The sequence below is a fragment of the Siphonobacter sp. BAB-5405 genome, assembly GCF_002872335.1.
GTDB lineage: Bacteria > Bacteroidota > Bacteroidia > Cytophagales > Spirosomataceae > Siphonobacter.
In genome coordinates, this window is the sequence record NZ_NJAG01000005.1 from 115,343 (window position 1) to 173,013 (window position 57,671).

The 57,671-nt window shown below is 45.6% G+C and carries 48 protein-coding genes, 1 tRNA gene and 1 pseudogene (1 of these 50 cut by a window edge); 26 read left to right on the top strand and 24 right to left on the bottom strand.

What is annotated here, in order from left to right; translation table 11 throughout:
* Positions 1-104, bottom strand: partial view of a glycine cleavage system protein GcvH gene (gene gcvH / locus BWI97_RS04510; protein ID WP_094812463.1) — the beginning only. 277 nt of this gene lie to the left of the window's left edge; only the first 104 of its 381 coding nucleotides appear in the window; it begins with the start codon at positions 102-104; its stop codon lies beyond the left edge, outside the window.
* A gap of 160 nt (positions 105-264) precedes the next feature.
* Here gcvH and BWI97_RS27590 point away from each other — a divergent pair, with 160 nt between their 5' ends.
* Entirely contained in the window at positions 265-429 is a 165-nt protein-coding gene (locus BWI97_RS27590) for a hypothetical protein (protein ID WP_158242685.1), read from the top strand.
* 177 nt (positions 430-606) lie between these two features.
* Here BWI97_RS27590 and uxuA read toward each other — a convergent pair whose 3' ends face one another.
* From uxuA to BWI97_RS04525, 3 genes are all read right to left on the bottom strand, one after another.
* On the bottom strand, positions 607-1,803 hold the full coding sequence (gene uxuA / locus BWI97_RS04515) for a mannonate dehydratase (protein WP_102200186.1): 1,197 nt from the start codon (positions 1,801-1,803) through the stop codon (positions 607-609).
* Between the two features lie 208 nt (positions 1,804-2,011).
* Entirely contained in the window at positions 2,012-3,664 is a 1,653-nt protein-coding gene (locus BWI97_RS04520) for a UxaA family hydrolase (protein WP_102200187.1), read from the bottom strand.
* An 86-nt stretch (positions 3,665-3,750) separates the two neighbouring features.
* Positions 3,751-5,265: a tagaturonate reductase gene (locus BWI97_RS04525; RefSeq protein ID WP_102200188.1), complete on the bottom strand. Its 1,515-nt coding sequence runs from the start codon at positions 5,263-5,265 to the stop codon at positions 3,751-3,753.
* A gap of 183 nt (positions 5,266-5,448) precedes the next feature.
* Here BWI97_RS04525 and mnmD point away from each other — a divergent pair, with 183 nt between their 5' ends.
* The 4 genes from mnmD to BWI97_RS04545 all read left to right on the top strand — a co-directional run bounded on the left by mnmD (position 5,449) and on the right by BWI97_RS04545 (position 9,933).
* Complete coding sequence (mnmD, locus tag BWI97_RS04530) at positions 5,449-6,186, top strand: tRNA (5-methylaminomethyl-2-thiouridine)(34)-methyltransferase MnmD (protein WP_102200189.1); 738 nt, start codon at positions 5,449-5,451, stop codon at positions 6,184-6,186.
* Positions 6,187-6,368: 182 nt separating this feature from the next.
* The gene (locus BWI97_RS04535) at positions 6,369-6,806 is read left to right on the top strand and encodes an Hsp20/alpha crystallin family protein (RefSeq protein ID WP_094812474.1); all 438 of its coding nucleotides are present in this window, start codon (positions 6,369-6,371) and stop codon (positions 6,804-6,806) included.
* Between the two features lie 276 nt (positions 6,807-7,082).
* Positions 7,083-8,606: a trypsin-like peptidase domain-containing protein gene (locus BWI97_RS04540; protein ID WP_102200190.1), complete on the top strand. Its 1,524-nt coding sequence runs from the start codon at positions 7,083-7,085 to the stop codon at positions 8,604-8,606.
* A gap of 142 nt (positions 8,607-8,748) precedes the next feature.
* Positions 8,749-9,933, top strand: a complete 1,185-nt coding sequence (locus tag BWI97_RS04545; RefSeq protein ID WP_094812478.1) for a hypothetical protein — start codon at positions 8,749-8,751, stop codon at positions 9,931-9,933.
* 55 nt (positions 9,934-9,988) lie between these two features.
* Here the strand turns inward: BWI97_RS04545 and BWI97_RS04550 are convergent, their stop codons facing one another.
* The 3 genes from BWI97_RS04550 to BWI97_RS04560 all read right to left on the bottom strand — a co-directional run bounded on the left by BWI97_RS04550 (position 9,989) and on the right by BWI97_RS04560 (position 12,946).
* Positions 9,989-10,882: an FKBP-type peptidyl-prolyl cis-trans isomerase gene (locus tag BWI97_RS04550; RefSeq protein ID WP_094812480.1), complete on the bottom strand. Its 894-nt coding sequence runs from the start codon at positions 10,880-10,882 to the stop codon at positions 9,989-9,991.
* Positions 10,883-10,984: 102 nt separating this feature from the next.
* A complete protein-coding gene (locus BWI97_RS04555) occupies positions 10,985-11,857 on the bottom strand; it encodes an FKBP-type peptidyl-prolyl cis-trans isomerase (protein ID WP_094812482.1) in 873 nt (290 codons plus the stop codon).
* A gap of 54 nt (positions 11,858-11,911) precedes the next feature.
* Complete coding sequence (locus BWI97_RS04560; protein WP_102200191.1) at positions 11,912-12,946, bottom strand: bifunctional oligoribonuclease/PAP phosphatase NrnA; 1,035 nt, start codon at positions 12,944-12,946, stop codon at positions 11,912-11,914.
* A 368-nt stretch (positions 12,947-13,314) separates the two neighbouring features.
* On the opposite strand from BWI97_RS04560, the gene BWI97_RS04565 reads away from it, so the two are divergent.
* Together BWI97_RS04565 and BWI97_RS04570 are read left to right on the top strand one after the other, a co-directional pair.
* On the top strand, positions 13,315-13,734 hold the full coding sequence (locus tag BWI97_RS04565) for a nucleoside-diphosphate kinase (protein WP_094812484.1): 420 nt from the start codon (positions 13,315-13,317) through the stop codon (positions 13,732-13,734).
* Between the two features lie 80 nt (positions 13,735-13,814).
* A complete protein-coding gene (locus BWI97_RS04570) occupies positions 13,815-14,432 on the top strand; it encodes a HupE/UreJ family protein (protein WP_102200192.1) in 618 nt (205 codons plus the stop codon).
* 93 nt (positions 14,433-14,525) lie between these two features.
* On the opposite strand, the gene BWI97_RS04575 is transcribed toward BWI97_RS04570, so the two are convergent.
* Complete coding sequence (locus tag BWI97_RS04575; RefSeq protein WP_102200193.1) at positions 14,526-15,530, bottom strand: sugar transferase; 1,005 nt, start codon at positions 15,528-15,530, stop codon at positions 14,526-14,528.
* Positions 15,531-15,678: 148 nt separating this feature from the next.
* Between BWI97_RS04575 and BWI97_RS04580 the strand changes: the two genes are divergently transcribed.
* Positions 15,679-16,983 carry a nucleotide sugar dehydrogenase gene (locus BWI97_RS04580; protein WP_102200194.1) on the top strand — a complete coding sequence of 435 codons (1,305 nt, stop codon included), beginning with the start codon at positions 15,679-15,681 and terminating at the stop codon, positions 16,981-16,983.
* On the opposite strand, the gene BWI97_RS04585 is transcribed toward BWI97_RS04580, so the two are convergent.
* The 11 genes and pseudogenes from BWI97_RS04585 to BWI97_RS04635 form a co-directional block, all read right to left on the bottom strand.
* Positions 16,984-18,090 (bottom strand): glycosyltransferase family 4 protein, encoded by a 1,107-nt coding sequence (locus BWI97_RS04585; RefSeq protein WP_102200195.1) that lies wholly within the window; start codon positions 18,088-18,090, stop codon positions 16,984-16,986.
* Between the two features lie 337 nt (positions 18,091-18,427).
* Positions 18,428-19,492 carry a hypothetical protein gene (locus BWI97_RS04590; RefSeq protein WP_146010872.1) on the bottom strand — a complete coding sequence of 355 codons (1,065 nt, stop codon included), beginning with the start codon at positions 19,490-19,492 and terminating at the stop codon, positions 18,428-18,430.
* Positions 19,493-19,647: 155 nt separating this feature from the next.
* The gene (locus BWI97_RS04595) at positions 19,648-20,952 is read right to left on the bottom strand and encodes an O-antigen translocase (protein ID WP_102200197.1); all 1,305 of its coding nucleotides are present in this window, start codon (positions 20,950-20,952) and stop codon (positions 19,648-19,650) included.
* Positions 20,949-22,004: a Wzz/FepE/Etk N-terminal domain-containing protein gene (locus BWI97_RS04600; RefSeq protein WP_158242686.1), complete on the bottom strand. Its 1,056-nt coding sequence runs from the start codon at positions 22,002-22,004 to the stop codon at positions 20,949-20,951. Before BWI97_RS04600 ends, BWI97_RS04595 begins: the two co-directional genes overlap by 4 nt.
* 34 nt (positions 22,005-22,038) lie before the next feature.
* On the bottom strand, positions 22,039-24,399 hold the full coding sequence (locus BWI97_RS04605) for an SLBB domain-containing protein (RefSeq protein WP_102200199.1): 2,361 nt from the start codon (positions 24,397-24,399) through the stop codon (positions 22,039-22,041).
* A gap of 75 nt (positions 24,400-24,474) precedes the next feature.
* Positions 24,475-25,230 (bottom strand): glycosyltransferase family 2 protein, encoded by a 756-nt coding sequence (locus tag BWI97_RS04610; RefSeq protein WP_102200200.1) that lies wholly within the window; start codon positions 25,228-25,230, stop codon positions 24,475-24,477.
* Between the two features lie 54 nt (positions 25,231-25,284).
* Complete coding sequence (locus BWI97_RS04615; RefSeq protein ID WP_102200201.1) at positions 25,285-26,727, bottom strand: bifunctional class I SAM-dependent methyltransferase/glycosyltransferase family 2 protein; 1,443 nt, start codon at positions 26,725-26,727, stop codon at positions 25,285-25,287.
* 138 nt (positions 26,728-26,865) lie between these two features.
* A pseudogene (gene typA / locus BWI97_RS04620) lies at positions 26,866-28,684 on the bottom strand (translational GTPase TypA).
* Positions 28,685-29,062: 378 nt separating this feature from the next.
* On the bottom strand, positions 29,063-30,133 hold the full coding sequence (locus tag BWI97_RS04625; RefSeq protein WP_102200202.1) for a hypothetical protein: 1,071 nt from the start codon (positions 30,131-30,133) through the stop codon (positions 29,063-29,065).
* The gene (locus tag BWI97_RS04630; protein ID WP_094812516.1) at positions 30,117-30,719 is read right to left on the bottom strand and encodes a hypothetical protein; all 603 of its coding nucleotides are present in this window, start codon (positions 30,717-30,719) and stop codon (positions 30,117-30,119) included. Before BWI97_RS04630 ends, BWI97_RS04625 begins: the two co-directional genes overlap by 17 nt.
* A 69-nt stretch (positions 30,720-30,788) precedes the next feature.
* Positions 30,789-31,328: an RNA polymerase sigma factor gene (locus BWI97_RS04635; protein WP_102200260.1), complete on the bottom strand. Its 540-nt coding sequence runs from the start codon at positions 31,326-31,328 to the stop codon at positions 30,789-30,791.
* Between the two features lie 207 nt (positions 31,329-31,535).
* Between BWI97_RS04635 and BWI97_RS04640 the strand changes: the two genes are divergently transcribed.
* From BWI97_RS04640 to BWI97_RS04655, 4 genes are all read left to right on the top strand, one after another.
* Positions 31,536-32,036, top strand: coding sequence for a cupin domain-containing protein (locus BWI97_RS04640; RefSeq protein WP_102200203.1), 501 nt, complete (start codon positions 31,536-31,538; stop codon positions 32,034-32,036).
* Between the two features lie 16 nt (positions 32,037-32,052).
* Positions 32,053-33,312 carry a voltage-gated chloride channel family protein gene (locus BWI97_RS04645; RefSeq protein WP_102200204.1) on the top strand — a complete coding sequence of 420 codons (1,260 nt, stop codon included), beginning with the start codon at positions 32,053-32,055 and terminating at the stop codon, positions 33,310-33,312.
* Positions 33,309-34,577, top strand: coding sequence for a M14 family zinc carboxypeptidase (locus BWI97_RS04650; protein ID WP_233207750.1), 1,269 nt, complete (start codon positions 33,309-33,311; stop codon positions 34,575-34,577). Before BWI97_RS04645 ends, BWI97_RS04650 begins: the two co-directional genes overlap by 4 nt.
* 75 nt (positions 34,578-34,652) lie before the next feature.
* A complete protein-coding gene (locus BWI97_RS04655) occupies positions 34,653-35,531 on the top strand; it encodes a fructosamine kinase family protein (RefSeq protein ID WP_094812522.1) in 879 nt (292 codons plus the stop codon).
* 77 nt (positions 35,532-35,608) lie between these two features.
* Here the strand turns inward: BWI97_RS04655 and BWI97_RS04660 are convergent, their stop codons facing one another.
* Positions 35,609-36,745: a TlpA disulfide reductase family protein gene (locus BWI97_RS04660; protein ID WP_102200205.1), complete on the bottom strand. Its 1,137-nt coding sequence runs from the start codon at positions 36,743-36,745 to the stop codon at positions 35,609-35,611.
* A gap of 215 nt (positions 36,746-36,960) precedes the next feature.
* Here BWI97_RS04660 and BWI97_RS04665 point away from each other — a divergent pair, with 215 nt between their 5' ends.
* Together BWI97_RS04665 and BWI97_RS04670 are read left to right on the top strand one after the other, a co-directional pair.
* The gene (locus tag BWI97_RS04665) at positions 36,961-39,243 is read left to right on the top strand and encodes a GH92 family glycosyl hydrolase (RefSeq protein ID WP_102200206.1); all 2,283 of its coding nucleotides are present in this window, start codon (positions 36,961-36,963) and stop codon (positions 39,241-39,243) included.
* Between the two features lie 148 nt (positions 39,244-39,391).
* Entirely contained in the window at positions 39,392-40,567 is a 1,176-nt protein-coding gene (locus tag BWI97_RS04670) for an OmpA family protein (RefSeq protein ID WP_102200207.1), read from the top strand.
* 54 nt (positions 40,568-40,621) lie between these two features.
* On the opposite strand, the gene BWI97_RS04675 is transcribed toward BWI97_RS04670, so the two are convergent.
* Both BWI97_RS04675 and BWI97_RS04680 read right to left on the bottom strand, forming a co-directional pair.
* Positions 40,622-41,893, bottom strand: coding sequence for an HD domain-containing protein (locus BWI97_RS04675; protein WP_233207751.1), 1,272 nt, complete (start codon positions 41,891-41,893; stop codon positions 40,622-40,624).
* Between the two features lie 41 nt (positions 41,894-41,934).
* A complete protein-coding gene (locus BWI97_RS04680; RefSeq protein WP_102200208.1) occupies positions 41,935-42,309 on the bottom strand; it encodes a hypothetical protein in 375 nt (124 codons plus the stop codon).
* A 122-nt stretch (positions 42,310-42,431) separates the two neighbouring features.
* Here BWI97_RS04680 and BWI97_RS04685 point away from each other — a divergent pair.
* The 5 genes from BWI97_RS04685 (at position 42,432) to BWI97_RS04705 (ending at position 46,452) form a co-directional block, all read left to right on the top strand.
* A tRNA-Ile gene (locus BWI97_RS04685) sits at positions 42,432-42,504 on the top strand.
* Positions 42,505-42,981: 477 nt separating this feature from the next.
* Positions 42,982-43,455, top strand: a complete 474-nt coding sequence (locus tag BWI97_RS04690; protein WP_094811439.1) for a DinB family protein — start codon at positions 42,982-42,984, stop codon at positions 43,453-43,455.
* A gap of 97 nt (positions 43,456-43,552) precedes the next feature.
* Positions 43,553-44,251 carry a hypothetical protein gene (locus tag BWI97_RS04695; RefSeq protein WP_102200209.1) on the top strand — a complete coding sequence of 233 codons (699 nt, stop codon included), beginning with the start codon at positions 43,553-43,555 and terminating at the stop codon, positions 44,249-44,251.
* 83 nt (positions 44,252-44,334) lie between these two features.
* Entirely contained in the window at positions 44,335-44,853 is a 519-nt protein-coding gene (locus BWI97_RS27365) for a hypothetical protein (RefSeq protein ID WP_146010873.1), read from the top strand.
* Positions 44,854-46,173: 1,320 nt separating this feature from the next.
* Positions 46,174-46,452 carry a hypothetical protein gene (locus BWI97_RS04705; protein WP_094808968.1) on the top strand — a complete coding sequence of 93 codons (279 nt, stop codon included), beginning with the start codon at positions 46,174-46,176 and terminating at the stop codon, positions 46,450-46,452.
* Positions 46,453-47,838: 1,386 nt separating this feature from the next.
* Here BWI97_RS04705 and BWI97_RS04710 read toward each other — a convergent pair.
* A complete protein-coding gene (locus BWI97_RS04710; protein ID WP_102200211.1) occupies positions 47,839-48,684 on the bottom strand; it encodes an MBL fold metallo-hydrolase in 846 nt (281 codons plus the stop codon).
* A 237-nt stretch (positions 48,685-48,921) separates the two neighbouring features.
* Here BWI97_RS04710 and BWI97_RS04715 point away from each other — a divergent pair, with 237 nt between their 5' ends.
* Positions 48,922-49,437, top strand: coding sequence for a hypothetical protein (locus BWI97_RS04715; protein WP_102200212.1), 516 nt, complete (start codon positions 48,922-48,924; stop codon positions 49,435-49,437).
* A 66-nt stretch (positions 49,438-49,503) separates the two neighbouring features.
* Here the strand turns inward: BWI97_RS04715 and alaS are convergent, their stop codons facing one another.
* On the bottom strand, positions 49,504-52,137 hold the full coding sequence (alaS, locus tag BWI97_RS04720; RefSeq protein ID WP_102200213.1) for an alanine--tRNA ligase: 2,634 nt from the start codon (positions 52,135-52,137) through the stop codon (positions 49,504-49,506).
* 373 nt (positions 52,138-52,510) lie between these two features.
* Between alaS and BWI97_RS04725 the strand changes: the two genes are divergently transcribed.
* The 6 genes from BWI97_RS04725 to ruvA all read left to right on the top strand — a co-directional run bounded on the left by BWI97_RS04725 (position 52,511) and on the right by ruvA (position 57,616).
* A complete protein-coding gene (locus BWI97_RS04725) occupies positions 52,511-52,930 on the top strand; it encodes a MerR family transcriptional regulator (protein ID WP_094808972.1) in 420 nt (139 codons plus the stop codon).
* Positions 52,931-53,097: 167 nt separating this feature from the next.
* A complete protein-coding gene (locus tag BWI97_RS04730) occupies positions 53,098-53,526 on the top strand; it encodes a YkvA family protein (protein WP_094808973.1) in 429 nt (142 codons plus the stop codon).
* Between the two features lie 100 nt (positions 53,527-53,626).
* The gene (gene tatA / locus BWI97_RS04735; RefSeq protein WP_102200214.1) at positions 53,627-53,827 is read left to right on the top strand and encodes a twin-arginine translocase TatA/TatE family subunit; all 201 of its coding nucleotides are present in this window, start codon (positions 53,627-53,629) and stop codon (positions 53,825-53,827) included.
* An 85-nt stretch (positions 53,828-53,912) separates the two neighbouring features.
* Positions 53,913-55,355, top strand: coding sequence for an Asp-tRNA(Asn)/Glu-tRNA(Gln) amidotransferase subunit GatA (gatA, locus tag BWI97_RS04740; protein WP_102200215.1), 1,443 nt, complete (start codon positions 53,913-53,915; stop codon positions 55,353-55,355).
* A 146-nt stretch (positions 55,356-55,501) separates the two neighbouring features.
* The gene (locus BWI97_RS04745) at positions 55,502-56,938 is read left to right on the top strand and encodes a lytic transglycosylase domain-containing protein (RefSeq protein WP_094808976.1); all 1,437 of its coding nucleotides are present in this window, start codon (positions 55,502-55,504) and stop codon (positions 56,936-56,938) included.
* Between the two features lie 84 nt (positions 56,939-57,022).
* Positions 57,023-57,616: a Holliday junction branch migration protein RuvA gene (ruvA, locus tag BWI97_RS04750; RefSeq protein ID WP_102200216.1), complete on the top strand. Its 594-nt coding sequence runs from the start codon at positions 57,023-57,025 to the stop codon at positions 57,614-57,616.
* The last annotated feature ends 55 nt before the right edge of the window (positions 57,617-57,671 follow it).

The following is a 57,671-nucleotide window of genomic DNA, read 5'->3' on the forward strand; positions in this document are numbered from 1 at the left end:
TGATCCTGAGCATAATCGGTAATACCAACCAATGCTACGTTACCGTCAACGAGTTTAATCCATTCGTGTTCAGCGGTGTAGCGAAGTTCTGAAGGAAAGTTCATGTGTTTGTGATGGCAATCTGTCTGAAATTCCCTGCAAGTTACGGAAGAAGTTCAGGGTTTAGCGTCCGGGGTTTAGAGTTTTTTCGATTTCCCGGCCTGCGGAGGCAAGCTCTGGTGGTACACTGTTTTTACCTACTCCCCTCAAAAAACAATAAAAGCTATGAAAGCCAATCCAGCCTCACAGAACACAGCGGCTCATAAGCATAATAAAATGCATAAGCCCGAAAACAAAGACAACTTGGACAGCCGGGTCAAACAAGAACTCGACAATAACTCGAATAACCGGAAAGAAATCCGGAGCAATCAACCCAAAGATAAAGAGTAACGAAAAAGCGGATTCCCTTTCAGGAATCCGCTTTTTTAGTTTTCGGTTTTTAGTTGTCAGTTGGGTTCATGCCAGCTTATCAATGCAATTCTAATTTAGGAATCCCTACGATCTGTTGTAGATCACTTACCTTCGAGTAGTTTGCCATTGAAAACGGAAAATAGGCCACTGAAAACGTTACAAACTTTGCGTAATCCCCAGTTCTAATCCCCGTAACTCAGCCAGTCCCCGTAACCTTCCAATAGCTGTATACCCTGGATTCGTCCGTTTTTCGGGATTCAGATCATCCAGCATCCGGTGACCGTGGTCAGGTCGCATGGGAATATTTACATCCGTACGTCCTTCCTTTTCCCGACGTTTCATTTCTCCCACGGCGGCTTTCATTACCTCGTACATCCCCGCATGCCCTTCCAGGTGATTAGCTTCGTGGAAGGTCTCCGGTACCTCGTCAATTTCGCGGTGCACGCTCCGTAAATGGAGGAAATACGTACGGGGTCCGAACTCCTGTAGCATAGCGGGCAAATCATTATCCGCCCGTACCCCAAAACTTCCCGTACAGAAGGTCAGTCCATTCGCAGGCGAATCCGCTACCGAGAACATCTCACGAATATCCGCTGCCGTACTCACCACCCGCGGTAATCCCAGAATCGGCCGTGGCGGATCATCCGGGTGAATACAAAGCTTCACCCCTACTTCTTCGGCTACGGGTACTACTGCTCGCAGGAAGTAATACAGGTTTTGCCGGAGTTCGAAGTCACCGATTTCAGCGTAATAATCCAGTACTTTCTGGAATTGCTCAACGGTGAAACTTTCTTCCGAACCGGGCAGACCCGCAATGATATTACGAATCAGTAAGGCTTTCTGACTTTCGTTTAACGTCTTAAAGTAAACCTCGGCCCGTTGACGGAAAGATTCCGAGTATTCGGCCTCCGCCGCCGAACGCTTCAGTATAAATAACTCGAAAGCTGCGAAGGCGACGGCATCAAACCGCAGGGCTTCCGACCCGTCGGGTACGACGTAGGCCAGATCCGTTCGCGTCCAATCGAGTACGGGCATGAAGTTGTAACACACCGTCGTGATGCCTTGCTGAGCCAGATTACGCAAAGTTTGCTGATAATTGGCAATGAGCTGATCCCGGTCGGGCATGGCTCGCTTGATGTGCTCGTGCACGGGTACACTTTCGACTACAGCCCATTCCAGTCCAGCTGCCTCGATTAGCGTTTTGCGGGATTCAATGGCTTCGGGAGTCCAGATTTTACCGTTAGGCACTTCGTGTAAGGCCGAGACGATACCCGTAGCTCCGGCTTGCCGAATGTCCGACAACCGTACGGGATCTTTCGGACCAAACCAGCGAAAAGATTGAAGAAGAGGCATAAAAGAGTTTAGAGTTTTCCGTTGTCTGTTTTCAGTTAAAGGGTTCTTGGCGAACCTTTAGTCTGAACTGCGTGAGCCGTATCATTCGCTACGAAATCTCAACTGCTCCGTCTACCCATCAGACAAAAATCCTAAAAAACTGAACAGGCCACCGCAGTAGATTACGATCGTTACCCATTCAATTTTTTAGGATTAAATGACGTAGTACTTACAGCGATACGCCACGTTTCCAGGGGATGAAATCATCCTGACCCAGCCGCACCGAGTGCGGGGTAACCTGACCGCTGGCAACCTGAATGACGTAATCCAGAATGCGTTCGCCCGCTTCATCGATGGTTTCCTGACCGTCGATGATGGTACCACAGTTGATGTCGATAATATCGTTCATCTTGTGGTACAGCTTCGTGTTCGTCGAAAGCTTGATGACGGGGGCAACCGGATTACCCGTAGGCGTACCCAGACCCGTGGTAAACAAAACGACGGTGGCTCCCGAAGCTACTTCAGCCGTGGTACTCTCCACGTCGTTTCCGGGGGTACAAACCAGGTTCAGACCGGGCTTGGTCACTTTCTCAGGGTAATCCAGCACATCTACAACGGGTGAATTCCCACCTTTTTTCGCGGCTCCGGCAGACTTGATGGCGTCCGTAATCAATCCATCCTTGATATTACCGGGTGAGGGATTCATGTAAAAACCAGAACCTACGGCTTCCGCCCGCGAATTGTAGATTTTCATCAGCGAGTTGAACTTCAAAGCCGTTTCTTCATCGACGCAACGATCCGACAGTTCCTGTTCTACACCGCAGAGTTCCGGAAATTCCGCCAGAATGACGGTACCGCCCAGCGATATGAGAATATCTGACGTATGACCAATCGCCGGATTCGCCGAAATTCCGGAAAACCCGTCCGAACCACCGCATTCCAGTCCAATGACCAGCTTGGAAAGCGGAGCGGGCTGACGTTCAATTTTATTGGCTTCGATTAGTCCAGCAAAGGTTTGCTTGATCGCTCCGGCAATGAGTTTCTCTTCTGAACCAATTTCCTGCTGCTCAAATACGTACAGCGGCTTGGCAAAGTTCGGGTCCCGCTTGGCAATTTCCTCCTTCAGAATCGATACCTGAGCGTTCTGGCAACCCAGACTTAGTACCGTGACTCCCGCCACGTTGGGGTGCGTCGCATAGCCAGCCAGCAGGCCACACAGAGCCTGAGCGTCCGAACGCGTACCGCCGCAACCCATTTCGTGGTTGAGGAATTTTACACCATCCACGTTCGGAAACAGGCGGGTTTGGGTCGCTGTTTCTTCCTCAATGGCTAAATCGGCGTTGAGAATGTCCGTTACGGATTTGCCGGAACGGTACAGGCTAATCAACTGCTCAGTCTGATCTTTCCAGACCTGATTTTTGCCGTAGCCCAGGGAATCCACCAGGGCTTCCCGCATGACTTCCAAATTCCGGGTTTCGCAGAATACCATGGGCAGTACGATCCAGTAATTGGCCGTACCTACGCTTCCATCCTGCCGGTGATACCCCAGGAAAGATCGCTGCTTAAACTTGGTTGTATCGGGTTGGGTCCATTCCAGCTTACGCGATCCCAATCCAAAATCGTCCGAGGCGTGACGCGTATTGAACGTGTGCATGAGTCCGCCTTTGGGGATAAACTGCTTGGCCTTCCCTACCAGCACACCGTACATGGTAATGTCTTCATCGACGGCCCGATCTTCCGTCAGAAATTTATGCTTGGCCGCAATATCATCGACCAGCTCGTAATCGACCCCCTGAAACGAAATGATCTCGCCTTTTTTCAGATCAGTTAGGGCGACAATAACGTTATCGGCGGGGTGGACTTTTAATACTCGTTGCTGCATGGGAGTAAAGGATTCTTTCTTTCAAAAGATGAAATCCGGACCTTGCTACCCGAATTTCCAATGGAAAAGAAATGAATAAAAATCAGTTAAGATAAAGCGGCCTCAAAAGCGGCTTCCGGACTTTCCTGAAGCTTGTTCAAATAGAACGCCACCCGCTCGCCGAAGCCAGGTAAGGCATTTAGATCCGTACCCCAGAAATCCGTATTGCCGAGTACTTCCGAAAGTTCGCCCTGACGCGACCACCAATCGAAGTACCAGCCAGCGGGTTCGTCCTGAATGAGGTATGATTCGCCGTTTCGTTCGCCAAAGTACTTGCCTCCTTCTTCTTTCACGGCCTTCATGAACAGTACATACGCCGCAAAACCCAGGGCAAAACGCTCCGGAGCCGTGCCCGTCTGTTCGTAATGCTTGAGTAGCAAAGGCACGTTACGGGTTTTCATCTTAGAGGTATAGTACAACGTAATACTGAGCAGTTTATGTTCCAGAAAGGGATTGGAAAAACGGTTCAGCAGACTGGCTCCGTACGTACGGGCTACCTCCAGCTCGATCGGGTATGGAATGGCCGGGGCCAGTTCTTCAAACATCAATTCTTTCACATAGCGACTCGATACAGGATCGACCATGCTTTCGCGAACGGCGTTTTTACCCGAAAGATAATTCAGTCCGCAGGTCAGGGTGTGCGAGCCATTCAGCAGGCGAAGTTTCAGCTCCCGGTAGCGATCAATATCGGGTTTGATGATCACCCCTAAGGCATTGGCTTCGTCACAATCCACGGCGTCAAAACTCAGTACGCTTTTTACTTTTTCATCGCCTTCAATAGCCCAGAGGCGGTATACTTCTGATACGCAGAGCAGGCCATCTTCATAGCCTAGTTTCTGCTGGTATTCGGCCTGATCCGTCGCGTTAGGTTTTCCGGGAACAATCCGGTCTACCAGTGAATTACAGAAGGAGTTGGCCGTTTCCAGCCACTGAATAAAGTCAGCTTCGAGATTCCCGCGACGAGCCAGCTCCAGTACAATTTTCCGCAGATTCGTACCATTGTCAGGCACAAGCTCGGTGGGTACAATCACCATACCGCTTTTGGCTGAACCGTTAAACGCTTTCCAGCGAGCGTACAGAAAGGCCGTCAGTTTACCCGGAAATGATTTGGGAGGCGTGGCCTGCAAATCTTCGGTTTCGTCGAGCTGAATACCGATTTCCGTCGTATTCGAAGTAACAATCTGCATCTCGGGATTGCTCGCACAGGCCAGAATTTCGGCCCATTGGCTCGGAGCAGCCAGGGTACGGGAAATACTGGCGTTGACGATGTATTCTTCAATCGGTTGTCCATCTTCGCCCAGGCCCCGAATCACCTGCGTAAAGAGTTGATCCTGCCGATCAAATTCGGACGTATCGCTTCCGGTTGATTTCACCACCACGATTCGACCGTTGAATACGCCCTGTTGATTGGCTTTGTCCACAAAATAGTCGCACAACCCCCGCAGCAACACGCCCGTACCAAATTGCAGAATGCGTTCGGGTAATTCAAAAACGGAGGGATTGGGTAATTGAACCGGCACAGTTGCCGAAATTTGGGGCAAGTTTTTGCGGGAAAGCAACATGACTAAAGCGTTAGTAAAGTTTGAAGTAGAGGGTTGGAAGTTTGCCGTAATCATCCAAGATAAGCTGGATGATTTGCTGATCAGCTCTTCTTCTACCCTTGTATACAAGTGAAATTTTTTCGAATGATTCGTCTGTAAGGAAGGACGGGCGAAGTCAGATCATACCCTGAATAAAAAGAAATAATGGAAGCAGGAAGCTCAAACCCTACGCATTCGGATCCGACACACGCATCGAATGAGCTGGTACTCACCAAGGACGGTAGTCATACGCTCTACTCGGCCCGCTTTAACCAGTGGTATCATTCCCTGCACGGAGCTTTTGATGAATCGAAACGTATCTTTCTGGAATTAGGGCTGGATTATTTACTGGAATCGGGAAAGCAGGAAATCCGGATTCTGGAAATGGGCTTTGGTACGGGCTTCAACGCTCTCCTGACCTTACTTAAGGCCGGGCAGTCACCCGTTGCCGTACATTATACCAGCCTGGAAGCATATCCCGTTCCGCCCGAAGCGTATCGGCAACTCAATTACGACGAGTTTATGCACGCATCAGTTTTACAATCGCTGCACGAGGCGGTCTGGGACACGGACGTACGCCTGTCGCCCACCTTCACCCTGCGTAAAGTTCACGCCACTCTTCAGGATTTTCTGGCGAATGCACCCCTCGGCGAGCCGTACGATCTGGTCTATTACGACGCCTTTGCTCCCAGCTCACAGCCAGAACTCTGGACTACTGAAGTTTTTTCCGGAATCGGCCGCCATTTGCAGGTGGGTAGCCTATTGACTACCTATTGCTCCAAAAGCGTTGTACGGAGGGCCTTACAAGCGGCTGGTTTTCGCGTCGAAAAACATCCCGGACCGCAGGGCAAGCGGGAGGTAGTACGAGCTGTTTGGGAACCTGAACGTTCAAATGAGTCCTAAAACTGACATTTTTTAACTGTTTTAGACATTTTGTCAGTAATTTATTTTCCAGATTATCGGAAATAAGACATTTTGTCACTAAATTTTCAATTTTTGAGTTTGGTATAGCTGTTTTAATTATAGAGTCGTCCGACAATCAATGAGTCGGTTGAACATCGAAAACAATAAAAAACGTTATAGCCATGTCACTCGTGAAATTTCATCAACCTGCATTCCCTTCTTTAGTAAATCGTTTCTTTAACGATGACTTCTTTCAATCGTACAACCAGGTAGCTGGTAAGAATGAGTTCCATAATTTGCCTGCTGTCAATGTCAAAGAAAGCGAAGGAAACTTCCAGCTTGAACTGGCTGCCCCTGGTTTGAAAAAAGAAGACTTTAAAGTAAGCGTACACGAAAATCGCCTGGTCATTTCAGTCAAGAAAGAGAGCCAGAACGAAGAGAAAGCCGAAAAATACAGCCGGAAAGAATTCAGCTACAGCAGTTTCCAACGGGCCTTTGTATTACCCAAAACCGTAGATGGCGAGAAAATCGAAGCCAGCTATACCGACGGAATCCTGTACCTGACGCTCCCGAAAAAAGAAGAAGCAAAAGCACAGCCTCGTGAAATTTCCATTGCCTAATCTTATCTAGTGCGGTTGGTTCGTGCGGAGGAAAGCAGGGAGAACACTAGCGTTCTCCCTGCTTTCTTAACATTCAGCCCGCTCATTTCCCTATTATCACAATCTGTTGTTAAAAAACCTTAATCCCTTTATTTTCGCAACAGATTCTCTCTAAACCGCGTTAAGATTAGCAAGTCTAAGAACTTAACTAGAACAACTTTTCGCTGATTCGATTTTGGAGCACTTTTTTACGTAAACTAGTAATGAATTTCCCTCTCCAAACAACGTTTAACAGCTATGAATAACAGCAATTGGAAATCTTTAGCCCTGGTTGGGGTATTGAGTAGCGGAATTACCCTGGGTGGAGCTCACCTCTTGGGATTAGGCTCTCAACGGGATGTGGTACTGACTGAAGCCAACGCTTCAGGAGCGGGTGCGAAGTTCACCACGAACATGGCCGGTATTCCCGGCGATTTCGTAGCGGCTGCCGATAAATCGACGCCGGCGGTGGTACACATCAAATCAAAAGTCGTACGTCAGGTGAGTCAGCGGCAGATGCCCAGCATCTTCGACTTCTTTGGCGATGAAGACTTCGGTGGTGGCCGTCGTCAGCCTCAACGTCAGGAAGGCATGGCCTCAGGTTCGGGTGTGATTATCAGTCCCGATGGATATATTGTTACGAACAACCACGTCGTAGCCGACGCTTCCGAGCTGGAAGTAGTACTGAGCGACAAACGGAAGTTTAAGGCAAAACTCGTAGGTACGGACCCCAACACGGATATCGCCGTGATTCAGTTGCAGGGCGAAAAACTGCCCGCCAACCTGCCGTATCTGCCCTTTGCAAACTCGGATGATATTAAAGTAGGTGAATGGGTACTGGCCGTAGGTAACCCCTTTGATCTGGAATCAACGGTTACGGCAGGTATCGTGAGTGCGAAAGGCCGTTCCATTGGTATCCTGGGTGATCGTGAGAAAGCTCAGAGTCCGATTGAAGCCTTCATCCAAACGGATGCGGCCGTAAACCCCGGTAACTCGGGTGGTGCTCTGGTCAATTCCAGAGGCGACCTGATCGGTATTAATACGGCCATTGCCGGTGGTCAGACGGGTACGTACGTCGGTTATTCGTTTGCTGTACCTTCTAACCTGGTGAAGAAAGTAGCCAGTGATTTGCTGAAGTACGGTAACGTTCAACGCGGTTACCTGGGTATTTCACAAATGCAGGTAGTGGATGACAAGCTGGCCAGCCAGAAAGATCTGAAAGCTACTTCCGGTATTTACTTCGGTAGCTTCGGTGAAAACCCGAACGCCAGTGCTGCGAAAGCCGCTGGTCTGAAAATCGGTGACGTCATTGTGAAAGTAGACGGTAAAGACGTCAACGACTTGCCTCGTCTGGTAGAACTGGTCGGTGCTCAGCATAAACCCGGTGACGTGGTCGTAGTAACCGTAAACCGCGATGGTCAACTGAAAGATTTCAACGTTACGCTGAAAAACATGGACGGTAGCACGGGTATCGTAAAATCGCCGGTTTCTTCACTCGTACAAGTTGAATCCGTAGGTGCCAAACTGGACAACGTGACGAACAACGAGAAATCGAAATTCCGCATCAACGGTGGAGCCAAAGTGGTGGAAGTACTGTCCGATGGCTGGATGGAATACCAGGAAGTTCCGGTAGGCTTTATCATTACCAAAATTGATGATACGGTTATCAAAGATGCCAAACAAGCGGGTGACCTGCTGGCGAATCGTCGGGGTCGCGTGCGGATCATTGGTATCGATCCTTCAAGCGGACAACAATATCGTCTGGAAGGTACCTTACGTTAATTCTTCGTATAAATACAAAAATCCCCGTCAGTTGGCGGGGATTTTTTGTATTTATGCGTCTGCAATTGGGTAAAAACGGGAAGCGTTCTTGCTGATGCTTCCGTTTGATTTTACTTTTAAAAGAACTATTCGCGATAGCCTTATGCCGAAGTTAGACGTGACCGCAGTTGAAACATACGCTAAAGCGTATGCCGCACAACTTTGCAATGAACAGTACGCTCAGCAAAATCGAATCAACGGCGATGCCCTGCTCCGTTTCAGTCCGGTATCCCAGGTTAACCTTTTTGTCATTCGAGACCTCTACGATGCCTGGAAAGAAACGGCTACTGCCTTTCGTAGCCCGTATTTCAACTTTGAAAGTACCGAAGTCAAAACGGCTCTGCAAAGCTTTCTTAATACGGTATCGCAGCACATTTCCGTCGAACGCAAGGATCTGGAAGCCCTGGTAGCGAAAGCTACCCACGAAAGTCTGGAACTATTACTAGCCCCCAAGGAGTATTTCCAGGGCTGGTTACGCGAACTTCCGGATTATAAGCTTACGGCTGATCAACTAAAAGCCTTTAAGAAGTACAATCGCATTCATACGGGCATTGCCGGTGGTCTGGCCGAACGTCTGGGCACGGAATCCGCGGCCAGTACAACCCAGGCCATTTTGTGGCTGGATTCGCTTCTGAATGAATCGAGCCGTCTGGATGCCACGCCAACTATCCTGGATCAGTTTGCGAAAACCCTACCCCTGGATGAATCTACGCTGTACGTAAAAGAGGCTTCTGCTAACTTTTTCGAACAGGTAGCTCCGGGTATGGCGGGATCTTCCCCCTCGAAGGAAGAAGGATACGCAGGATCATCTCTGGTAAGTCGGGCGGAATCTTCCGGACCGGAACCCATGGCTTCGACGATTCCCAGCCCTTCGGTACCCGCTCCGGATTACGCCGTTATTCCTACCGCACCTCCCGTTACCGTTGCGGAAGATGTGACGGCGAGTGTCAATGATCCGTTTGCCATGCAACCGACGAACCTCAACGAAAAATTTCGGCAGAATTCCTCCGCCGCCGAGGAAACCGTAAGCAGTCAGTTTCAGCATAAACCAATTGCCAGCTTACATAGCTTCATTTCACTCAACCATAAGTTCATTTTCATCAATCAGCTTTTTCAGGGCGACGCCGCGGCGTACCATCAGGCCGTAGATGAACTCGAAAAATGCCAGAGCTTTGATCAGGCCAAGGATTTGATGAACCGGGTTTATTCAACCCAGTATAAGTGGCGGGATGTCGCCGATGAGGCCGACGACTTCTACGAAATTGTGAAGAGACGTTTCCAAGGATAAAAAGAAACCCCGGCTTCTGACAAGCCGGGGTTTTACTTGTAAGCGTATTTCTTCACTAGTTAGCCGAAAGAATTTCAAGTTCAAACAGCAAAGGAGCATACGGTTGAATCGTATACGCGTTTTGAGCTTCATTCAGTCGTCCTCTGGTTCCATAGCCTAACGAAGAAGGCATAATAACAATCGCTTTTCCGCCTACCTTCATTTTCTGAAGGGCCTGATTAAACCCAGGAATGGTTGTAGATACCCCTACCGTAAACGTTACGCCTGCAGTGGGACTCTCATCAAATTTGGTTCCGTTCAACAATTGTCCCCGGTAACGTACCGTTGCTGATTTTCCATTCGTTAACTGGGCCCCGGTTCCTTCTGTGATATTGATGTACCGCAGTCCTTCGGAGGTAGTTTCCGTCAGCTTCAATTGCTTGCTCGTAATATATTCTTCAATTTGTTCGGCTTCATTCAACACCCGTACCATTTTGATGTCGTACCGAACCGCTGAATACGCGGGCAGAATCACTTTTCCGGTAGAATCAGCGTACTGCTGACTTCCATAGGCTCGGGAGTGCGGACTCAATACGATATTGGATCCTCCAATGCCAATCATGGAAAGTCCTTCCAGTAACGCTCCGTTGTCCCCGCTGAAATTGAGGCCCCAGGTACCTGTAGCCAGCCTTGTCTTAAACGTAGAATCAATGATCTGATTATTCAGCTGCGTGAGGTAAAAGTTATACCGCACCTGCTCTCCTACCTGTGGTTTACGGCTACTGGTCGTTCCGCCCACTTGGTAATAAATACCAGAGGGTGATTTCGTAGCACTTAACCCATTAGAAGCGATATAAGCTTGAATTTGTTTGTCATTTTCTTCGGCCTTTTCTTGATAATCATCATTAAGACCTTTGCACCCGGTCAATAGAGCGGCACCGGCCAGTACAAGAGGAAGATACAGTTTCATTGTAACGATAATTTTTTGTTAGGAAACGATGAAAGACACCAAAGAGGTGCCTTTCCGTTGGAATAAATCCAAGTAAATTTTCAAAAAAATCAAAAAAGCGGCTTATACCGGTAATTTTCCTTTTTTGACATCAATAAGCTCTACTTCAAAGACTAATACTGAATTAGGAGGGATAGCTCCGGGAGAACCCTGCTCGCCGTATCCTAAGGCCGAAGGAATCATAATTACTCCTTTTTCGCCTTTTTTCATGGTTTGAACCGCTTCATCAAAACCGGGAATCATTTGTCCGATACCCACGGGGAAGGACAGGCCTTCTTTGTGGTTTTCGTCGAAAATCTTTCCGCTCAGAAGTTTTCCAGCGTAGAATACTTTCACCGTATCTCCTTTGGCAGGAGCGGGGCCCGTACCCGGCTGCGTAGTAGCGTACTGTACCCCTGAAGGTAAGGTTACGGCGTTTTTCAGGTTATTTTTAGCGATGTACGCGGAGATATCACCCGCTTCTTTCTTCGGACGAGCGGTACGTTCGGTTTCAGCCCGTTTCTGGAAAGCTTCCTGCGTTTCAATTTTCAGGAGTTTTACCTGGAATTTAAAATCCGTACCTGCTTTAGCAAACGGAGGTAACTGGGTGGCTCCAGGGCCACGGAACAAAGAATCTACGCTAATGTAAAAAGTAGCACTGTCACCAGCCGCCAGCATTTTCATTCCGTCTTCGAAGCTTCCTTTGTACGGACCTTTCTGAGCCAGCATGACCAGGGGTTGGCCTTCCTTCTGGGAATCCCGCAGTACGGAATCACCCGGCGTTTTCACGACCATATGGAACGTTAGTACCTCTCCGTCTTTGGCTACTTTCCCTTTTTCATCGTGTTCGTGAAACTGGTACTTTACTCCATTTTCCGCAACACTAACCTTAAACTGATTACAGGACCACAGCGTGGCAGCAGCCAAAACCGGCAGTACCCATCGTTTTTTTTGCATGAGAATTGATTCTATTTCAGAGTTTAATTACAAAAGTACAGAATGCTTGGAAGCTTAGGCTTCATCCAATTGGTCTTTAATTTCCGGCAAGAGCGAAATCAGCCGCGTGACGGCCTCATCGAGCGATTCCTGCGTACGACCACCCGCTGCATTCCGGTGCCCTCCCCCACTGAAATGCTTCCGGGCAAACTCGTTGACGGCGACATCCCCCACTGAGCGGAAAGAAAGTTTGACTTCCCGATCACGTTCGATCAGCAGCACGGCCATCACAACATTTTCGATGGAGAGGATATAGTTTACAACCCCTTCCGTATCGCCGGTCTGCGAATTGAAGCGTTTCAGTTCTTCGGCCGTCAGAGCCACGTAAGCCGCCCGGTAGGCAGGCAGCACATTCAATTTCTGGGAGAGTACATACCCCAGGAATTGCATGCGTCCCAATGAATTATTATCAAAAATAAGCCGGTGGATCCGGTTGGTATTCACGCCCAGTTCAATCAGGTCGGCCGCCATGCGGTGTACGGCCGGATTGGTACTGGGGTGACGGAACGAGCCCGTATCTGTCATCAGACCCGCGTACAGACATTCGCCAATGGCTACATCGAGTAGTTCTTTACCGTCCAGTTCATTAATAAGCTGGTAGATGAGCTGAGCGGTAGCCGCTGCCGAGGGCTCAGAAATGACAATCGAAGCGAAATCTTCGGGGTGATGGTGGTGATCAATCATCACCTTGGGCAGGGGCGAATTCCGAATGATGGCCTCCAGGTCGTGCAGACGGGCCAGAGCATTAAAATCCAGACAGAAGATGACGTCAGCCGCGGCAACGGTCTGAGCGGCCAGAGCTACGGTTCGCTGGCTAAACTCAATGACGTCTTCGTTGCCCGGCATCCAGGCCAGGAAACGAGGAGCTTCGGATGGCGTAATAACCCGGACGGTATGCCCTTTTTTGCGTAAGTAACCAGCCCAGCCCAGCGAAGACCCTAAAGCATCAGCATCTGGATTGTAATGAGTAGTGATTACTACCCGTTGCGGCGTTTCAACCAGCCTTTTCAAGGCCTCTAACGCGTGTGGATTCAGACTCAAATCGCTCATTTTTTCTTAGTAATCCTACTGCGGCACAGGGATTATGTGACTTTTCTGGGTTAATGCAACGCCTCTGTTCGCTCCCGTCTTTAATCCACTCCCCTCAGTTAAATCCCTAAACATTTGAAATTCAGAAATTTACCAACGAATAAATTCAAGGATAATTTTTTACGAGCGGGCAAAGTTATTGAAAAACAGAGCAAAAACCTTTGCATTTGTCTTCGGCTTGTCCTTTCGGTAAAAATGTATCCCTAAATTGCGGGCAGAATTTCGATAAAACACAGGTTTTGTTGATTCATGTATTCTGACTTATTGCTGGACATCAGCGGATTAGTCCATTCATCCCAATCTAAATTCTTTAACTTTCTAACGAATCTATGGCAAGCAATCGCACATTTACGATGATTAAACCGGATGCCACCGCAGACGGCCATACAGGAGCGATCATCAAACTCATTGAAGAGGCTGGCTTCCGCGTTGTAGCACTGAAAAAAACGCTGTTAACTCAGCAACGGGCCGGTGAATTTTACGCTGTTCACGCTGAACGCCCCTTCTATAAGGACCTTTGTGCCTACATGTCTTCGGGTCCCATCGTGCCGATGATTCTGGAGAAAGAAAATGCGGTAGCTGATTTTCGGAAGTTGATTGGAGCAACCAATCCGGCGAATGCCGAAGAGGGAACCATTCGGAAGCTGTTTGCCAAATCAATGGAAGCCAACGCTATCCACGGTTCTGATTCGGATGAAAACGCGGCCATCGAATCTAACTTCTTCTTCGCAACCACGGAGCAGTATTAATAGAAGCCCTCAACAAAAAGAGGTTTGAAAATAACTTTCAAACCTCTTTTGCTTTAGTAGTCAGACCTAACCCATTTCCCATGAACGAATTTGCCCTCTACCTTCAGCTCGGTTACGAGCATATTACTGATCCTAACGGTTACGACCACATCATTTTCATTATCGCCTTATGTGCCATCTACCGGCTCCGCGACTGGCGACGCGTGCTGATTCTGGTAACGGCCTTCACGCTCGGGCACAGCATTACCCTAGCTCTGGCTACACTTCAATATATTCAATACCGTACGGATGTCATTGAGTTTCTGATTCCGGTAACGATTCTTTTCACGGCCATCACCAATCTATTTCAGAAGAGTCGTACGGACAGTATCTTAACTCCTGACCCACCCGTGAATGCTACTCCCCGTTATTTGATGGCTCTGTTTTTCGGTCTCATCCACGGAATGGGCTTTTCTAACTTTCTACGCAGCTTACTGGGAAAAGAAGCATCGATTGTCAAACCACTATTGGCTTTCAATATAGGTCTTGAATTAGGCCAGTTACTGATCGTATTGATCATCTTGAGTATTGCCTGGGTACTGATTGATCTCTTTCGGGTAAAAAAACATGACTGGAAATTAGTAGTCTCCGGGGCCGTAGCTGGCATTGCTGTCATTCTCATTAAAGAATCGGATTACTGGAAGGAGCTGATGGGTTAGTGCATAGTACGCCAACAAAAAACCCATTGATCGAAGTGATTCAATGGGTTTTTTGTTAGGTTACTACTACAAGACCTATTAGCTATTTCAAAATCAGTACCCTTTATAGTTCAAGACGGTTAGTACGGTTTTCCAGATAATTTTAAATTCCAGTCCAACCGTCCAGTTTTTGATGTAGTATAAGTCATACATCAGTTTATGGCGGGCATCCTTTGCTCCTGCTCCGTACGGATACATCACCTGAGCGTAGCCCGTAATTCCGGGTTTGATGGCATGGCGACTAGCGTAATGAGGAATCACTTCTTCGAAACTTTCCGTAAATATTCGCCGCTCGGGTCGAGGACCTACCAAAGAAATTTCCCCCCGAAACACGCTCAGTAACTGAGGTAACTCATCAATACGGGTGGCTCGCATAAATGCACCATACTTAAATACACGTTTATCTTTTTTACTGGAAAACTGAGCCCCGGCAGCTTCGGCATCCAGCCGCATTGAACGAAACTTAATGCAGTAAAACTCCTTTTGATGAAGACCTACACGGCTTTGACGGTAGAAAATGGGGCCAGGCGACTGCTGGGCGATTCGTATACGGCTCCATAACCACAAGGGGCTTGAAACAGCCAATAGTAACGAAGAAATAGACAGGTCGATGATGGTCTTGCTCAGATTTTGAAGCCGATTTTTTCTTTGAACTAAAGCAAGCAGGGGATTTGATTCTTTATGAGATTCCGGTACGTATACCTTCTTCAGATACTTTTCACAAAAATCGTATACGGTGAGGATTTTTATGTTCTTATTCGCACTGGCAGCAAATTCATAGATAATCTGATAACGCTCATCGTACTCGGGATTAGCCACCAGATGAACATCCGTATAGCCTTCCAAGATAGGAGCCAGAGCTTCGCGTATGAGATAAGTCTCATCGACCAGGCGAGGCACTAAAATAACCTCTCTATATCGAGTCAGTAAAATTTTGAGATCGTGCTTCTGGAGAAAATAATCATAACCCGTAAACAATATGATTTGCTTACCGATTGATTTCTTACTCTTTAAACGGTGAATATATTGTTGGCAGGTTGGATATAAATGTGTATTCATAAATACAGTAAATTTCGGCCATGAAAGATAAAACAACGTATAATAATCCTGAGCAGGCGAAATCTAGGCGTGTAGAATGCACAGGCTAATCTAGCTTACAGATACAATACTACCAAGGTTCTTGTTAACATTTCTTAAAAAATTAATCATGAGCGGAACTCCAAATCAGATAAATACAAGTCTTCACGAATATTTTCTTGATAAAATACAAATAGCAGTCATTGGTTTAGGATATGTAGGATTACCACTAGCGGTAGCCCTAAGTCAAAAGTACCTAACTATCGGATTTGACACTGATCATCAGAGAATTACAGAACTGGAAAGTTATGTTGATTCAACTAATGAAGTAACTACATTAGAATTAGAAAAGGCAACCAATCTAAAATTTACATACAATTCTGACCTAATCCGTTCCTGCACCATATACATCGTTGCCGTTCCTACACCTATTGATGCATTCAAGCGTCCAGAATTATCCTATTTACTGGCAGCCAGCCGTACGATTGGACAAATGTTAAAAAAAGGGGACTTAGTCATCTATGAATCCACGGTCTATCCAGGCTGTACCGAAGAAGACTGCGTACCTGTACTAGTAGAAGAAAGTGGACTACAATATAACCAGGACTTCTTCTGCGGTTATTCGCCTGAACGAATCAATCCTGGAGACCCTACTCGTCCTGTAACCGCTATCAAAAAGGTCACTTCCGGTTCAACTCCTGAAATAGCAGAGTTTGTAGATCAATTATACAGAAGCGTTATTACAGCTGGAACGTTCAAGGCTGCTTCGATTAAAGTAGCTGAAGCTAGTAAAGCGATTGAAAATGCTCAAAGGGACGTTAATATCTCTTTCATGAATGAGCTGGCCCTACTCTTCGACCGATTGGGAATTGATACCCAAGAGGTACTGGAAGCAGCTTCTACTAAATGGAATTTTTTGAACTTTCGACCTGGATTAGTAGGAGGACATTGTATCAGTGTAGACCCGTACTATTTACTCTATAAGGCTGAAAGTGTAGGATACTATCCAGAAGTTTTGCTATCGGGTCGCAGAATTAATGATCAAATGAGTATCTTCATAGCTAATAAACTCGTAAAACTTATGATTAAAAAAGGGCATCGGATTGAAGGTAGTAGAGTCCTTATACTAGGAATAACTTATAAAGAAAATTGTCCCGACGTGAGAAATAGCAAAGTAGTAGATATAATTAAAGAGCTTACTGATTATGGCATAATTACTGATGTATGGGATCCAGTAGCATCACCCACCGAAGTAAAAAAACAACTGAACATTGAGTTAATAACCCAGTTAGATAGTCAGTACGAAGCAATCGTCCTAGCTGTATCACATAATTTATTTCATTCTTTAGATTGGGAAAATCTAAAGAATCCTAATACAGTTATATTTGATGTGAAAAACATAGTACCTAAAAATTTATCTAGTGGACGTCTTTAGTCAATTATTTAACATATCATAATATAGATTTTCGTGTTTTTCTAGCATTGAATTCAAATGAAAGTGGGCATTGAAATGAGCTAGAGAATTATGAGACAAGTCAATTAATTGAGCTGGATTGTGAAATAATCGTTGTAAACGCTGACTTAGCTGATCTACATCACCTTGAGCAATTAAATAACCATTATAGCCTTCTATTACTTGTTCTTTGATTCCATCTACATCAGTAGCTATAATAGGTAGTGAACAAGCCATAGCTTCTAAAATAGACATTGGTAATCCTTCCCAATTTGTGATAAGCAAAAAAATATGAGATTCCTGTAAATAGGAGTTTACATCTGAAACTTTACCTGCAAAATGAATACGATCTATAATTCCATAATTTATAGCCATTTCTCTGGCAGAATTCAGAAGCTCTCCGTCTCCTAATAGGTTAAGAAACCAGTTTTCGTGTTTAAGTTTTGCTAGAGCTTTGATTAAGGTAGTATGATCTTTCTGAATAGAAAATCTTGCTGACATAGTTAAAATAAAGGGAGCCGAGGAATCTGGCAAATAATACGGTACAGTTCTGTTTATTGGCTTAACTCCACAATAAATAACGTTTATTTTATCCGAAGTTATAACTTTATACTTAATAGCAATTTCTTTATTAGCATTAGAAACTGTAACTATCTGATCAGATAATTTAGCCATTATCTTCTCTATTGCTAAATAAATTTTTAAAGACTTACCGGACATGCCCTCTGCAAACGACCACCCATGTGCTGTAAATATATTTGGAATTTTTAAGTAAAAGCAAGCTAAACGAGATATAATTCCTGCTTTACTCGAATGTGAGACAACAATATCTGGCTGTATTTTCTTTAATAATTTCACGAAATTCACTATAGTCAGACTATCCTTTAAAGGATCAATTGATCTGATTAAATGTTTTAATAAAATAACTTTTACACCTACCTTTTCGGCTAATTCCGTCAATTGACCAATAGTTCCAACGACTAAGGTAACTTCATGTCCTTGCTCAACCAGATATATACATAACTCTAGTACGTATTTCTGAGCCCCATACAACTCGTGCCCTAATGTAATAAATTGAACTATTTTCATTGATTAGTATGATCAAATATTAGAAATATAATTAAATTAATTTTATCCAAATTCTTGAATAAAATTCAACAGCATCATAATATAATACTATATAAATTTACAATACCGTATTAATAAACTATTATAAATCAAACAATTAAAAAATAGCTAGCCATTTAATAGGCACTTGTGGAAGCATACATATACTTTAATAATTTAACAAAACATAATTATTAATATTCTGTTTGACAATCTCTATACTGATAATTAAATCAATCTATTATAAATAGAATATCAAACTACTCATAAGTTATTGAGATTTACAATCATGTAGTCTAAACATAGTTTATAACATTACCTAATCCAAAGCTCTTTTCTTATCTAAACTAACAACATCAAAACTTTTATTAGATGACATATATAAATAATATCCAAAAACTATAAATAAAATCAAGAAATTACACCGATATCTAATCCCGCTACCTGGATTCAATGCTCCAAACGGATAATGAACAAATAACAACCAAAAGTAAGTAAAAAACCATAAAGATAAGTTTTGCAAACTTATATATACAAACCCCTTTATGTACATACTTTTCACAAACCAGTAAAATACTATTAGGCAAATAATTACGCTTTCTATAAAAAAAGGAGCTTGTATAGGTTTTTCCATAACTTCTAAAATTGTGGGGCCCGCAAAAGCAACGAACATTCCTACTGGAGCATATTTAAAAAAATCACCTGAGTTGACCCAAGGATCGTCGCGAGTCGAATTACTATCCTCAATTGAGAAGTGCAAATGTTGTAAAGAGGCAAAACTTTCAATGAGATCTGAAAAATAGTATATTATAATTATTTCAGATACAGTAATAACTCCAATAAGTAACACGTTAATAAATGCATTTAGCTGTAATCTGAATATGAAAGCAATTAACAGAATATGTAATATAGCTATCATATATTGAGGTTTAAAAAGCAAGCAAAGATAAAAAGCTAATAGTTCAAGCAAATTTAGTCTGTAACGATTAACTTTAAGAACCTCTATTAAATAGCCACAAATAATTCCCATATAGAAACTCCCTATTGCTTCCTTTGATACAATCGAGGTCCATATGCCGAACGAAGGAAAACTTAGAACTGCTAGTAGCAATATTAACTCCTGAGTACTAAGATTTAATTTTAAAACTGCGTACCTTATCCCTATAAAGGATAAAATAACACATGGAATATGTACAAGTATCGTATTTAAAGATATGATCCGTGAAATGGCTCCTATCAAATCCATTAATACAGTAGATGGACCAGCTGGATCTTCACTCAAGAAAGGGATAGTTGACAACAAATCAGGAAATGAAGCACTTATATACCGTTCCGTATCTCCTAAGATTGTTAGTTTAGAGAAAACAAAAACAGCAAAAATCATATAAAACACTTTTCCTAGAAAAAAAAATAACCAAATTTTCTCTTTATTGATATTTATCATTATTGCGGCGATAATTACACTTAATAGTAAACTCTAAATTAATAAATTTCAAATAGTCACTTTAATTATAATTACTTTAATTGGTGTATAATAAATCATGAAGCAGAGGCTGAAGATGAAAACTGCTTCACAGTTCTAAACTTAAAATGAATAAGGGAAAAAATAAAATACATTACATAATTTAAAAAATATAACATAGATACATTATGAAAATTATCTTTACTTATGAATAAGTATGATAAGATACATATTGAAATAACGTTAAATATTACCTCAAACAATATAGCATCGAAAGTTAATGCCTTTGCTAGCATAATTGACCCGAATAGCCAACCCATCATTTTGAAAAATTCACCGAGAAGTTGATAATCAAGTAAGATTATCATCGAGTTAAATTCTGATGTATAAAGTATTCTTATTACTAATTCTTTAAATAAGAAAACAAAAAAACATAAACTAGACATAATTATGGTTAAGAAAAAAATATTCTTTCTTAACCATAATTTCAATACAGATTGGTTTTTTATGTTAGATACAGCTGGAATGAAATAGGCAGAAAACGTTATATTAACAAAAAATGAAATTCCAAATGATATGCGATTCATTGCATCCCAAACTCCAGCATCTGTAATTCCAACTCTATCTATAATTATCTGCCTTATAAATATCTGAGCTAGTGGAATACTTGTAGCATTGATAAAAGTAAATAATGAATACTTAAGTAACTTCTTTACTAATACCCAGTCAATCTTAAAAGTTATTTTGTATTCCAAAAAATCTTTAAAATCTACTAGCAATAATCTACAAACAAAGCCAAATGATTGAAATGTAGCAGTGGCAATTAACGCACCATGTATTTTTAAAAAATATATAAGTGTAATTGAATATATTAATCCAAACAAAGAACTAATGATCGTATACTTAGCAGATAAATTGTATTTTTTAGCACCAACTAATATTGAATTATTTAGATTTTGAAGGCTATACCCTATTATAAAAAATCCAGTTAATACTAGCACATACCCATATTTTTCGCTGCCTAAGAAATATATGGATATATCACTAAAACTTACGAACAAAATAACTGCTACCAATAATGAGAACATTATTGTCATCAGCAGTGCCGTATTGGTTAGTTTGTACTGCCTAATCACCTGATCTTTATAATCAGCTGTATATTTTGTTACGCCAACAGTCATTCCCCCTGTAGCTATAACCTGAAGTATCGATATAATATTTTGTAGTTGAGATACTAAAGTCACCCCTACAGGCCCAATAAGTAAAGAAACAATTTTAGTAGTTAAAAAGTATATCAACACTTTCACAATATTACTTAGACTAAAAAAAGCCTTGTCTTTATGTAAATTTATTGAATCCTTTAACGTATTTATTATCTTCACAACTGTACTCCTTTAATTTTTTTGTAAGAATAAATAAGCAGTTGTATGAATAAAGAATAAAAGAAACTAGCAATTAAAAAACCTATTACAATTTGAAATCGCTTAGGACTACTTCTCATAATCGGCACTTTGGCAGGCTCTAATACTTTGAGTACAGGAGTCTCTTCCTTCATTTTTATTTGTGACTGTTCGGCTTGCTTGGCCAGTTCTGAATAAAGATTTTGAGCAATCAATAATTCTGCTTGCAAACCACTTTCATCACTGGTAGAACTATTCAAAAAGGGATTACGATTTTTATCACGATATATTCTTAGCGAACGTTCTGCATTTTCGAAACGATTTTTAGCTTTATTTCTTTGAGCAACTAAAAACGTTGCTTGTTCTGCCTGTTTATTATTTCGATAGCGTAACATATATTCTATTAAATATTCTGTAGAATACTGAGCTATCCAAGCTGCTGCTATAGGGTCTGGCATCACAACGTTGATAGTTATTATACCTGTTTTTTTATCTAAACTAGCATTGATTCGATTCGATAAATCATCAAGTAACTTTTGTCGATCTTTTGTTAAAACTAGGATTTCCGAAGGAAATGCTTTTGATATATGTTTTTTTGAAACGTCAATATCTTTACTGCCTTCAAATAGATTAAATTTAATTAAATCGAAGTGAGATTTTTGACGAGCTAAAAAATCTTGTACTGTCTCATTTCCTAAATCTATAGATGCTATTTTCAGTTCAGCAACTTTTAATAAAAAAGGGGTACTCTCTAAAACGCTTGGGTATAAATCAGGTCGTATAGCCTCTGAAACTTGTACATTATCTAAATTTATGCCAGCTAAGTCTGCTAAAGCTCGAAAGCTACCTAAACTACTTTTATTTTGAAGTTCAGGTAAGATTTTTACACTTGAGCTATACTCTTTAGGAGCTAGCAAAGCATATATTACTCCTATTATCACAAATATGACACTGTTTACCAAAAAGTGCCAACGTTTTTTTCTTAGAAATTTAATGATACTTGATGTGTGAATTACGTATTCAGATGAACCCATAACCATTGAATATTTATAGCAGTATATGAATCATTTAATTTCGAAGTACACTAGCTAGTACAGATCCAGTAGCAATTAATAAGGATCCAATTAATGAAAATACTGCAATCTTCTCGGCTGGATCCATTCTACGTTGACTTGTTGTGTCCTGAATAGGTACGTTAATTATCGCTCCAGGTTCTACTTTTGGATATGATTTAAAACCTATAAATTTTTTCGTTGTATTGGTTTTACCGTTAGCGTAGGTTACATATACTTTTTTCCTAAGAGCTTCATCTGTAAAACCCCCAGCCTGTGATATATACCTTTCAAGAGAATTGTCTTGAAAGTTAACCGTAGCTGGATTCAATACACCTCCCACGATTCGCACTAATTCATCTTTTTGAGGAATCTGTAATCGATCTTCATCTTCTAATCTCAAGTTGTCATTAGATTTTGGATTTTTTAAAATCCTTTCTAAATCAACAGCCACTAACTCTCCGTGCCGATAAAAACGAGCTGCTTTTAGAAATGCCTTCTCTTTCAACCCTCCAGCTCTTTTAATTATATCAACTAGTCGCTCATCCTTTCGCTGAATTGCATACTTGCCTGGATAATTTACTTCCCCAACTATTTCTACCAATCTTTGTACTTCATAAGCCGGGTCTGTTCTTACATATACAATATCATAAGGCTGTAGAGTAAACGCCTTTTCCTGCGAGGTGATCTTTAAATTCTTGTCTATGGACAACGTAAATACCTGTATATTTGCACTTGATGAGATATTTGTATTATCTGCTCTAACCCTCCGCGATACTTCGATACGTGAAGAAACCGCTCCTTCGGCAAAGCCTCCTGCCAGCGTGATGAGATCGCTGAGCGTCATATTTTCGGTGTATTCAAAATTGCCGCCATTATTGACTGCCCCTCCAATACTTACCGTGTATTTTTCCCGTAGCTCGTCAATTGATTTAATGGTTACAAAGTCCTGACGCTGTAGTTTAATGTCTTCCACTTCTCCTTTTAGTAATTTACCTAAGTCGACAGAGATGTTTTCAACGTCTAAGTTATTCTTTTCCCGGCGAATGAAAATACGATCCAGAAAGGCATCGCCCCGAACCCCCTCGGCTTTTTGAACCAGTTGTTTCAGCGTACTGATTGACTCATCTAAGGCGTATTCTCCGGGACGGAATACGGCACCCGCGATTTGCACTCGGTTTTCATAACGATCCAGAATAGTACCCACGGTGAAGCGATCGCCATTTTGAGGAATAAACGAACCAAAGAAATCCTGCTGGATATTTAATATCTTTAGCTCCTTTGAGGTATTCCGACGTACTGTAATAGTGGCAGTATATGCCTGATCGGTAAAGCCACCTGCAAATTGAAAAACATCTTTTAAGGTTTCTCCCTCTTTAATTTCAAAAATCAGCGGTCGACGTACTTCTCCACTTAACTCTACTCGTGCCTGATAATCCGGAAATACCAATACATCCTGGTCCCGCAAGCCCACGTTATCTTTTTCGTCGCCCTTGAGTAAAAAATCATAGAGGTCAATGGTACGCACCAGCTTATTATTGCGACGTAACTGAATTAAGCGAAAACTACCATTAGGCGTAGGCCCACCTGATTGATAAATAGCGTTAAATACTGTTGCAAGTGACGAAATCGTGTAACTCCCTGGGCGTACTACTTCTCCTGTAATGGTAACTTTTATACTACGCACATTGCCTAGGGTGACGTTAATACCTATACCCGGCATAGAGTATAGTTGCCGTAAACGAGTAGCAATCTTGGCTTTAGCTTCTTCAATGGTTAACCCATTGACTAGGATAGGCCCCGAATTTTCTATTCGAATGCTTCCTTCTGGACTTACTTTTAATTTATAAGATTGTACCGAACTACCGAAAATCTCGACATTCAACTCATCTTCAGGACCTAAGGAGTAATTTTTAGGAGTAGCAATGCGTAAGTTGGGCTCGAAAGAAAGGGTGGCATTCTGAAAGAAACTCGAACCAAAAACCTCCTTTGTTTGTGTTGGTGTTAAATTGTCTTCTGCTTCTGTTTTAGAGGTACTCTGTTGCTTCGAAACAACCGTTGGAGCTTTCTCAGCTACCTCTTCCGTTTGTTTACGGGCAGTCTCTGTTTCAGAAGATTGACTGGAAGCTGTTTTCGTTTGCCCAGCTTTAAGCTTGGCAATCCGATCCCGCATTTTGATTACATCCTGCTGGGTATATCCTCGCTGAAGAGCTAATTGTTCAATTTGAGCTTCACTTAAGCCACTAGCCTGGGATTTTTGAATAAACTCTTGGATTTGAGCGTCGGATAACTGCTCAACTTTTCCAGGAACCTGACTATAAACGGTTCCTGCACTAAGAAGAATAATACTTAGTACGAATGTATAAAAACTTCGCATTTATTAAGTTAGGTTGGCAATCGTTGGGGTTACGCTGGATAAACGCTTACAAAGTTAACAAATTGTATGTAATACTTATAAAAACTGCTTAAGTCGATGGATAAATTTACCGTAATGAAAGGACAAAGGAACGGGTAAACCATGAATTGTCCAAGCCTTCATGTTTAAACGATGCTGGTCTACAATATTTTTAACACTCCGGTTGGATTCACCTCCAATCCGCATGTGTACCAGGCAGTCATCAATCCATTTCGTGGGTAGCTGATGTACCCGCATGGCACGAAAGCATAGTTCGTAATCGGCTCCCAGACGAAAGTTCAGATCTAAGTACCCAACCCGGTCATATAACGACCGTTTCGCAAAAAAAGTGGGGTGCGGTGGCATTTCGCCGTATTCGAAGAAACGTTGGTCGTATGGTCTCGATTTCCAGTCGCGAATTACTTTCGTCAAGCCACGGTCCATGTACTTTAAATTTCCATATGCTGCTTCGATGGTTGGATGCTCTTCAAAGACGTTCATCACTTTTGACAATACGTTTGAATGAGCATATACATCATCCGAATTCAGAATTCCAATCACATCGCCCGTAGCTCGCTGTAATCCTTTATTCATCGCATCCCAAATTCCCTTGTCCGGTTCGCTAATCACCTGAGCAATCCGGTCCCGGTACGGATTGACTTTATCCAGGGTACCATCCGTCGAAGCCCCATCAATAATGATGTACTCCAGGTTAGGATAGTCCTGCGACAGTACGGACTGTATGGTATCTTCTATCGTTAAGGCCCCATTGTACACTACGGTAACAATGGAAATTTTTGGAAGCTGTGCCATGCGTAAGTGAGTTAACCGTCAGAGAATTTATTTATCCAACGATTGCATCTCGTTTTAGATAAATTTCAGTTTGCGAGCCGCAAAAGCACACATCCGTAATAGAATAAATCCGTGTTTGAAACGGGAAATGTTCGTATCTCCATAAGTCCGTTCCCGGTAACGAATAGGCACCTCTACTATTTTCAAATTTAACTTGAAGGCCCCGAAGATTAAATCAAAGTCGCCGAACGGGTCGAAATCGCCGAAGAACTTACGGTTAGCAATGAGTCGGTAGTAATCCGATCGGAAGATCACTTTCGTTCCGCATAACGTATCCTTGAATGGACGATCCAGCAGCCAGGAAAACAGCAGACTAAAGAATTTGTTACCCAGCAGGTTCAGAAACCGCATGGCTTTCTTTTCCATCGGATACACCAATCGTGATCCGTTGACGAAATCACCTTTTCCCGAGGCAATGGCATTGTAGAATTTAGGCAAATCTTCGGGCGGTACGGTTAAATCGGCATCCAGAATCATTAAAATATCGCCCGTAGCGACGGCGAAACCGTTGCGTACGGCGTTGCCCTTTCCCTTTCCGTCCTGCTGCAGAATTTTAATATCGAACTGGTCTTTATACTGCTCGTGAATTCGCTGGATGGTTTGCCAGGTATCATCCGTAGAGTTTCCTTCCACAAAAATGATTTCCAGATGCTTTCCAAACCGGGGCATGCGTAACAACGCATTTTCAATATTGCCGCTTTCATTACGAGCCGGGATCACGATACTCGTTGAAAACCGATTCTGCCAGTCCTCTACTTCTACGGCGGGCTTGGCGAAACTATACTGATTAATCGCCAGGTGCCGAATGAGCGGTAACTTAGCTACGTATTTATTCAGGAATGTTGAAATCAATGGAATATATACCGGGCAAAGCATCCGCATGCTGTTTCGGTACACGTCAAACCCGGCCAGGTAGAGCAGGTTGTTAATGTCCATGCGGGAGAGCCAGTTCTGCCGGGGCGTCTTTCGCTTCACGCCCAGCCACTCCGCCATTCGCAGGAAAGGTTCCCAGACGAAATTATAGTAGTTGACAATGATCTTCGTACGCTCATGGCATAAAGGCCGTAATTGCTCGAACAGAGCCTGAACATCGTCGATGTACCCAATCAGATTCGACAGGATGATCAAATCGTATTGGCGATCGAGCTGTAATTCACGGGCGTTCATCACCTGAAACTCCATCTGTGGAAACTGCTGACGAGCCACAGTAATCATCCCCTCGCTAAAATCAATTCCCGTTTTGTAGCGGCCTCTGATTTGACCAATTAGCTCCCCCGTACCGCATCCTACTTCAAGGATGGAAAGCTCTTCGTGCGAGAAATAATCGCAGTACTGCGTGATTTCGTCCCAGTAATAGTTCTTTTTGCGACGATACGCGGCCTGCGACGGAGCAATCCGTTCAAAATATTCCAGATGTTCAGTAGTGTCCAGCTGCGGAGAAACTTCGGAAATCGACATGAGCGAGTTAAGCAATAAAAACACGAAATAAGGATACGAATGCGGCCTACGCAAATTCGGACAAACTCCATTTTCAAGAAAAGAGGCAGGCCAAAACTGACCTGCCTCTTTTCTTATACCATTCGTACGAAATGATGATTACGCGTCGGCGAAAGCACCTTTGCTTTCCGCACGTTTACGATCGTTTTCATTCAGGTGGATTTTACGCATCCGCATTGACTTCGGCGTAATTTCCAGGTACTCATCCTTCTGGATGTATTCCATCGAATCTTCCAGGGAGAAGTTTACTTTAGGAATAATCCGTACGCTGTCGTCGGAACCAGAAGCCCGCATGTTCGTCAGCTTCTTGGCTTCCTGAAGGTTTACTACGATGTCGTTGTTCCGGTTATGCTCACCTACAACCATACCTTCGTAGATTTCTTCACCGGCGTCGATGAAGAAACGACCGCGATCCTGTAATTTATCAATCGTGTATGCCGTAGCTACACCCGTACCTTTAGAAATGATCGATCCGTTGATCCGACCTGGGATGGGGCCTTTGAAAGGCTCATACGCCCGGAAACGGTGCGTCATTACGGCTTCCCCGAAGGTGGCCGTCAGTACGTCCGAACGCAGACCGATCAGACCACGCGAAGGAATATTGAACTCCAAGTGTTGCACGTCACCTTTCGGCTCCATGATCGTGAGTTCACCCTTGCGTTGCGTCGCCAGCTCAATTACTTTACCAGCCGTAGCTTCGGGGACGTCTACGACCATCAATTCGATAGGCTCGTGACGAACACCGTCAACGTCTTTATACAATACTTGCGGCTGACCTACCTGCAATTCGTAGCCTTCGCGACGCATCGTTTCGATCAGTACAGACAAGTGAAGAATACCCCGACCGAATACCAGGAAGCGGTCTTCGCTATCCGTAGGCTGTACGCGGAGAGCCAGGTTTTTCTCGATTTCCTTGTACAGACGATCGCGTAAGTGGCGAGACGTTACGAATTTACCTTCTTTACCGAAGAACGGAGAGTTGTTGATTGTAAACAACATACTCATCGTAGGCTCATCCACGGCGATACGCTCCAGGGGTTGCGGATTGTCGAAATCCGTCACGGTATCTCCAATTTCGAAATCTTCCAGACCCGTAATCGCACAGATATCTCCGGCAACTACTTCGGATACTTTCGCCCGGCCTAAGCCTTCGAATACCTGAAGTTCTTTGATCCGAACGCGTTTTACGCTGCCGTCGGACTTGCAAAGACCCATCGAAGCACCTTCTTTCAGCGTTCCCTGGAATACGCGGCCAATGGCAATACGACCCGTAAACTGAGAGAAGTCCAAAGACGTGATCTGCATCTGGGGAATACCTTCGGGCTGAGGAGCCGGGGGTACGCTTTCGATGATGGCATCGAGCAACGGACTAATGTCTTCCGTTTTGTTGCGGTAATCGGTGCTCATCCAGCCACCTTTACCTGAACCGAACAGGGTTGGGAAGTCAAGCTGATCTTCCGTCGCACCAAGGTTGAACATCAGGTCAAATACGTTTTCCTGAACTTCTTCGGGGCGGCAGTTTTCTTTATCAACTTTGTTTACAACCACGATTACTTTCAGACCCAGCGAGATCGCCTTGGAAAGTACGAAACGCGTCTGGGGCATGGGGTCCTTCGAAGGCATCCACGAGCAGACATACGCCGTCGGCCATTTTCAATACACGTTCTACCTCACCGCCAAAGTCGGCGTGGCCCGGTGTATCGATGATATTGATTTTAACGTCTTTGTAACGAACGGATACGTTCTTGGAAAGAATCGTGATTCCGCGTTCGCGTTCCAGATCGTTGTTATCCAGAATCAGATCGTTGAATTCCTGATTTTCGCGAAAGAGTTTGCTGTAGTGGATGATCTTATCCACCAGCGTGGTTTTGCCGTGGTCAACGTGGGCAATGATGGCAATGTTACGGATGCTTTGCATCGGAGAAGAAAGTTTTCTGATGTCGTTTGTCTGTTATCCGCTTTGTTTACCACCGGTGCTTGCAGCACCGCCTGTCGTCCCTCACTTCGAGTCACACAGAGCTAGCCTTACGGATAACCGCCAATGAAAATGCCCGCAAAATTATGAATTTTCTAACGAAAAAACACTATCTCGCTGAATAATAATTTATTAGGTTATCGTTACTTCTACGTTAATCCTCGCCGGATTAGCCTTCTACAGGGTTCTAAAGCTAATTTTGGATATTTCCAAGAAGCCGTTTTTTACAAAGTGGAAGTACGTATTCTATCTATAACAAAAAAACTCCTGCATACGCCCGTTTAACAGGCTATATACAGGAGTGTTACAGTGGAACAAAGCTTAGTCAATGAACTTCACGGGACCATAGTTGGAAACGATCCGTACCGTGCAGCCTCCCTTGCCCACTTTTCCCTTGTAAGTCTTCGTATGTTTGGGTACGTAACGTTGACGGGAGTCGTCGCTGCCATCGTCTTTGATCACAAAATTAATGGGCAGAGCACTCGGATAACCGAAGTTGGCGTACGTGACGGTTACATCAAAATCCAGGTCCTGATCTTCACGTACGGGCAACCGTAGCGTCGTATAGTTGGAACGAACATCCAGATTTTTAACGGTCCGTAGTAAGACTGGCAACTGGACGTTATCGGAGTAATTGATATTTAGCCGGGCCTGTTCTTTCAACTTCCCAATCTTTCCTTTGGAATACTGAATCGTAGCCTCCAGATCCCCTACTTCGTCCACGATCATGGTGCCGTAGTTATTGACCAATCGCAGACGATCGGCTTTATCGAGTTCCAGCTTGGAATACTGAATTTTCAAATTGCCTTCGTTAAGCTGGCGAATGATAGCCTTACCATATTCTACCTGAATATCATTCTCGGTACTCATCAGGCGGTCGGCCGTAAAATCGCCGTATTGCGTATTCACCCGTAACGGAGCCGAAAAATCGGCTAGTGTGGCATTAGCAAAGCGGTTTTGCATATCCAGTGGCATGTACTTGGGCATGTGAATGGTATAGCTGATTTTCACCCCCCGCGATTTTGATTCGTCTGAACTACGTCCCCAGCTCTTCCAACTCCAACTACCCTTGGGCTCGTTGTACCGCGTTTCCAGACGGATGATATTTCCCGAACGGGATTCTTCAATTCCTACGGCATCTACAAAACGCTGGGCTTCATCATCATCATTGCCTAAACCGACGATAATGATTTCGGCCCGGACTTCATTCCGGTCCCAGAGGTTCACTTTCATTTCGCCGTGCTGATTGGAAACATACAGCCGATCACGCGTGGAAGCACTGAAGGATTTGACAATGGTACGTTTCCGTTCGGCAAGCGTACCTTGTTCGTGAGCCAGAGCTGGTACCACCCAAAGCAAGGCCAGGAACACACCGCTAAATAGTCTTTTCATGGCTAGGTTTGGATATACGGTTGATGATCTGTAGTTGACGATTTAAAATATCAAGCTGTAATTGCAGGTTCTGAATCATGGCTTCCACCAGCTCGGTCTGATTCGGAGTTTGAGGCAACTCTGACCGCAAATTCTGATAATCTTTATCCAGCTGCTCGATTTCGGAAGCAAACTCCCGGTACAATTGTGGATTAGACGTTTCAATGGCTTTAATTTCCGATCGTTTCGTTTCAATCAGCGAAGCGTAACGGAAGGCCATTTTTCCTTCTTCCGGACTTACCTGAGCAATAATGGGATCCGTATAACGGGGTTTCATAACGTATTGTCCGGCCACAAAACCCAGGCCAAGCAATAACACAACTCCAGCGGCCATTCGCCAGCTTTTTTCGATGAAGAAATGCATCCATGATCGGTTACCAGCGGCATTTCCCAGCGGAATCACCTTCGCTTCTTTCTCCTCGGCATCCGGTAAAATCGCTTCTGGCAATCGCCGTTCGATGTCCGCCCACAATCCCAGTGGCGGCTCGAAGGCATCAAATTCCTCCCGATTATCCCGAATAAAACGTTCGATACGATCTTTTTTCATGGGTATTTTTGGCCATTAGCCGTACATTAATTGCTAATAAAGTCTTTATAAGTGCGTCATCCGCTAACTTTAGGTTGAGAGCATTTCTACTAACTTGCGTTTGGCCCGCATGTACTGCGTCCGGGAGGTCGACTCAGAAATGCCCAGTACTTCGGCAATTTCCTCGTGATCGTAGCCTTCCAGCAGGTACAGACTCAGTACGGTTCTGAATCCATCGGGCAATCGCTGAATACCGACTCGTACGCGTTCTACTTCCCACTCCGTTTCATCTTGTAGTAACGCTTCTTCGCCTACGTACTCGGCTTCTTCCACCTCCACCCACTGCACTTTTCGCTGGCGTAACTGATTAATAGCCCGGTTTACTACAATTTGTTTCAGCCAGGCTCCGAAGGTACTCGTCTGCCGGAAATCGTGAATTTTCTGAAAAGCATCCAGAAACGCTTCCTGCAGTACGTCCTCGGCTTCCCCCATGTGGTTGAGGATACGCATACATACGTTGAACATCGACTTCGAGTACAGCCGGTACAGCTCGTACTGAGCCTTACGGTCGCCCCGCTTGCAGGCTTCAACGAGTGAGTAATGACGGTCAAGGTACAACGTCTGTTCCAACGGTTTCAAAAAGACAGGTAGGTTACGGGTTTTTGAAATGAATTCTTCTCCCCCTCTACGTTCCTGCCTTTCTACTCCCTTCCGTACACCAACGATTTCAACCGCTTCATGAATCAATTTCGTACCAAGGACAAGCTTGCTTTCTGAAATGTTGCACGCGACTTTTGGATTTTTGAAATTTATGCGATGAAATCCTTGTCAATCGATATGAAACCGGCTTCTTACTGGATCGAAAAGTATACCATGCAACCGCATCCCGAGGGCGGCTTCTTCCGGGAAATGTACCGTTCTGAGGAATGGGTATCGCAACCAGCCCTACCCGCCCGGTTCTCAGGCAAGCGAACGTTCAGTACGGCGATTTATTTCCTACTGGAGAGCCATCACTTTTCGGCGTTGCACCGGATTCAGTCCGATGAAGTCTGGCATTTTTATGCGGGCGGACCGCTGGAAGTATTTGTATTCGACGAAGCGGGGCAACTGGAAATCATCCGACTAGGTAACAACCCCGACGCGGGCGAGGTATTTCAGGCCGTTGTACCGGCGGGCCGCTGGTTTGCGTCCCGACCCGCTACGGGTACCACATACGCCCTGGTGGGCTGCACGGTGGCTCCGGGCTTTGATTTTGCCGATTTTGAACTGGCAACGGCTGAAACGAACATCCCGACCCATCCGGAATATCAGGATCTCATTCAGTCACTCATTCGTTAGCTCGTACCTTTGTTAGATGGATACCGTTGCGGGCTCTTCCCTGATTTATTTGTTTCGATGGCTATTGCTCAGTGCCCTGGTAGGTGGACTAGCGGGTTCAGCTTCGGCTTTTTTTCTGGTTGCCCTGGATCGGGTTACGCTGTATCGGGAAAGTCACCGCTGGATTATTGCCTTTCTACCCCTCGGCGGATTTTTAGTCGGGGCTATTTATCATTACTGGGGACAGGACGTTGTTAAAGGAAATAACCAGTTGATCGAAGAATGGCAGAATCCCCGGAAAATTATTCCTTTCCGGATGGCTCCTTTCGTGCTACTCACGACCTTACTCACCCACTTGTTCGGGGGTTCAGCCGGACGCGAAGGCACGGCCGTACAAATGGGCGGGGCGATTGCCGATCAGTTTACTCGGCTGTTTCATCTCTCTGACTCCGACCGAAAAACACTGCTCGTAACGGGCATGAGTGCCGGGTTTGCGTCTGTTTTTGGCACACCCTTGGCTGGTACTATTTTCGCACTGGAAGTTTTCATTCTGGGTCGTTTACGGTATGAAGCCCTTATTCCCAGCTTACTCGCTGCGGTACTGGCTGATCAAACCTGTCGCCTCTGGGGCGTGGGTCACACGCACTACGCCATTGCCTTTGTACCTACTTTAACGGTACTAATTTTAATGAAGGTACTGCTCATCAGTATTGGGTTTGGAGTGGCCAGTACACTTTTTGCCGAACTAACGCACTTTTGGAGTAAACAGGCCAAACGCTGGATTACCTATCCGCCGCTGCGTCCCGTAGTGGGTGGAGCCATCATTGCCCTAGCAGTGTACTTTTTCGGAACGACCCGCTACATTGGGCTCGGCGTACCTACCATCGTGGCCTCTTTTCACGAACCGTCAGCCTGGTACGACTGGATACTGAAAACGCTTTCTACCACGTTTACCCTGGGCGTCGGATTCAAAGGCGGCGAGGTTACGCCACTCTTTTTTGTAGGAGCTACGCTGGGCAATGCCCTGGCTCCGCTAACGGATCTACCCCTGAGTCTACTTGCGGGTATGGGCTTCGTCGCTGTTTTCGCCGGAGCTTCCAACACGCCTTTAGCCAGTACGGTGATGGGCATCGAACTTTTTGGGTCCGAAGCCGCTGTATATCTGGCTCTGGCCTGCTTTATTGCCTATTTATTTTCGGGAAATTCGGGGATTTACGGCTCCCAGATTGTGGGTAGTCCCAAACACACTCGCTTTCTTTCGTTCAAAGGCAAAGCTTTACATCAAATCAAACCATGACTGCCGCATACCTGCCCCGCCCCATGAAATACGCTTTTGTTTTCCTCTGGTTAGGGGTTGCTCTTGCCGCGAACGCTCAACCTATGTCTCAGCAAGTATTCGATTCGCACGAAACATTCAAAGAAAAAGCCCTGACCGAACGCCGCTTTCGGCATCAGGATATTGTGCCTTTACTGGAAAAAGTGAAAACGCAGTTTGAAGTAACGGAAGCCGGAAAATCGACGGAAGGCCGTAGTCTTAATCTGGTTAAAATGGGTTCCGGTCCCACGAAAGTACTGCTCTGGTCACAAATGCACGGCGACGAGGCAACAGCGACGATGGCTATTTTCGATTTATTTCGGTTTTTCTCGGCTTCGAATGATTCCTTCGATACTTTCCGCAGGGAAATTCTGGAGAAAACGACGCTGTATTTCGTCCCCATGCTTAATCCCGATGGAGCGGAAGCCTGGACTCGCCGTACCGCTCTGGGTATCGACATGAACCGCGACGCCTTACGCCTGCAAACGCCCGAAGGACGTTTGCTGAAACAGTTACAGCAAACCCTGCAACCGGCATTCGCCTTCAACCTGCACGATCAGGAACCCCGATACTCCGCCGGGAAAACCAAAAATCTGGCTACGATTTCCTTTCTGGCTACGGCTTACAACGAAGCCCGTGAGATCAATCCGGTACGTCAGCGTTCGATGCAATTGATTGTTTCACTCAATCGTACCCTGCAGAATTTTATTCCGAATCAGGTGGGTCGTTTTTCGGATGAATTCGAGCCCCGTGCCTTTGGGGATAATATTCAGAAATGGGGTAGCTCCCTGATTTTGATTGAATCGGGTGGGTACGCCAACGACCCCGAAAAACAACAGATCCGACGACTGAATTACGTAGCCTTACTCAGCGGACTCCAGGCCATTGCTTCGGGTTCCTACGAGACCGAAGCCATTGAAGCCTACGAGGAAATTCCGGAGAATCGGCGTTCCATCTTTGACCTGATCATCCGGAATGTACGCGTTTTGAAAAAGGGTAAACTCGTATTAACTGACCTTGCCATCAATCGCCAGGAACTAGCGGTATTCAACCGTCCCGAAAAATGGTACATTCGGGGTACCGTCGAGGAATTCGGCGATTGTTCGGTCTTCTTTGGTATGCGGGAACTGGATGGTACGGATTTAGTCATTGATACCGATGTGAAGCTCGGGTCCAAAGCCGATTTTGTGTTGAAGTCGGCGGACGGAAAAATTAAATACCGCATTGAAAATGGACTGGTAAAATAGGGACCTTGGCTCCAGCGGCCTTCTTTCCTTCGAGTTCATCCGTATCTTTAGCCAGTTAATAGCCAACAGCTGCGTATGTTTCAAAGTACCGATCAGTATCACTTCATCGAAAGCGTCTTATTCGAAACGTTGGGCTTCCAGCCGGAAGTCAAAGAGTTTCAATTTATATACGGTGGTAATTTCAATCTGGCTGCCAAAGTCATCACCGCCGAAGGTTCCTATTTCATCAAATGGAACCAGGGCGATCATGAAGGAATGTTTGAATCCGAAGCCCGGAGTCTGAATCGGCTGCGGGAAACGGGCATCCTGACGATTCCGACAGTACACGGCTACGGACAACGCAACGATGGGGCGTACCTGATGATGGATTTTCTGGAAACCAGTGCCCAGCGTCCGGATTACTGGGCGGACTTCGGACGAAAACTCGCTCAGCTCCACCACGTCAGCAATGATCGCCACGGACTGGAATTTAACAACTACATCGGAGCCCTGCCCCAGAAAAATGACTGGATGGAATCGGGCATTAGCTTTTTCATCGAGAATCGGCTGAAAGTGCAGGCGGGACGGGCCTTGTACGAAGGGAAGCTTTCGAGCAAATTACACGATCAATTTCTCAAGTTCTGTGAAAAACTTCCGAACCTGATTCCCGATGAACCCGCTGCTCTATTGCACGGCGATTTGTGGAGCGGAAATGTCATGACGGGATCGGAAGGAGCCGTAGCCCTGGTCGATCCGGCCACGTACTTTGGCTTACGCGAAGCCGAACTCGCCTTTACGACCATGTTTGGCGGCTTTGATACGAGTTTTTATACGAGTTACTACGAAGCATTCCCCGTAGAACCGGGTTTTAACGAACGCATTCCGCTGTACAACCTGTATCCCTTGCTGGTACACGTCAACCTCTTTGCGGGAGGCTATTTAACGGCAGTAGAACGAATTCTCCGAAAGTATTAATCTTCTGATTTCCCGATACGAAAAAGCGGATGTCCAGTCGAGCTGAACATCCGCTTTTTCGTATACGATGGTCCGTTTTAGTTAGTAGCTAGTATCTCAGCCAACTTTTCTCCTAAGGCTTTTCCACGAATATTTTTCGCGATGATTTTGCCGTTCGGATCCAACAGGAAGTTTTGCGGAATGGCCTGTACACCATAAAGTCTGGCTGCTTCGTTGTTCCAGAATTGAAGATCGGATACGTGCGTCCAGGTCAGATTATCCTTGTGAATGGCTTTCAACCAAGCCTCTTTCGCTCCGGGCTGATCCAGCGATACGCCCAGTACGGTAAAGTTTTTATCCTTATACTTCTGGTAATTAGCCACCACGTTTGGATTCTCCTGACGGCAGGGACCGCACCAGCTAGCCCAGAAGTCCAACAATACGTACTTGCCTTTAAAATCGGTCAGCGAAATCAGGCGTCCCGTGGTATCGGCCTGGGTAAAACCCGGAGCCATGGCTCCAATCGCCGTTGTTTTCAGTTTCGCCAGCGTTTCTGAATACTTCTTACCCGCCGGTGTACTTTTCACAGACTCATCCAGACTTGCGTACATGGGCTCTACCTCTCCGTATTCGGGGACTGACCCGCCGTAAGACCGCAAGGCATCCAGACTGACGACACTCTTTGGATTTTCCTTAATGAACTTCGCGTAAATGGTTTTCTGTTCGCCCTGAATTTTCTCGTACCGAGCATCCATGGCTTCGTCGAATTCCTTCGATTTGCGTTGTTCCGGTGTAGCGGCCTGATACTCCTTCATCATCTGGGCCATCTGTTCGTTACTGCTCTTCAAGGCTACTTTCAGCTTTTCATTGGCTACGTTCAGAGGGGTACCTTTTACGCTTGCGTTCAGAGCTGAATCGGGGCTTTGTACCATGATCGTACCCGGTTCCAGATACAGGGGTATAATGTGGTTATTGTTCAGCCGCCGCATGCCCAATCCACGAGCGTCGATGGCGATCATGGCGTTCTGCGGGGCTTCCAGTGAGCCTTTGAATTCAAAAGCTCCGTTGGTAATCTTAGCCGTATCGATTTGAGCCTTATCACCTTTCATATACCGTAGATACGCTTTAGCGGGAGCATTGAGCGTACCCATTTTTCCCTTTACGGTATAGGTTCCGCTTTGAGCCCAGGTCAGAGCCGGTGCAAGCATCAAAGCGACGATTAATGTTTTCTTCATAAGTAACTTGGTTGCGTTATGGTATAAAGGGTAGAATGAAACTAGTACTGGGTAAATATACGCAATTCCACAACGTCAGGTCGTTAGGTTAAACCTCAATTTCAATTATTATTGCTTATTCCTGAAAGGATTCGGTAAAATTCCAGTCCCATTCAGGCTTTTCTTCTAGGGACTTCCTGCTCCATTTAAAGTCATTGGCATAAGACCTCTTGATCATGCGATTCTCTCTAGTTCTGCTTCTGGTTAGTCTGACGGCCGCTGCCCAGCAAAAAACGCCCGTTGATTACGTCAATCCACTCATTGGTTCGGCTCCCAGTACCACTGAATCAGCCCGTCGACACAGCGAAGCGGGCAGTGAACTGAAAGGCCAGATTGCTCCGGCCATTGGGCATCCGCACGGCATGACCAGCTGGACGCCGCAGACCCGTCGAACCGAAACCAAGTGCGTCGCTCCGTATTACTACACCGATTCGAAAATCAACGGATTTCGGGGTTCGCACTGGCTAAATGGCTCCTGTGTACAGGATTATGGAACGGTCACACTCATGCCCTTTTCGGGTACGCCCACGACCCAACCGGAATCTTCCTTTTCGCACGACCAGGAACGGGTAACGCCTTCGTACTACTCCGTCGTTTTGCCAGATTATCAGGTGAAAGCCCAACTGACGGCTACCCCCCGGTCCGGGTTACTGGAGTTCCAGTTTCAAAAGGAAGAAAAGCATTTTGTACTCATTGAACCGAACAGCGACGAAGGGCAGGGCTTCGTGGAAATTCACCCCCAACGACGCGAAATTGTGGGATACAACCCCGTTCATCGTATTTATCAGGGGGCGGGTCAGTCCGCGGGTATCAGTGGCTACTTCGTTATTCAGTTTGATACGCCTTTTGAAGACTATAGCACGTTCGAAGCCACTACAATCCATTTCAAACGCACGGTTGCTCAAGCCAAAGGAAATGCCGTGGGAGCGATCCTCGCTTTCCCTACCCAGGCGGGTACAACCGTACGGGTACGCGTGGGCACTTCTTTTACGGATCTGGACGGTGCTCGCCGGAATCTGGCTTCGGAAATTCCACAATGGAATCTGGCTTCTGTTCGCGAAGCCTCCGAAAGGGCCTGGAACCAGGAGCTGGGGCGGGTTAGCCTCCAGGGTTCCGAAGCGGATCAGTCGCTTTTTTATACGGCTCTGTATCACACGAAATTAACGCCCCGGCTGTACTCCGACGTTGACGGTCGCTACCCTGGTTTTGCCAACGATACCACGATTCATACCGCGAAAGGTTTTGATTACTACTGTGACTTCAGTTTATGGGATACCTTTCGGGCGGGCCTGCCCCTTCACGCCTTGCTCGAGCCCGAACGGTCCGCCAGTCTCATGCAGTCCTTTACGAAAATGGGCGAACAGGGCGGCTGGATGCCTATTTTCCCCTGCTGGAATCACTATACGGCGGCCATGATCGGCGATCATGTACTCTCGGCGGTGGCCGATGCATACGTCAAGGGAATCCGGAATTTTGATGTCGAGACGGCCTATCGCTACCTGCGTAAAAACGCTTTTGAAGTGAATACGGATTCGAAAAGCTACGAAGCCGGACAAGGGCGGCGGGCTTTAAAAAGTTACCTGCAGTATCAGTACATTCCGCTGGAAGATTCGGTCTGGCAGGCTTTTCATAAACGCGAGCAAACGTCCCGTACCCTAGAGTACGCTTACGATGATTTCTGCCTGGCTCAACTCGCAAAAGCTTTACACCATACTGATGATTACAACCAATTAATGAATCGGGCTCAGAACTACCGAAACGTAATTGACACCCAAACGGGATGGGCCCGGGGCCGGTACGCGGATGGTCGCTGGAGTGAGAAGTTTGACCCATTCGCTTTACGCGTCGGCTTTATTACGGAGGGTTCTCCCGCTCAGTATACCTGGTTTGTTCCGCAGGATGTGCAGGGTTTAGTACAACAAGTGGGGGGCCGCGAACGCTTTGTGGCGAAGCTTGATACGATGTTCGAGAAAGGCTACTACTGGCATGGCAATGAACCGGGTAATCATACCGCTTACCTCTACGCCTGGGCCGGGCAACCCTACAAAACGCAAAAATGGGTACGCCAGCTCATCCGGGAAGAATATGGCTTAGGGCCAGGTGGCTTGTCGGGTAATGAGGACGGCGGGCAAATGTCGGCCTGGCTGGCATTCAGTATGCTGGGTTTTTATCCGGTATGCCCCGGAAGACCGGAATACGTCTTGGGAAGCCCAAGCTTTAACCAGGCTTCCTTACATCTTTCCAACGGAAAAACTTTCACCATTAAAGCCCGGGGTAATTCCGCTAAGAACATCTATATCCAGAACGCGACGCTCAATGGCAAAGCGTTTACCAGAACATTCTTGACCCACAATCAGATCCTGGCGGGTGGAACGCTTGAATTAACGATGGGAGACCAACCAAACACCCGATGGGGCCAAGGACCTTCGGATCGCCCCAGCTCCCTTACCCCTAAATGACTGTAGTAGCGAAAACCTAGATGCACTCACTACTTTTAGTTAAATTAACTTAATTACTCAAGTAAAGATCAGGGATTTATAAGTATTTTTATTTACTTGCTCACTCTTATTTTTAGTAGTGAATTCCAACCCTCATATCTTTACTCAAATGGATTTAATTCAATTAGCACACGCTCATCTAAACCCCTCTACGGTTGACAAAATCAGTGATTATTTGAACGAATCAACGCCTCACACCGCAGTTGGTTTAAACGCTGCCCTGCCCGTAATGCTAGGGGGGTTTTTAGAAAAATTAAATACTCCCGAAGGCTTAAACTCGCTTGCTGCTCTACTGAAGAAAGAAAATTCCGAGTCTGCGACACCTCAACCAGCGGCTTCCATTTCAACCGTATTGGACATCCAAAAACTGATTAGTCGAGGTTCGTCCCTGGTAGAGACCTTGTTTAATGGTCAAACTGGCAGTGTTATCAATCGACTTGCTTCCATTGCTGACATCAGTCATACGTCTTCCTCTTCGTTATTAAGCATTGCGGCTAGCGTATTAACGCACCTGATTGGTAAAGAAGATTCAACTCCTTCGGGATTGTTTCGCCTCTTAAGCAGTCAAAAGGAAAGTATTGTGACGGCTCTTCCAGCTGGTTTTGTTCACTTTTTTTCCTTTTCACAGCCTACTGATTTTGTTGCAGAAAAAAATTACAAACCCGTACCTGAAACAACGGGCAAAGGTGGAAATTCCTGGATACTCTGGCTTTTATTACTGGCAGCGATTATTGCCGGTATTTACTTTTTCAAAAGCTGCAGTACAGAGAAAAAACCAAATGCCTTGACGGAGACTCCACCTGAAAACGTAACTACTTTAGATACGATGGTCATTGTACACAAAAAACTTTCGACTGGTGTAGACCTGACCTTCGGAGAATCCAGCATTGAAAATCAACTCATCCAATTTATTGAAGATGAGGCCGTGAAGGTAGATAAAACAACCTGGTTCAATTTCAGAAAGCTGACGTTTAAAAGTGGCAGCAATGAAATTGATTCTACTTCCATGGAGGAAGTTCGAAACATCTACGAAATCATGCAGGCCTATCCGGAGGTACACCTGAAAATTGGAGGGTATACAGACAATACGGGGAGTGCTGAAACGAACCTTAAGCTTTCTCAGGAACGAGCTAGAAACGTACAAATCGCTTTGGAAAAAATGGGTGTTTCCTCCAGCCGTTTAGACGCAGAAGGATACGGCCAAGAGCACCCGATTGCCAGTAATGAAACGCAAGAAGGCCGTGACCAGAACCGACGTATTGCGGTTCGGGTTACCAGAAAGTAACGTTTGTTTTAATTCTTCAAGCGTCCTGTCCCAGTAAAAAGGACGCTTGAAGAATTAGATTCCTCTCACGGCATAGGCTACGTAATATTTGCGAACAATCTGACTCAATGCTTTTATGGTGGGCAAGTCGGAAGCTTCTGAAACATCTACTACGCCCCGATCTTTGGTAAGAATGCGGATCGGTTGTCGGCTCGCGAGATACGCTGAATTGGTAGTCTCACCCCGTACCACTAAATACGGCAGGTCAGCCTCAGTAACGCCTGGTAAAGCCAAAACCTGGGTTTGAAAAGTGTTAACCACCTCGTCGGAGGGTGGAGCATCGAAGAATCGAATTTTAAATAACCGTCGATTGAGTAACATGGTCGATAAATGAGCCAGTAAACGATCCGAATGTACGGTCCATTGTTTAATGCAGGCCCATATGTCATAATCATCGAGTTGAGTAAAAGCCCGGATGTACTGTGGATGATTCTGAAAATCCGCCAGCGTAGGTTCGTTGGTAATGAACATTTCCAAAGCGGGCGTCGTATACACTGATTCTCCCGCATGTACCAGTTCACGAGCCCGTCGAATCAGTTGAATCAGCATGGTTTCCGCACAGATCGCTGTTTTATGCAAGTATACCTGCCAGTACATCAGACGACGGGCCGTCAGGAAATTTTCAATCGAATACACCCCTTTTTGCTCGACTACCAGCTGGTTATCTACTACATCCAGCAGCTTTACAATACGTTCCGAGCCAATGCTTCCTTCCGTTACTCCCGTAAAGAAACAATCGCGATTCAGGTAATCCAGCCGGTCAATGTCCAGCTGACTCGAAATCAGGTCATAAAAAAAGCGACGTTCGTATTGTCCCGAGAACATACGGATGGCTAAATCCAGGGCTCCGTTGAATTCCTTGTTCAACTCATTCATGAGTAACAGCGAGATTCGTTCATGCGAAACATGGTGCAACAGCGTATGCTCTAATACGTGCGAAAAGGGACCATGCCCGATGTCGTGCAGCAGAATAGCGATTTGTACCGCTTCACATTCCTGCTCTGAAATCAGATGTCCTTTACTTTTGAGCGTACTGATCGCTTCGCCCATCAGGTGCATCGCACCCAGAGCATGATGAAAACGCGTATGTAAGGCTCCGGGATACACGTATTCCGCGATGCCTAGTTGCTTGATCCGGCGAAGGCGTTGGAAGTAGGGATGTTCAATCAGGTCAAAAATCAGGTGACCCGGAATGGTAATGAACCCGTATACGGGATCGTTGAGCACTTTCTTCTTATTCATGCAGCAGGGGAACGTACCTCGGTATAAACGAAAGTAGGAACGCATAAAAATACGTTCCTACCCATGTATGCCAAGTAAAGCCTGGATTAATTGCTACCAGGACCGCCGCGACGTCCATCCCGCATGCGGTTGCGTTGTTCTTCACGCATTTTTTCGTACTGAGTCCACTGCTCGGTAGTTAAAATGGGTTTCAGTTTAGCTTCGTAATTTTCCTGTAATTCCTGCATTTTCTGACGATCCGGACGAGCTCCGTTAGCCCGCATTTCCTGCATCTGCTTCATGCGATCATCACTCAACGTTTTGACTTTAGCGGCCTGATCAGCAGAGAGGTTCAGTTGTTTGGTCAGTTGTTCCGTTTGCCTTTGGGCACGTTCCTCGGGCGAACGACCCATCTCGCCCTGAGCGAAGGTCAGCGTAGTAGCCAGCAATAAGGCTCCGAGGGAAAACACGAGTTTTTTCATGACTGTTTAGTTAACGTTCGGAGCCTTTGAAACAAAAAAGTCGGCTAAGGTTTAATGGTGCGTTGCAAAAAGCGTTAAAAAAGTGTAAACTTGCGGCTCATTTGGCGGTATTCCGCCAGATCGGGCCCTTAGCTCAGGGGTTAGAGCAGTTGACTCATAATCAATTGGTCGTAGGTTCGAAACCTACAGGGCCCACTCTTATAATCAAGCACTTGGCATTTTTTGCTGGGTGCTTTTTTGTTGGATGAGCCACTATATTTAGAGCATTCCATGCACGATCACTTTCTACGCGTGGGTAAGAATGATCTGTGAGTTAAGCTTTTACCTTGTCTCCAACTGTAACTAAGGGATGCTAAAAGTAAGACTTAAATGAGGCACCGCTCCTACACAAGTGAAGTGTTTTTCTGCTCAGTATAGTGAATTTGACGATCGTCTTCACGTCACTGTACTCGTTGAGGATTTCGGACATTCTCTTTTCAGCAATACCTCGGTTGTGAGTTAAATCTTCTAGGCATTCTTTGAACGGCCTTTCTTGACGTCTGAGGAAGGGAGGAATGAACGTTTACAAGCCACCACTTGGATGCATCCTCAATGCTTGTAAATGTTTGCATGGTTTAAAGCATCTAAGCGGCTTTTTTTCTAGTTTTATCCGCAACCTTACCAACCAGCCTCATGATGCTTGCCTATTACATTTCTCAACTCGAAAGCCTGTTTAACGGTCAGCCCTGGCTGGATGAAACCCTTTTGAAAAAAACGGGTAAGTTATCCAGTGAGCAGGCTTTCCAAAGACCTTATCCCCACGTTCACTCAGTAGCTGAGATCCTGGCTCACCTGATTGCCTGGCGTCAGGTGTTAATTAAGCGACTGGAAGGCAACTACGCGTATCAAATTCAAATGCAGGGTTCCCAGGACTGGCCTTCACTGGAGCAACTTCGGGTATCAGGATGGAAAGCTTTACAGGAGCAGCTGGTAAGCAATCAGACTCGCTTGATTGCATTGTTAAAACACCAGCCACAGGGAGTGTTATCGACCCACTACAACGAACAGGGGCATACGTTTGAATACCTCATCAATGGCATCATTCAACATGACCTTTATCACCTGGGGCAGATCGGCTTAGTGATAAGCATGCTCAAGCACTACTAACCTTTATCTAAGTTAACTTCTTTTAACGTATAGCCCACTTGTCTGATTAGAGGTTGAGCAGTAGCTTTCTGGCCTGAACTATCCAACCGCTCTATCCATGAAACGTCTTTACTGGATTGTACTATGGGTACTTGGCTTTGCCTCTTGCAAGCCCGACCCCCAGGAACTCACTTCTCCCCTCGACTATACAGACTGGGTTGCCATTGTTTCGCCGGAACCTAAAGCCGTAGAAGCTGTTTACGGTAGCATCGATAGCCTGCTAGTCATTAGTACCGGCCTTCAAATCTACTATACTACCAATTATGGCAAGACCTGGAGTAAGTCTGACCAGGGCCATTCCGGGGTGCGTGGTTTTATCGCCCATGGCAACTCCCTGTTTGCTTTGACTACCGAGTATCAATGGACTGGTAATCCAACCGTTTATGCCAATTCTGCCCAAATGGTTAGCCTGGATAAAGGGGTTAGTTGGAAGGTTATGCCGAGACCTACTGATTTGTTTGTTCCTCGCAACCGAGTCGCTGCTCCGAATGGCATTACTTATGAAATAGACGAGGTTCGAACGCCTACCCATCCTGGAGCTACGTCAACGTTTTGGGTAGACTATCCCGGCGTTAAGACTTCGAACCGCAGGCACTTGTCCATCCCAGAGGTGCATCAAATCCAAAGCATCCGTCTGGACAGTCAAGGCAGACTCTACGTGGCAGCTTCGGCCCCTATTTGTGAGAGACGTGAGAACTTTGCCTTTTGCAAAGACAAGAATAGTGTCATCTACGTCTCTAAAAAGCCATTACCCTGATCTGAAATCCATCCAATGAAGAAGCCTACCCATGAAGCGGATAGGCTTTCTTGGTTATACTGGCTGCTTATAACCTCCCCGTTATGAAACGATTCTTCCTTGTTGTCTGCCTTTCGTCTGCCTGTACTTCGGGGCCTAAAGAAAATACGCATCAGCCTGCTTTTGATACACTTGAGGGAAGCTTTAAAGGTGAATATATTCCTCATAACTATTCCTTTAAAATTACCAGGGATGGAACAGTGCTATTTTGGAAGCATCGCGATATTGATACTAATTACTTCCAGGGGCAGGTTGCCTCAAGTGTCATTCGTAAATTAACCACCGCTATTGACTCCCTTTATTATTATGAAGCGGATAGTGCCTCAACAGGAATAGTTGCTGACGCTTTTACCTACAATCTTTGGGTACACCAAGCAAACCGAACGGTACGCAAAGCCCGCGGTTATTCTAACGTAGCTTCGCCAAGCGTTGTGGCTTTAGCTTACAGCTTAACACCACTCTTTGACACGTTAGAGCTGAAACCCACTTCTAAAAAATTCCATTTTGGAAGCTATGTACCCATACCCCCTCCCCCGCCAGCTCCATTGCCAAACCCACGCTGAAATCTCTTCCACCTATCTACTTTACATTGGCCTCTCCACAGAGGGATTGAGCGAAAAGGTGGAGAAATGCCGGGTTTTCGGGTAGGTGTTTGCGTGCGAGTGCACGCATTTCACCTTTGGCCGAGGGTCGTTTGCAAAAAGTGATAAGGATCTCAAGGAGACCTTTAGTCTACGTTATTCCAGGACTGTGAAGTAATTCATATTCCCATATTTTAGAATCAAATTTCCCACCTTGGGGAAACCATGGCTAACCTCGCACAATACCAGGTGGTCCCAACTATTCATTAGGTACTTACCCGATGCGTCTATAATGGATTGATGTACAATCTTTTCACTAAGGTCATTTCTCTCAATTACCTCCAAAAGTTTATCTCTACTATGATCGTTGACTATAACTTGGATATGCGTTTCACTAACAGTCATAAAGCCTTTCAGCAACTCAGGAAGCCTTTCCCAAGAGTCTCTACTTATCTCCCAAGTTGAATCATTGGGGCAATGTTTAATCAAGTCGTATAGTAGATCTGACTCTGAAGACATAAATCTTTCAAGTTGTTGCCTGTCGTGAAAGATAAGGTATTTAGGCATTACAGGTGGAGGTCTTCACTCAAAGCAAGATAAGGCGTTTTCAAATATCCCCAAAAAAGACATTATAATGCCGCCCTCACCGGTATTTAGCCGACTCAGTTTTGAGTTGACCTCCCAATTAATCCTGAATCGCTTTAACGAGTATCTAAAACCTTACTCCCTATCCCGGGGAAGCGACTGATGCCACTGGTCTGGACGCTGAGCCATCAAATGATGCGAAATTGCGTTCTCGTAAGCTAAAACTGATGGACAGTCCAGAATTGGACTTTCTAACGCGAAGACCTATACCATTAAGGTAACTCAGGATTACCTTTTCCAAAAAGCGAAGGTCGACTCCTTCTAACGAGTCCACTACCAATGAGCGAAACAGATGGTCACCTAGCTATATAACTCTACTGTGGAATACGATCCTTGAGCGTTTGAAGATCATTTGAACCCACAAAACCAAGCTAATACAAAAATACCCCGGGTGTGGGTCAGACGCCCTAAGCTACCAATGATAGTTTGACAACGAAGGCCTGCAATGGTATGGCCTGGCAGGTGTAAAGTTTTTAACACCCTTGCCAATCAGTCTGTTGGTCAGGTAAAATCATTTTTAAGCGTAAGCTCTCATTCTGGATGAAGGTATTCTTCAAGAATAGCCTAAGCTTCTCTTGGGTGATGCCCTGCTATTAGATGAATGGTTTGGCTACGTCCATCCAGTCCTTAACTTGCGGTGTCTAACTCCACACCGTCATGATTGAACCACTACTTTTAGAACGCATCCTTGTGTCTTTGGCTAACACTCAATCGTCTTCTCTTTTAACGTTCAGACTACTTTTGGAAGACAAGTCTGAAGATACGAAGAGGACTTATTACGCCCTGCACAAAATAGAAACCTTAGAAAATGCAATTCTACTTTTAGGTTCTTTGAATCACGACTATGAGCAGTTACAAAGAGCCTTGATTGAAGCCCAGAAAGAGTATCAGGCCGTTCTTGAAGAAATTAACAACCGTCCCCCTCAACTATGTTAACTGGGCTATGTCCTAACCGATGCAACTATTGTTTTTGTGAGCCCGGTTTATGACACAAGCCAATACCTGTCCTTTTACCATCAAATTGCTCATGAACATTTGGGGCTGTTTATTCCCCCCTATCGGCTAAGGTTGGCATTTTGGCTTTCACTCTAAAGGACCGAAAATCGTTGCTGCTGATAAAAGGGGATAAGAAACGGCTAACAGCTTTATAGTTCATACCTAGCAGACCAAAGAATACGAACGCAGGTATAAAACAAAAAAGCCTACTCACCGTCGCGAGTAGGCTAATCTAAGGCCTATATGTCGTCACAAGTAGGTCTTAATGTTTAACTTCCTCCGTCTTCAAAGCCGCCACTCATCTGACCGATTCAGTGATACAAAACTATCTCTAAGAAGCCGCTTAGGTTGTACTCTTTCGATTAATGGATTGGTCATCACCATGAAAGGTAGATTTTACGCTGTTTTCTGCTCATTAAAGAAACGAGAATAGCAAGCTTCTACTAACCTTAAAGCCGCTAAAAAGCATTGAATTTATTACTTCCTACACGTTTAACACCCTTTTTACACGGTAACAGTAAGTCCTTGCGGGATACTGTTTGATCAACGCAAAGCTACCTATTCCGTAAAAGCTCAAGCCCTTACTGAACTTCATTGGTAAGAAATTGAAGGTGATTGATTAATCGACAAAATTTCGATTTTCTTTAGTCCTCAACCGTCACAAATCTCCAGTTAACGTATCATAGGTGCAGCTCGTAGAATACTTGAGAAAAGAGCTGCTTTTAAGTCCTACTTCGCATTTTCAAAGTTGAAAATTGAGGTGCTCAGTGAGCATATGATTTGCATTGTAAGCCAAAAACTCTTTCGTGTTTCATGAAAGAGTTTTTTGATGCCTTTCCTGTTTCCTGGCTTATCATTAAATCATTCAGTAGTCGTAAGATCATAAAAAAACTCCCAGTCTAGGAGAGACTGGGAGCAGTAGCTACTCAGCCTTTCTTCCGTTCCGCCAAACGTAAGAAGGCATAGTTCGAATTTACATATTCTAAAGAATGTTTGTTAGATAGTACCCATAAATGGGTATATAATTTTTTCAAAGGACTGTACTGACGCGAATAGTAGCCCTTAACGTTGCATTCACCTTAGGTTTCTGAGTTGCGATCCTTTATTCCTAGTGAGCCTGACTGTACAGAAATAAAGCAACCCAGGATAGCAGTACGCATAACACGTAAAGCGTGACCAATAGAGCGTTTTTAGAGATTATTTTCATAGTCATGAGGAAAAGCACAAAAATAACTAATTGGTCCTTAGCCCTTTAACCATTCAATAACCCAAAAAGCCACTCGTCAAAACCCGATTAAGTCATTATACGCAGTGACTGCTTCATCCTTAGATAAATTCATCTAATCGTCCACTTTCTTTCACGCGAAAACCTTTTTCCGTTTCCTGCACGGTTAACGCCTCATGCGTCGCGTCGTGATCAGAGACAAGGATCCAGTTTTCCTGAACCGCCTGTCGGAGAAATGCTTCTTTTTCCAGCATCGTCTGTAAAGGCCGCACGTCGTAACTCATCAGATAGTTGACCGGTACATGAGCCGCTGTAGGGATTAGGTCAGCTGTAAAAACGACCGTTTGCTGACCAAGCTGAATTTTCGGCAAGAGCATCTTTTCCGTGTGTCCATCCATGACCAGAAACTCAATGAACGGCCCAAACGTCTGCTTCTTTTCATCCAGAAACTGCAAGTGTCCCGACTGCTGAATCGGCTGTAGATTCTCCGTTAAAAAAGTAGCTTTCTCCCGAGGGTTAGGCCGCATCGCCCATTCCCAGTGCTCCCGATGAGCCCAGTACGTAGCATTAGGAAAAGTCAATTCGTACCCATCCCGTCGCTGATTCCACTGAACAGCACCGCCACAATGGTCAAAATGCAGATGGCTTGGAATCACATCGGTAATGGTTTCTGCTCCGAACCCGGCTTTTTCCAGCGAACCAATCAAGTCGCCCTCGCCGTGACGGTAATAGAAGCCCTGCCAACGGGCGTCCTGCTTATCACCCATACCGCAGTCAATCAGAATCCGCCGATCTTTAGTTTCAATCAGCAGACACCGCATGGCTAATGGAATGTGATTGTTTGAGTCGGCGGGAATCAGCCTTTCCCATAATACTTTCGGTACTACGCTAAACATGGCTCCGCCGTCTAACTTAAAATGGCCAGCATCGATTGTATGTAATTTCAAGGGCTTGTCGATTTAGAAGGCAAGGTAGCAAAAGCCCAGTGGTCAGTTATACGGACAGAGCATGATTCTTCAACCTCCAAACTGAACTTAATCGAGATTTAATTTATATTAACCTATTAGTAATCAGAAGTTTATTTAACTTTCATCGCTACAAACGTAAGAAGGCAATGAGCATATTATAACATTTATCATTTTTTGAATAATATTACTCGAAGTTTCATCCTAACAACTACGTTCATGAAGAAGTTACTCGCATTTACATTAGTGTTTGTAAGCCTGGTTCTTGCTACGCAAGCTCAGACGCCTGCTGAAGAAAAACTGAAGAAAGCCAAACAGGAAACAAAAGAGGCAAAAAACAAAGTCGATAAGGAAGCCAAAGAGGCGAAAGCAGACGTAAAAAAGGAGGCGAAAGAAGTAAAAGCAGAGGCGAAGGACGCTAAGGACAAAGCCGACAAAAAGGTAAAAGAAGCAAAGGAAGACGTTAAGAAAGAGACGAAACAAGCAAAGGACAATGTCGATAAGAAAGCGAAGGAAGTAAAATCCGACACCAAGAAAGCAGCCGATAAACTTTCGAAAAAAGACGAAGCTGAAGCCAGCCTGGCTACCCGTACGAAAGTAGCCGGAGCGGACAAGTCGATTGGCAAAGACGCCAAAGGCCGTACGATTTACGTAGGTACCAAGGGTGGACAGTATTACATCAATTCCATTGGTAACAAAACGTATTTGTCCGAAGACAGTAAATTGAAAATCTAGTTTTTTGTACCTATAAAAAAATCCCCGGCCCAAATCGGACCGGGGATTTTTTATGATCTTGTACGATTAACCAATCAGTGTGGCTGCCTTCTCAAGCACTTTGGGTAGACCGGATACGTCCGAACCCCCTGCGGTGGCAAAGAAAGGCTGACCACCACCGCCGCCTTTTACTTCCTTGGCCAGCTCACGAACCAATTGACCCGCATTCAGGCCGCGTTCCTTCACCAGATTTTCGGAAATCATCAGAGCCAGAGCCGGTTTGCCTCCTACTTCGGCTACCAGTAAAGCAAACAGGTTATCCACTTTATCTTTCAACTGATACGCCAGTTGTTTCAGGGCGTCAGCGTTGGGAGCTTCTACCTGTTCGGCCAGGAAATGAATACCGTTCCGCTGCTGTACTTTCTGAACCAGTGCTTCACGTACGGAACTTAGTTTTTCAATCTCCAGCGTCTCCACCCGTTTTTGTAAAGCTGCTTTTTCTTCCATCAGGGTCTGCACCGATTTCAGTACATCCTGCGTTTTCAGCAGCTCACGTAAGTGATTAAGCAGCGTCGATTGCTCCTCCAGTAACTGGAATGCTTTTTCCGAAGTGATGGCTTCGATCCGGCGGACACCCGTTGAAGAGGAGCTTTCCGAAACGATTTTGAACAGCCCAATCTCACCCGTAGCCGGGATGTGTGTCCCGCCACAAAGTTCAACGGAGTATTGAGGATCGAACGTAATTACCCGTACAAAATCGCCGTACTTCTCACCGAATAAGGCCGTAGCTCCGCGTTGGCGAGCTTCTTCAATGGGTACGTTGCGATCTTCCTGCAACGGAATATTCTCACGGATTTTTTCATTCACGCGTTGTTCCACCTGAGCGATCTCCTCGTCCGTCATTTTACTGAAATGCGAGAAGTCAAACCGTAGTACATCCGGACTTACCAACGAACCCTTTTGAGCAACGTGTGAACCGAGTACTTCTTTCAACGCACTGTGCATCAGGTGCGTAGCGGTATGGTTCGAAGCGATGAGTTTACGACGGGAAGCATCCACGATCGCCCGTACGCTGGCCCCGTGTGCGTTCAGTTTTTCCTCAAATTCTTCATCTTCAATGACGTGAATGCTCAGGTCATTCTCTTTCTTCGTATCTACCACCAGTAGTTCAGCATTCGGCCAGGCCAGTACGCCGGTATCTCCTACCTGTCCACCAGACTCGGCGTAGAACGGCGTCTGATCCAGGACGATGTGATACTGCGTCTTTCCCTTGGCTTCGACTTTCCGATACTTTATAATCTGAGCGTCTGCTTCCGTTTGGTCGTAACCCAGGAATACGGTCTTACCGCCTTCCTGCAATTCGACCCAGTCCGATTTCTCAGTAGCGGCGTCTTTGCGGGAACGGCTTTTCTGCTCACCCAAAGCTTTCTGGTAACCCGCTTCATCGATCGAAAATCCTTTTTCACGAGCAATCAAGGCTGTTAAATCAACCGGAAAACCGAAGGTATCGTTGAGTTCAAAAACCGTAGCTCCGTCAATTACCTTACTCTCAGACTCCTGAGTCAGAATTTTATCCAGTAAAGTCAGTCCTTTTTCCAGCGTACGCAGGAATGCCGCTTCTTCTTCCTGAATTACTTTCGCTACAAAGTCTTTCTGAGCGATCAATTCCGGGAATACGCCGTCGAACTGGTCGGACAGTAAAGGAATCAGCGTATACAGAAAAGGCTCACGGAAGCCCAGATACGTATAACCGTATCGCACGGCACGGCGTAAAATCCGGCGAATTACGTAACCCGCCCGTACATTCGAAGGTAACTGCCCATCCGCAATGGCGAAGGCAATGGCCCGAATGTGGTCGGCAATGACCCGCATCGCAATATCAGCCCAGTTTTCCTGACCGTAGGTTTTACCTGCCGCTTTCGCGATAAAATCAATGGTACCCGTGAATACGTCGGTATCGTAGTTGGATTTTTTCTTCTGGATCGCCATGCAGAGCCGCTCGAAGCCCATACCCGTATCCACGTGGCGGGCGGGTAGCGGAACGAGCGAGCCATCGGCTTTCCGCTCGAACTGCATGAATACGTTATTCCAGATTTCCACCACTTGCGGGTGATCGGCATTCACCAGTGATTTTCCGGGCGTAGCATCTACTTCAGCCTGATCCCGTAAATCCACGTGAATTTCGGAACAGGGGCCACAGGGCCCTACTTCGCCCATTTCCCAGAAGTTATCTTTCTTATTGCCGAGAATGATCCGTTCGTCTCCACCCAGAATTTCTTTCCAGAGATCGAATGCTTCCTGATCAAAGGGTACGCCATCCTTTTCGTCACCTTCAAATACCGACACGTAGAGTCGTTCTTTCGGTAGCTTGTACACCTTTGTCAGCAACTCCCAGGACCAGTGCAAGGCTTCGTTTTTGAAGTAATCCCCAAACGACCAGTTACCCAGCATTTCGAACATGGTATGGTGGTAGGTATCAAAACCTACGTCTTCCAGGTCATTGTGCTTGCCCGAAACGCGAAGACATTTTTGCGTATCTACGATGCGTTTGGACGGTGGCGTAGCATTTCCCAGGAAAAAATCTTTAAACTGAGCCATTCCTGAGTTATTAAACATCAGGGTGGGATCATTTTTCGCCACTAAGGGGGCCGAAGGAACAATTAAATGGCCTTTTGATACAAAAAAATCAAGAAAAGCCTGCCGTATCTCTCTGGAAGTCATGGGGATATTCGTCAGTCATCAAGGCTTCGTTATAAGCAACGAAACCACTTGGAATTGAGCCCGCAAAGGTAATTTAAAATTCCGGTCGGGCGAAAGCAGCAGGAAAGGGAAGCTCGGGGAAAGCCAAAGTTTTTTTTCGCTTGAAAACCAATTGGTTAGAAAAAAAAGAAAAAATTATCAGGAATATCCTACCTATTTTAAAAGAAAATACGGCATTTTTAAGCGTCTAATCCGGTCAGCCGGCCGGATTTTTTTACTCCCTAACCTTGCAGCAATAGCTATTTAACGAGTTTCTTCGTTTAAAGCATTGAGGCAGGGCTTTGGACTTTTGGGCTAGCAGCACCTTCAGCGGAACTTATACTATGCGGCGGTTATGACGGACGAGAAGCGGTACTATACGATACGAGAAGTAGCAGATATGTTTTCGTTTGATATCTCAAAAGTGAGGTATTGGACGGACAATTTCCCCACGCTCAAGAATAAAGTAAAGCGAAATCGGGGCGGCGACCGCATGTATACGAAAGAGGACATTCGACAGCTGGAAATAATCTATCAGCTTGTGGAAGAACGGGGGTATACGCTCAAAGGAGCCCGCAAGTATCTCGAAAATAAAGAGTTCAAACAGGAGGGTAATACTGAACTCGTTGATTCACTCCTCGAACTCCGCAAATTCCTGCTTGATCTGAAAGCCGCACTAGACGAAAAAGCCGGACGCCCCCGCAAGTTTGAAAAGTCCGAAACCGAAGAACCCGCTAACGAAAAAACTCTCCGACTGGCTCGCCAGCTCAAATAAATACAAAGCATCAAGTACTGAAAAGCCCGTGTCACCCACGGGCTTTTTTCGTGCCCATTCGCTAACGGTTCACTTTAAATGATCTCCTGAAAAAATAAGTGCTTAATTCAAATCTTTTTGGAGCATTTAAACGTTTTTATTGCTACACCTGAGTCCTTAATTTTCCAATGGCCGAATCTACCCCTCTTATTCAACGTATTTTACAATCGCTCTTTTTTCGCGAAGCACAAAAGAAAGCCAGTCGATCGGCTCGTAATCCAGCCTTTTTGCTCGATTTGATTACCAAAGTTCTGCGTACTTCCAACAAAGGAGCCATCATCCATGATGTACAGGAAAAGCTGGGTCTTCTGACCCGTCTGATTCGGGCCTATGCCAAGGGTGAGTACCGGCAGCTCCCCTGGAAGAGTGTGGTCCTGACGGTAGCCGTACTGATTTATTTTGTCAGCCCCATCGATGTCATCCCGGATTTGCTGCCCATCATCGGCTTTACTGATGATATCGCTTTACTGGTTTGGCTGTTTCGTACGATTTCGAATGATCTGGATACGTTTAAGGTTTGGGAAGCCGAACAAGCCATTCCAGTGGATCCTCAATAAGCCACGTTTCAACCCATGACCGAGAATAAAACCATGGGTTGCTACAGAATTTTTCAAAGGTAATTCTTAACTTTACATCATCTTATTAAAGATATTGATCATGGAAATGGTAACAATTTTGGCGTTTGGCCTCGGTGGGCCCGAAATCGCCCTGATTATTTTTGCCCTTATTCTCCTCTTTGGAGCGAAGAAAATCCCTGAGCTGGCACGGGGCCTTGGAAAAGGTATTCGTGAGTTCAAGGACGCTAGCAAAGACGTTCGTAGCGAAATTGAAAAAGCAGGCGACGAAGCTAATAAATAGTCGTTTTTGTGTACACTCCAGGGCATAGTCACGTGACTAGGCCCTTTTGTTGTTTTTTAGCTAATCTCCAGATTTACCCCTCGTTTTGAAGTACTATTCCTCCTTCCGTTCGCTTCAGCAGGACTTACATCAGGGTACGGTTTCGTGCCGTGCTTTGGTTGATTATTACCTGAACCGTATTGACCAACAGGTTCATCTGAACGCTTTTCTGGCCGTGTATGCCGAAGAGGCTCGCCAGGAAGCTGCCCGTATTGATGCCAGACTGGCCGCAGGTACGGCTGGCAAGCTGGCCGGAATGGTGATCGGAATTAAAGATTTACTGTGTTATGCCAATCACGGTGTACACGGAGGAAGTCGTATTTTAAATGGTTTCGTTTCACAGTTTACTGCCACGGCCGTTCAACGCTTGATTGACGAAGATGCGATCATCATCGGTCGGCAGAATTGCGATGAATTCGGAATGGGTTCTTCCAACGAAAACTCTGCGTATGGTCCCGTGCTTAATGCCCGCGATGAAAGTCGCGTACCCGGTGGTTCTTCGGGTGGCTCAGCCGTAGCAGTACAGGCGGATTTATGCTTTGCTTCAATTGGTACGGATACGGGCGGATCCGTACGGCAGCCCGCCGCTTTTTGTGGATTAGTCGGGTTGAAACCTACGTACTCTCGGGTATCCCGCTGGGGCCTACTGGCGTACGCCTCTTCCTTTGATACGATTGGACCTATTACACGTTGCGTGGAAGATGCGGCTCTGATTCTGGAAGTTATGGCCGGAGCCGACGAGCAGGACAGCACAGTATCGCAGCAACCCGTCCCCGCGTACTCCGAAAAATTAGAAGCTGGCGGTCTGAAAAAAATCGGTTATTTTCGCGACAGTTTAGAGTCGGATGGGGTTGATGCATCGGTTAAAGCCGTTTTACGCCAAACCATTGATCGTTTAGAGGCGGAGGGACACACGGTAGTACCCGTTGATTTTCCGCTAGCTAAGTACTATCTGCCGACGTATTACATCCTGACAACAGCCGAGGTAAGTTCTAATCTCTCGCGGTACGATGGCGTTCGATACGGACACCGTAGTCCACAAGCCGTTGATCTGGATTCACTGTACCGACTTAGTCGTACGGAAGGCCTGGGAGCCGAAGCCCGCAAGCGTATTTTGCTGGGCACTTTTGTACTGAGTGCAAATTATTACGACGCGTACTACACCAAAGCTCAACGCGTTCGACGTTTAATAAAGGAAGAAATCGAGCAACATTTCGAGCAGGTTGATTTTCTGCTCTACCCCACTACCCCTTCGGTGGCGTTTCCGCTCGGTGAAAAATCTTCTGATCCATTGAAAGAGTTCCTGGCCGACATCTTTACGGTGCAGGCTAACGTAACGGGTGTACCCGCCCTTTCGCTACCCCTGGGTACCGATTCACAGGGAATGCCCGTCGGAATTCAGATTTTGGCCCCAGCCTTCGAAGAAGAAAAATTACTGGCTTTTGCTAATACCCTGGAAATCCAGGATCAGGCAGCGGTAAGCATTTAAATTCAATTCATTAGTAGCCATTTCCTTAGGGCTCTTGTAGCGAAGAGCACTAAGAATACTCCTTCTGCCTGCCTGAATCGAATGAAGTATGTTTCCTGAGTTTCGCGAAGAAACTCCTGTATAACCTAACAACAAACCCTTACTAGATGAGACCAATTCGAATCCTGACCATTGCGGCGGCGATTGCCTCATTCTCGATTTGTTCCGTAGGAGCACAGACCGATTCGACGAAAAACAGTACGCCTACCGTAGTGAAAGATTCCGTGCCACAAGTAGATTTCCAACTGGTGCACGAACGCATGGCCAAGCTGCAAAAAGAAATCCCTCTGAATCACAACGATGTAACCCATCAGTTTGTCGAGTTTTTTACCTTTCGTAAGCCTTCGTTTGTGAAGGAAATGCTGGAAAGAAAAGCCCTGTATTTCCCCATTTTCGAAAAGTACCTGGCCCAGTACGGCCTCCCCGATGAGTTGAAGTATCTTTCCCTCATTGAATCCCGTCTCGATCCTAAAATCATTTCCTACGCTGGAGCAGGTGGTCTGTGGCAATTCATGCCCAGCACCGGACGTATCGATTTTAAATTACGGATTGATAAATACGTTGATGAACGCTTCGACCCCTACAAAGCCACCGAAGCCGCCTGTAAGTACTTCCTGCAATTAGGTCGTATCTTTAATAACGACTGGGAAATGATGCTGGCATCGTACAATACCGGCCCCGGAAACGTGATGCGAGCCGTCCGCAAATCGGGTAAGCATACGTATTGGGAAGTCTACCCGCATTTGCATAAGCAAACCCGTGGTTACGTACCGCAATACGCAGCCATCGTGTACATGATGCACTACGCAGCCGATCACGGAATCAAACCCGACTCGATGCATACAGTGGTGGCATTCGATACGATTCACGTTAATTCGTACATGAATTTGCGGACCTTAGCTCAGGTCGGGCAGTTTTCCTACGATAAGGTAAGACAACTGAATCCGCACATTCTGACGGATGTGCTGCCGGAAGGCACGAAGGGTTATCCCGTTCGTTTGCCGAAGGAAGAGCTGAAGTATTTCTATGCTCACCGTCGAACCATCATGGATTCGGCTACGAACTACCCCGGTTCTCCACGCGTAATGCTGGCTTCCCATACATCGGATGAGGAAGAAACGTCAGGTACGGCTGTGAACGAAGATGTTGCACGTACGAAATCAAAACGGGTTTCGCACAAAGTACATCGTGGTGAGACGCTATCTTCCATTGCCCGCCGCTACCACGTAGCAAGCCAGGATCTGAAAGTCTGGAACCGGCTGGGTCACCATTCAAAAATCAAGGCGGGTCAACATCTAGTCGTTTACCAGCAAGTGAACGTACCTCAAACCCAGGTTGCTGTGGCTACGGTAAGCAAATCTGCCGCGGCTACCAGTCGTGACGAACGTCTGAGCAAAGCCCGTAAGTACCATACCGTACAACCCGGCGATACCCTCTGGAAAATTTCGCAGCGTTACGGCGGTATTTCCATTGACAAATTACGCAAGCTCAATGGAATCAAAGGTAACGCGGTACATCCCGGCCAGAAACTGTTAGTGATTTAACACGAACCGTATTCCATCCCGTAACTCTAAAACAAGCCACCGGACGATACGCCCCGTGGCTTGTTTTGCTCATCATCCCAGCAAATGATTGCTTACTTAGACGGCAAGCTCACCTATAAAGAACCCGCTTACGCCATTATCGACGTACAGGGCGTTGGATACGAAGTGCGTATTTCCCTGCAAACGTATTCGGCTTTACCGGAGTTGAACGAACGTTGCCGTTTGTTTACGTATTTAAATATTCGGGAAGATGCCCACATCCTGTTCGCCTTTCAGGAAATGAGCGAAAAACAGCTCTTCCTGGATTTAGTTAGCGTATCAGGTATTGGCCCCAATACGGCTCTGGTGATGCTTTCTTCCCTTTCTTCAGTCGAAATCCGGCAGGCGATCATTACGGAAGATTTACGCGTGATCCAGGGTATCAAGGGCATTGGGGCAAAAACGGCCCAACGCGTCATTCTTGAACTCAAGGATAAACTCAAGAAAGATCACCTGGCTTCGGGAAGTATGACGACCAACCTGTTTCTCGGTCCCAACGCCGGAGCCCGTACCGACGCTATTTCGGCTTTAATTGTGATGGGTATCCCCCGTCCCGTTGCTGAAAAATCAGTCGATACCCTGCTGAAGAAAGATCCCAACGCCTCCGTTGAAGATCTGATCAAACAATCCCTCCGTTAGCCAAAACAGATCCGCGAAAATCTTTCCGAAACTTACCTTTCGGAAAGATTTTTTG

Coding starts and splice junctions, on each gene's coding strand:
- BWI97_RS27590 (WP_158242685.1), top strand. CDS start 265: ATGAAAGCCAATCCAGCCTCACAGAACACAGCGGCTCATAAGCATAAT.
- uxuA (WP_102200186.1), bottom strand. CDS start 1,803: ATGCCTCTTCTTCAATCTTTTCGCTGGTTTGGTCCGAAAGATCCCGTA.
- BWI97_RS04520 (WP_102200187.1), bottom strand. CDS start 3,664: ATGCAGCAACGAGTATTAAAAGTCCACCCCGCCGATAACGTTATTGTC.
- BWI97_RS04525 (WP_102200188.1), bottom strand. CDS start 5,265: ATGTTGCTTTCCCGCAAAAACTTGCCCCAAATTTCGGCAACTGTGCCG.
- mnmD (WP_102200189.1), top strand. CDS start 5,449: ATGGAAGCAGGAAGCTCAAACCCTACGCATTCGGATCCGACACACGCA.
- BWI97_RS04535 (WP_094812474.1), top strand. CDS start 6,369: ATGTCACTCGTGAAATTTCATCAACCTGCATTCCCTTCTTTAGTAAAT.
- BWI97_RS04540 (WP_102200190.1), top strand. CDS start 7,083: ATGAATAACAGCAATTGGAAATCTTTAGCCCTGGTTGGGGTATTGAGT.
- BWI97_RS04545 (WP_094812478.1), top strand. CDS start 8,749: ATGCCGAAGTTAGACGTGACCGCAGTTGAAACATACGCTAAAGCGTAT.
- BWI97_RS04550 (WP_094812480.1), bottom strand. CDS start 10,882: ATGAAACTGTATCTTCCTCTTGTACTGGCCGGTGCCGCTCTATTGACC.
- BWI97_RS04555 (WP_094812482.1), bottom strand. CDS start 11,857: ATGCAAAAAAAACGATGGGTACTGCCGGTTTTGGCTGCTGCCACGCTG.
- BWI97_RS04560 (WP_102200191.1), bottom strand. CDS start 12,946: ATGAGCGATTTGAGTCTGAATCCACACGCGTTAGAGGCCTTGAAAAGG.
- BWI97_RS04565 (WP_094812484.1), top strand. CDS start 13,315: ATGGCAAGCAATCGCACATTTACGATGATTAAACCGGATGCCACCGCA.
- BWI97_RS04570 (WP_102200192.1), top strand. CDS start 13,815: ATGAACGAATTTGCCCTCTACCTTCAGCTCGGTTACGAGCATATTACT.
- BWI97_RS04575 (WP_102200193.1), bottom strand. CDS start 15,530: ATGAATACACATTTATATCCAACCTGCCAACAATATATTCACCGTTTA.
- BWI97_RS04580 (WP_102200194.1), top strand. CDS start 15,679: ATGAGCGGAACTCCAAATCAGATAAATACAAGTCTTCACGAATATTTT.
- BWI97_RS04585 (WP_102200195.1), bottom strand. CDS start 18,090: ATGAAAATAGTTCAATTTATTACATTAGGGCACGAGTTGTATGGGGCT.
- BWI97_RS04590 (WP_146010872.1), bottom strand. CDS start 19,492: ATGATTTTTGCTGTTTTTGTTTTCTCTAAACTAACAATCTTAGGAGAT.
- BWI97_RS04600 (WP_158242686.1), bottom strand. CDS start 22,004: ATGGGTTCATCTGAATACGTAATTCACACATCAAGTATCATTAAATTT.
- BWI97_RS04605 (WP_102200199.1), bottom strand. CDS start 24,399: ATGCGAAGTTTTTATACATTCGTACTAAGTATTATTCTTCTTAGTGCA.
- BWI97_RS04610 (WP_102200200.1), bottom strand. CDS start 25,230: ATGGCACAGCTTCCAAAAATTTCCATTGTTACCGTAGTGTACAATGGG.
- BWI97_RS04615 (WP_102200201.1), bottom strand. CDS start 26,727: ATGTCGATTTCCGAAGTTTCTCCGCAGCTGGACACTACTGAACATCTG.
- BWI97_RS04625 (WP_102200202.1), bottom strand. CDS start 30,133: ATGAAAAGACTATTTAGCGGTGTGTTCCTGGCCTTGCTTTGGGTGGTA.
- BWI97_RS04630 (WP_094812516.1), bottom strand. CDS start 30,719: ATGAAAAAAGATCGTATCGAACGTTTTATTCGGGATAATCGGGAGGAA.
- BWI97_RS04640 (WP_102200203.1), top strand. CDS start 31,536: ATGAAACCGGCTTCTTACTGGATCGAAAAGTATACCATGCAACCGCAT.
- BWI97_RS04645 (WP_102200204.1), top strand. CDS start 32,053: ATGGATACCGTTGCGGGCTCTTCCCTGATTTATTTGTTTCGATGGCTA.
- BWI97_RS04650 (WP_233207750.1), top strand. CDS start 33,309: ATGACTGCCGCATACCTGCCCCGCCCCATGAAATACGCTTTTGTTTTC.
- BWI97_RS04655 (WP_094812522.1), top strand. CDS start 34,653: ATGTTTCAAAGTACCGATCAGTATCACTTCATCGAAAGCGTCTTATTC.
- BWI97_RS04660 (WP_102200205.1), bottom strand. CDS start 36,745: ATGAAGAAAACATTAATCGTCGCTTTGATGCTTGCACCGGCTCTGACC.
- BWI97_RS04665 (WP_102200206.1), top strand. CDS start 36,961: ATGCGATTCTCTCTAGTTCTGCTTCTGGTTAGTCTGACGGCCGCTGCC.
- BWI97_RS04670 (WP_102200207.1), top strand. CDS start 39,392: ATGGATTTAATTCAATTAGCACACGCTCATCTAAACCCCTCTACGGTT.
- BWI97_RS04675 (WP_233207751.1), bottom strand. CDS start 41,893: ATGCGTTCCTACTTTCGTTTATACCGAGGTACGTTCCCCTGCTGCATG.
- BWI97_RS04680 (WP_102200208.1), bottom strand. CDS start 42,309: ATGAAAAAACTCGTGTTTTCCCTCGGAGCCTTATTGCTGGCTACTACG.
- BWI97_RS04690 (WP_094811439.1), top strand. CDS start 42,982: ATGATGCTTGCCTATTACATTTCTCAACTCGAAAGCCTGTTTAACGGT.
- BWI97_RS04695 (WP_102200209.1), top strand. CDS start 43,553: ATGAAACGTCTTTACTGGATTGTACTATGGGTACTTGGCTTTGCCTCT.
- BWI97_RS27365 (WP_146010873.1), top strand. CDS start 44,335: ATGAAACGATTCTTCCTTGTTGTCTGCCTTTCGTCTGCCTGTACTTCG.
- BWI97_RS04705 (WP_094808968.1), top strand. CDS start 46,174: ATGATTGAACCACTACTTTTAGAACGCATCCTTGTGTCTTTGGCTAAC.
- BWI97_RS04715 (WP_102200212.1), top strand. CDS start 48,922: ATGAAGAAGTTACTCGCATTTACATTAGTGTTTGTAAGCCTGGTTCTT.
- alaS (WP_102200213.1), bottom strand. CDS start 52,137: ATGACTTCCAGAGAGATACGGCAGGCTTTTCTTGATTTTTTTGTATCA.
- BWI97_RS04725 (WP_094808972.1), top strand. CDS start 52,511: ATGACGGACGAGAAGCGGTACTATACGATACGAGAAGTAGCAGATATG.
- BWI97_RS04730 (WP_094808973.1), top strand. CDS start 53,098: ATGGCCGAATCTACCCCTCTTATTCAACGTATTTTACAATCGCTCTTT.
- tatA (WP_102200214.1), top strand. CDS start 53,627: ATGGAAATGGTAACAATTTTGGCGTTTGGCCTCGGTGGGCCCGAAATC.
- BWI97_RS04745 (WP_094808976.1), top strand. CDS start 55,502: ATGAGACCAATTCGAATCCTGACCATTGCGGCGGCGATTGCCTCATTC.
- ruvA (WP_102200216.1), top strand. CDS start 57,023: ATGATTGCTTACTTAGACGGCAAGCTCACCTATAAAGAACCCGCTTAC.